Below are 57,671 nucleotides of genomic sequence, written 5' to 3'. Positions count from 1 at the left end.
GCATCTTTGAAAGAAGGTTGAGCATTTTCATCAACTGGTAAATTTAAAATTTTAGTGAAGATTACCGCTGCAGAAGCACGATCGATTGATTCGGTTGGACCATATGTACCGTCTGGCTTACCTACAATTGCACCTTTATCTACTAAGTAGTTAATAGATTCTTCTGCCCAATGTCCAGCTGGAACGTCTGGGAATGATTTACCTGCTGCTGCTACTGGAGATACAACACCTGCTACCATTGCTGCTGTCATTGTACCTGCGATTACTTTTTTGTAAGAGTTAGTCTTTGCCATTTTATAAATTTCCTCCTTCAGGAATATGCTACTAGTTTCACATCATATTAAATTTGAAAACTAGCTAGTTAGAAAAGCCATAAAACAATAAAAACATAAACAAAAACACTATAATGAAAAGTAGTTCACATAAAAAATGATACAAACCGTTAGATGTAAATATAAGGTTTAAATACCATTTTCTGAAACAAGTTCATCATACTATACAAAACCATTCGTTATCAAGAACTTTCTCAAAAGAAGATTCGACACATTCTGATAATTCGGTCTTTTTATCGTACTATTAAGATATCTATAATACTTAAATATAGAAATGAATAAACTGTTTTCCTATAAACCACTCTCAATGCGCTTCGTATATTTTTCATATCGAATACACAATTGGAATTATAGCACATATTTCCACTTCATCACCTAAATATTTTTTACAATAAATACAATTTTCAGACTGCATTCGACTGAAACTATTTCATTTCGACATTTTTTTCTTCTTTTCGAATGTTTTTTTAACAAAAAAAGGTGTTAATTTACAAAAAATTTACATATCAATGAGGTATTCTTCTATTTTTGAAAGCGCTTTTTATTTGTTTCTCAATAAGGCTACTCCTTTCAATCTCAAATGTATATGAAATAAGAGCAAAATAAAAAGCCTATGATACTCATAGACTTTTGTCTATTTTCTCATAGGCTTATATTAATCATTTATTAAATGATTTTAAATTAGTTTTGTGCTGGTTTTGCTTCTTTAATAGAAACTGTAACTTGTACAGCTTTATCGAATTCTACTTTTTGTGTTTTTCCTTCTTTTACAACTGTCAGGTTTTTCACATAGATAGATGTTGTACCTTTTGCACTAACTGTACCATTTTCAGCTACAACATTTGTGTCAGCAGAAACGAATTCTACATTAGAAACTGTTGCTTTTGCTGTCGTTGCAGGTACACCATCAACAGATAAGATATTTAAAAGTTCAGCTTTTAAATCAGCATTTGGAGCTACTTCTTTAAGAGATGTACTTGTAAAGTCTACTGCTAATCCTTTAGCTGCTGGTGCAGTATCAACAACCTTGAATGAGTGAGTTGCGATTAATTTATCACCAGTTGAAATAGATACAGTGTAAGTATCTCCAGCTTTCGCTTCTGCTCCTAAAGTGATTGTGTTTACATTTTTATCATTAGTGCTTACAGAAACACGATTAGCTAAATCTTTAATTTCTTTACCATCTTTATCTGTTGCTTTTAATTCGAAAGTTGCTTTTTCTGCACCTTTTAATACTAAACCATTTGTATCAACTGGAAGAACAGAAACTGTCATTGCATTCTTTTTGTTTTCATCAGTAACATATTTATCTAATTCTTTTTCTAAACCACGAACCTCAAATTTAGAGAATGTACCTGGATCTTTTAATTCTAAAGCTACAGTTGCTTTAGCTTCTTTCTTACCAGATGTTGCAGTTAATTCAACTGTGTATTTACCAGCTGCTTGACCTGCTGCATTTAGAACTAATTCTTTATTTTCATAGTTAGCTACTAATTTTTTATTTTGTACTTCTTTACCATCTTTATCAAGTACTTTCACTGTTACAGGAGCTGCGAACTCTTTACCGTATTGATCTAGTACTGGAGCTTTTACTTTTAAGTCTGTTACATCTTGTGTAGAAAGAGCTACGTTAGTTTTTTCTAACTTAATTTCTTTCATTTCTTTTTTAGCAAATGCTTCAACAGTAACTGTTTTTGTAGCAAGTTCTTTACCAATTACTTCTTTGCCATCTTTAACAGTTACTTCTTTAACAGTTACTTTTACTGGTACTGTTCCACCTGTACCTAATACAGTGATTTTACCAGTAGCTTTATCTACTACTGCTGCTTCTGTATTTAAAGATTCGAATTCAACTTTAACGTTGTTTAATTCAGTTACTGTTTTACCAAATTGGTTTTTTAATTCAACTTTTAAAACAGCGTCATCATTTTCAAATACTTTATTGTTTTGTTTGAAGTCAGTTGCATCAAATTTAGCATCTGTTGCATTAGGAACTACTGTCCAGTTAGAGATTTCAGCTACTGCAGCACCTTCCGCAGAAACTTTTACTGTTTTACTTTCAGCTACTACTTTACCGTCTTTTTTATAAACAGCTTTTACAGTAGTTGAAGTACCTTCAGCTAAAGTAATATTACCTTCAGCATCAATTGTGTTAGCTGGCGTTACAAATTCAATACCTTTTGGTGAAATAACTTCCGTACCATTCTCATCTGTAACTTTGTATTGTAATTTAGTTGCTTTACCAGCTACAACAGTTTGGTCAGCCATTTCAATTGTTTTTGCTTCTAGAGAACCTACAGCTACTTCTGTTTTACCAACTTTGTTTACATCTACAGTGTAAGTTTGTTTAGCTGCTAAGTTACCATATAATTCAACTGTAGCAGATTTTTTATCCTCTGATAAAGTTACTTCTTTAACTAGTGCTTTATCGTTGTTAGCTTTGTTAGTTACTTTGATATCTTCTTTAGTTAATTTTTCAACAGCTTTGTTGAATTTAACTTCTACTTTTTGAGTTGTAACAGCTTTTGCAGATTCAACTTTTGCTGCTTCTGTACCGAACTGCTTGTCAGTTTTAGCAATAAATTGAGCTGCTTCTGCTTTCGTTACAGATTTATTTGGCTCCCATTTGTCGCCAGTACCTACAGAGATTCCTAATTTAACTAGGATGTTAGCTTTATCTTTACCCCAGCTATCTTTTAAATCATCGAATTTAGTTTCTAAAGGACCGTTTACTTTAGTATCTAATTTATAAGCTTCTACAAGAAGAGATGCCATAGAAACGCGGTCGATTTTTCCGTCTGGATCGAATGTGCCGTCGCCTTTACCTTGAACAACGCCAGCTTTTTCAACTGCTGCGATGATTGCAGAAGCCCAGTGGTTTTGAGAATCAGCGTAAGATGGTTTAGCACCTTTTTCGATTGGTAAGTTTAAAATTTTAGCCATCATTGTAGCTGCTTCTGCACGAGTGATTTCACGATCAGGAGCGAATGTACCATCGTCGTTACCTGCGATAGCGCCTTTTTCTACTAGGTAGTAAACTGATTCTTTAGACCAGTGACCATCTACGTCTGGGAATGTTTTACCTGCTGCTGCTACTGGAGATACAACACCTGCTACCATTGCTGCTGTCATTGTACCTGCGATTACTTTTTTGTAAGAGTTAGTCTTTGCCATTTTATATATTTCCTCCTTAGGAATGTAATACTAGTTACATAATGTTTTAAATAGATATTCTATTTATTTTTGAAACTAGTAGATATAAATGTGGTTAGAGTATTACTTGTACAGAATAATAGAATATCCCGTATTAAAGATATCATAAAGAAATCATACACTCTTTTCATCTAATTTAAAACCTTAAATTAGACAAAAAAAGTGAATTTTCACAATTCGAAACGATCGTTTTTTCGACTTTTGTTTTAAAGAATCCAGATTGCGAAATCTGAATATTTTAAATGAATAGAAAAACGCGTCTGAATTACATTTATAACAATCTTCTTATAACCATTTACAACTATAACAGAAAAACGTTTCCAATTTCAATATTTAACTATAAAGATATTACGACATTAATCGACAACTTATTTTTCTATGATTCGACATTTTTATTACCATCAGATCCCCCAAAATTACCATACCTATTTTTTTATCATTTACTAAATAAAACGTTAAATACAAACATTCAATATATATTAATGTTAGGATTTTTAAACATACATCTTATCTCTCAAACTTCTTTCTTTATGAGCATACATTTACAATCACTTGCGTAATTCGACATTTTTCTACAAATTTATTTTTTCTTTCGACATTTTCTTTTTCAAAAAATAAAAAAGAGGATGTCCTCTTAAATTAAGATCCCATTCCTCTTTTTTGAACTCTTTTGAATTCAAGTCACTTATGATGTATCGAGACGCTGTTGAAATTTGCTCTCGTAATTCTTCTACTCTTTGTTCCAATGTTTCTTGTACATATTCTTTTTGTTCTAATTGCTTCGTTGCGACATTATACAAAGTTTCAGACGTCCAATCACCATCTACGTTTCCGATAATCGGCTGATTTACTTGTTGTAAAAATGAATCGATCTTTGGATCATATGAAATACCGACCATAGGAATATTAGCAACCGCAGATAGTATGAGTGCATGCAGTCTCATACCGATTAGAAGCGAACATTCCGACAAAATTGAAATTTTCTCATGAATATCGAGCTTATACGGAAGCATATGAGCTTCTTCTCCCATTAAATTAATAATATCGCGTGATGCATTTTGATCAAATGGTCCATGCATTGGTACGAATAAAATATGGTATCCATCACGCTTAAATTTTTTCAGCGTATCTGCTAGCTTCTTCATATAATCTTCTTTCGCGTCCCAATACCTCACACTAACTGCAATTACTTTCCCTTGAATCGCATGTTTTTGCAACCACTCCGACTTCATTCCTTCTGGTTGACATGCCAATACTGGATCTGGAACTAGTTCGATATCCTTCTTAATACCAATTTCTTTTAAATACAAAAATGAATCTTCATCACGAACTGATATATATTCCGCTTTTGATACTTGCCATTTCACTAATAAACGATTTTGTCTTTTCGTAATTGGACCAATTCCTTGCGCATAAATATAATACGGCTTCTTCAAAAAACGAGCAATTCGCATAATACCCGTATAGTACAAAATACTTTTAATACTCGTTTTATCTTGAAGGAGGCTTCCTCCTCCGCTAATTAAGCCATTACTTCTCTTTATTTCCTTATAAATTGCTCTTATATCCCAGCGATTTACTGCCTCTACACCGTACATTTTTCTTGTATAGTCGGGGTCATTCGAAAGTACAACAAGCTCAAGAGTAGGATCCTCTTCATGTAACGCTTTAATAATTGATTGCAAAATTGCTTCGTCCCCAACATTATAAAAACCATAATATCCTGATAAAACTAACCGCACTCTTAATCTCCTCCAACATTTCGCAATCAACTTTTTGTCATTCAACAAATCGCTATCAACTCTTTAATAAGAAAAGTTGGATAACTTTAAATTGATTTCTTTCCCAAACATATAAATAGCCATACTCATTTATGGATAAATTTACTTACGTAAAAATGGAATTTGCTTTTTGGATATCCAGTTCAACTTTAATGCGCATATGCCATATATAAACAAGGCCATACAAAACGCTACACCGCTATATATTATTGCAATAAGTCTAGAATCTACCACATTTATGAACGTAGATGTGAAATATAATCCTATACCTACTATACTCGATACTCCAATTACAGCAAAAAATCTACCCATTCGAATCGAATAAGCCAATTCTTTTCGAATGTATATATAATTTACGATACAAATCATGATATATATGATAAGTGTACTATAAGCCGCACCAGTTATGCCAAATTGACTTACAAGTACTATATTTAATATGACTTTTACAAAACTCGCTCCAACAACTATCCACGCCGCTTGCTTAGAACGGTTAATTCCTTGCAAAATTCCTATTGATAATACCATAAGTGATGTGAAATACGAACTACCAATTAAAATAGCTAACATTCCGCTCCCTTTCGCATCTGTAAACAATCCAACATTTAACGGGACTGCAAGTGCCATGAGCCAGATTGTTATCGGCGTTGTTAAAACATGGGCAAGCTCATTTGTTCGTTCAATTGTTTGTTTTGCTAACGCTACATCCTTCTTTGTTAATGCAGCCGTTAACAACGGGATTAACGGAAATACCATCGCACTTGCAAACACGACAATTAATTGTGTAAACGCAAATCCACGACTATATATACCAAATTGTTCTTGAATCGTTGTAGTGGATTCATGCAACATATGTGGAATCGTTACAGAATCAACTAAATTTAACACCGGCATCGATAATGCTCCAACTGCAATTGGAATCGAAACCTGAAGTATCTTTTTTGCATTATCTTTAAAATCTTGTAGTGAATATGTATTACTTTTATAACGATATATACTTTTTACATACTTCATTCTCAAATAGATAAGTGACGTAATTACTCCAAGGCAAGAACCAATCATTGCGCCGCCTGTTACAACATCACTCTCTTTATTCCAATATACAAATAAAAATGCAATTGCTAACATAAAGAAAACACGAATGAACTGCTCAATTACTTGTGACACCCCGGTAGGAATCATATCTCCAAAACCTTGGAAATATCCTCGATATACCGCCATATATGGTGCGATTAATAACGCAAACGAAGTTACGATTAATGGAAGTCTTGTATCTTGTCCACCAAGCATATTTGCAAACATACTTGATCCAATCATAATAACTGAAAATCCAAGCACTCCAAATATTACTCCAATAATAGATGCTGAAGTAAATAGTTTGGCAATTCCGTTCTCGTCATTCTTCTCATGAAGTTCAGCGATTAATTTTGATATAGCTAGCGGTACTCCCGCTACTGATAAAGTTAAAGCTATCATATACACAGGAAAAACAAGGCGAAAAATCCCCAGTACTTCATCTCCTGCTATATTTTGTAATGGGATTTGAAAAAAACTTCCCAACACTTTCGATAGAAACGTTGTAATCGTTAAAATCGCAGCGCCTTTCACAAACTTATTATTCATCTTCTAGCTCTTTTCTTTCAATATATAATTTCCATACATATTACAATATAAAACGAGATAGCTATATTCTTCTCTTTTTTGAAAAATTTCACTTTATCTCATTTAGCTATCATACCAAATTTCTTATACATTGAATACTCTCTTTCTTTCTATGTTTTAAATATAGTATGTACACTAACGCCTTATTTATATCCAGTTATTTCTTCAATTTACTACTTCTACTTATTCGGGATAAACATGTGCTATAATGTAGCTATTGTCAGTAAGAGGAGTGTTTACAACATGCTGAATTCGGTAAAAAAGCTGTTAGGAGATTCTCAGAAGAGAAAACTAAAAAAGTATGAACAACTTGTTCAAGAAATTAATAATCTGGAAGAAAAACTATCTGATTTATCTGATGAAGAATTGCGTCATAAAACGATCACATTTAAAAACATGCTTCGTGACGGAAAAACAGTGGATGATATAAAAGTTGAAGCGTTCGCTGTTGTACGTGAAGCAGCAAAACGTGTACTTGGATTACGTCACTACGATGTACAGTTAATTGGTGGCCTTGTACTATTAGAAGGTAATATTGCAGAGATGCCAACTGGTGAAGGAAAAACATTAGTTTCTTCTCTTCCAACATACGTACGTGCTCTTGAAGGAAAAGGCGTTCACGTTATTACTGTAAACGACTATTTAGCAAAACGAGATAAAGAATTAATTGGCCAAGTTCATGAATTTCTAGGTTTAAAGGTTGGATTAAATATTCCTCAAATCGATCCTGCCGAAAAGAAACTTGCTTACGAAGCTGATATTACATACGGTATTGGAACAGAATTTGGCTTTGACTATCTACGTGATAATATGGCTGCTTCAAAAGATGAGCAGGTGCAACGTCCTTATCATTTTGCTATTATCGATGAGATTGATAGCGTTTTAATTGATGAAGCGAAGACGCCTCTTATTATCGCCGGTAAAAAATCAAGCAGCTCTGATTTACACTATTTATGTGCAAAAGTTATTAAATCATTCCAAGATACTCTTCATTACACGTACGATGCAGAAACGAAATCTGCTAGTTTTACAGAAGACGGTATTACAAAAATAGAAGATTTATTTGATATCGATAACCTATATGATTTAGAGCATCAAACTTTATATCATTATATGATTCAAGCATTACGAGCTCATGTCGCTTTCCAATGTGATGTTGACTATATTGTACACGATGAAAAAATCCTACTTGTAGATATTTTCACGGGCCGCGTTATGGATGGTCGCTCTTTAAGTGATGGTTTACACCAAGCTCTTGAAGCAAAAGAAGGCTTAGAAATCACAGAAGAAAATCAAACACAAGCATCCATTACAATTCAAAACTTCTTCCGTATGTATCCAGCACTATCTGGTATGACAGGTACAGCAAAAACGGAAGAAAAAGAATTTAACCGTGTATATAACATGGAAGTTATGCCGATTCCGACAAATCGTCCAATCATTCGTGAAGACAAAAAAGACGTCGTATACGTAACAGCCGATGCAAAATATAAAGCTGTACGTGAAGATGTTCTAAAGCACAATAAACAAGGACGCCCGATTTTAATTGGGACAATGTCTATTTTACAATCAGAAACCGTTGCCCGTTACTTAGATGAAGCAAATATTACATATCAATTATTAAATGCAAAAAGCGCAGAACAAGAAGCTGATTTAATCGCAACTGCTGGACAAAAAGGTCAAATTACAATTGCGACGAATATGGCCGGACGAGGTACTGATATTTTACTAGGTGAGGGTGTTCACGAACTTGGTGGATTACATGTAATCGGGACAGAACGCCATGAATCGCGACGCGTTGACAATCAGCTAAAAGGTCGTGCTGGTCGCCAAGGTGACCCAGGTAGCTCTCAATTCTTCCTTTCTTTAGAAGATGAAATGCTAAAACGTTTCGCACAAGAAGAAGTCGAGAAATTAATGAAATCACTGAAAACAGATGAAACAGGACTTATTCTAACTTCTAAAGTCCATGATTTTGTAAACCGTACACAATTAATTTGTGAAGGTAGCCATTTCTCCATGCGTGAGTACAATTTAAAGTTAGACGATGTAATAAATGACCAACGTAACGTTATTTATAAATTACGTAATAACTTATTACAAGAAGATACAAATATGATTGAAATTATTATTCCAATGATTGATCATGCTGTAGAAGCCATTTCTAAGCAATATCTTGTAGAAGGTATGCTTCCAGAAGAATGGGATTTTGCTAGTTTAACAGCAAGTCTAAACGAAATTTTATCAGTAGAAAATATGCCATCATTATCAGCAAATAATGTACATTCACCGGAAGATTTACAATCCGTTTTGAAAGAAACATTATCTCTTTATAAAGAGCGCGTAAATGAGCTAGATAGCCATACTGATTTACAACAGTCGCTACGATATGTTGCCCTTCATTTCCTAGATCAGAACTGGGTCAATCACTTAGATGCAATGACCCACTTAAAAGAAGGCATCGGACTAAGACAATATCAACAAGAAGACCCTACTCGTCTTTATCAAAAAGAAGCTTTAGATATCTTTTTATACACATATGGTAATTTCGAAAAAGAAATGTGCCGCTATGTTGCAAGACATTTAGGTGTTCCTGAAAACGTACAATAACGAGGTGAAAGATTATGTTATCATTCCTAAAAAAGCTAAGAAAAACGGAAAAGATACGACTGTCTCTAGTAATCAACTATTCGGACAAGAAAGCACACATACTGAAAATAAAACTGTAAAACCAACGCTTTACTTCCACCCTAGCTGGGGTGCAGTAGGACAAGAACAAAAATACATTTATCAATTTTTACATAAAGAACTACCACGTTTAGAAGAATATCAAATTTCTTTATCTGGAATTGAGATTGAAAAGCGTGATAACGGTTATGACGTAGCTGTATTTATTCGCAGCACTGTTCCGAAACCAATTTCTTTCGAAGAAGTTACATTAATTCTTCTAAATAAAGAGAAAAAATTATGCGCACGAAAAACATTCAACCTTTCTGCATTAGGAGATATTCCTGCAAATGTAAATATGCCGTTTATCTTTACATTTGAGCAAGAAACAATTACAGATGCTGAATTATCGCAAACGGATTGGGAATTAGCGTTCGAACTTGAAAGTAAGCATGTATTAGATTTAGATCCATCTTGGGAAGCTCAGTTACCTGAAGCAAGCAAAGAAGCTTTACGTAATTTCGTAGACAATTTAACACCTCCAAATGATGGTGAAATTAACTTCCTAGGTCTGCAAGCTGCACGAAAAGAAAACGGCGATTTACATACAACGCTTCTTATTCGTAACGGTTGTAAAGACAACATTCAACTAGAGCAACTTCCTCTTCATATTGAAGATGCCACAGGTGCAGTTGTTGTTAAAGGCGCTTTCACATTACCGAACCTTGAAATTAAAGCGCACTACAAAACCGTGGTCATTTGTCTTCCCTGCTTCATCTATATTAAAAGAAGATATGGACCTATCTTCTTGGAAGGCACTTGTACCACAGGACTAATCATAGAGAAGCTCGCCTCTCTTACTTTTTTTCATACAAAAAGCCTGCTCAAAAAGATGGTCATCACACCTCTTTGGACAGGCTTTTTCTTTATGTAAAATTTATTTCGTTACGAATAAACGTTCAATATGATATTCAGCTTCTAATTTGCACATTTCATCTGCATGCTTTACTTTATTTCTTTTTAATTGCTCCACTTGTTCTTCGCTCGGTTTTTCATTAATAAGCTCGTTAATTTTTTCATTTACTTTCATTGCTAACGCTTGATGGAAATCTGGATGTCCTTTCAACTCGTCATCTACTTTATTGATCCAAGTTGATTTTGTGTATAAATACTGTTTCCACTGTTCAACAAATTGTTGCATATCAAACTTTTCTTCGTTCCATTCAATTTCTTTCATATACTTCTCAAAAGAAACAACAATTGAGCGTGTAATCCCAATCTTCACTCCGTGTGGTAACTGTTTGTACATCAATTATTCCCTCCAGCTTAAAGCTCTTCCTTCTGACAAAAAAGGAATCTCAAAATTCATATACATTACTATAATATCACATACCTAATCTAGAATGTTACTATACTGCTAAGAGGAATAAATGTCAACAGACACATAACATCTTGATATACAGATGTTACAAACAACAAAAACACCCTTATATAAGGGTGTTTCTTCATATAGTTTCCGTTTTTACAAATAGTAATTTATCTTTCTGCTCATTACTCGCCATCACTACTAACGTCTTTTTAATATGAGCAGGTACTTGCTCTAGCGTTACACTCAATCCTGATTTATCCGACTGCTCAATGAAATTCAATAACGCCATAGCTCCTGATACATCCATATAGCGTGCATCTTTCATACGTAAAACAACCGGAGATTTTACGTCTTGTAAAGCATAAAAAACACGATCCACTGTTAAAAACGAAAGTGGGCCTTTAATTTTATATGTCGCTTCTTTTTCTTTTACAATAGAAGATTTACGTTCTTTACATTTCACCATGTATATAATGAAGGAAAGAAGAATTCCGAAGCCAACAGCGATCATTAAATCAAACTTCACTGTGACAATCATCGTTACGAGCATAACAACGACATCACCCTTTGGCGCTACATGCATTTTCTTCATGCTTTCCCAATCAAACATGCCAATACCAGTTAAAATTAAAATACCTGATAATACAGCAAGCGGAATGTATTGCACGACTGATCCAAGTCCCATAATGAAAATAAATAATATAACACTATGCATACTTGCTGAAAGCGCCGTTTTACCGCCACTTCTTATATTAACGATAGATCGTACAGTCGCACCTGCCCCTGCTAATCCGCCAAACAATCCGCTCATCATATTACCGATACCTTGTCCGACAAGTTCTTTATTACTTTTATGACGTGTCCCCGTCACGTTATCCATTACGACCGATGTTAACAACGAGTCAATCGATCCTAATAAAGCAATACTAAGCGCCGGTAAAACAAGTTCTGCTACGCCTGTTCCACTTAAAGATGGAATATGAAGCGTTGGCATCGCTTCTGGAATCGTCCCAATCTTTTCAATCACCATATTTAATGACAAATTTCCGATAACCGGTAACCTCACTGTAAGCCCTTCTAACGCAGAAGAAAATAAAGGAAGCATAGCTGTCACACCTACTAATGCGACTAAACTAGATGGGATTGCCTTAATCCACTTTCCGGAAACAATCATGACAATAATCGTTAATACGACGAGTAGAAAACTATTTTGCACATGTTTCATTTCACCTAAAATAATAATTAATGCGATACCGTTCATAAATCCTGAAACGACAGGATACGGAATGTAACGAACGTACGAGCCAAGCTTACATACACCGAATAAAATTTGAAATAGTCCCGCCATCATAAATGCTATAAAACTCGCCTCTAATCCGTGCGTCGCAATAACCCCTGTTGCGATAACCGTAATTGGTCCAGTTGGCCCTGTAACCTGCCCAGGTGTACCACCAAATAACGCCGCAAATAAACCTGCAAAAATTGCACCATACAATCCGACTAGTGCTCCCTCAGATGTTCCCGTTGCAGCAATACCAAATGCAATGGCAAGTGGCAACGCAACAATTGCAACAGTAAAACCCGCTAAACATTCCTTTGCTATTTTTTGAAACATATAATAACCACCTTCACATTAAGTCCACGTTCCATTGTACACCTAAAAAGATACATTCGTTAGTCCACTTTTTACAGTATCGTGACGTAAACGCATTCAATTATAAGTACCTATCGCATCTTTGGAAACCATTATAACTATGCTATAATGGATAAATTAAATCTTTTATTATATATTTGGAGGCACTATGCTAACTTTTGAAGAAAAATTATCAATTATTGAATCTTTCCCAGAATTAGAAAGAAAAAACGTATCATTAAAACGCGTGAACTTTCACTTGAAGAAAGTCGTTTAGATAAAAAGAACGTTGTTTACCACTTACATCCAAATGGAAACGGCTTTGTATATGCAAGTGGCATTAAAGGTTACAAAACGGATGATAAAGGTATGGTTAACATCCGCGAATTTTCAGCAGATGAGTTACGTTCAGTAATTGAGCAATCAATTGAATTACTTTCACAAGAAGAAGTAGTAATTCCTGCAGAACCTGCGAAAGAAGAAGAATGGCAGAACGAAGACGGTCATATCCTTACTCTTATCTCAGAGGACGATATGTGGAACGTGTACGCTGGTGTAAATTTAGACGGTACATTTAACTCTTATCCAGAAGCTGCGGAATACCTTGATGAAGAAGGGTTTTCACGTAAATAATATAAAAAGCGGAGACTTATCGTCTCCGCTTTTTTCTATCCATCTGTTTCCGAACTAAAAACATAAGTACCTTATTTATACTCTGACGTTCATTATTTTTTTGAGCGTCTAAACACCCTCGCTCCTAAAATTAATGCGAGCATACCTGCAAGGATAGAAGTAGATTCAGTTGCTGTTCCACCTGTTTGAGGAAGTAATTTTGATTGCTTATCACTTTCTTTACTAGATGGTACTTCTAATTCACCTTGAGCATCAGATTTGTTTGAAACTTCTTGTTGCTCTTTTACTTCTCGTTTTTCTAGTACATTCAGATCTTCTGCCGTTTCTTCTTTATTTTTTCTTCCTCTAGATTCTCCCAAGTTTCCGGTTTTTCTGTTACCTCTGGCTTCTCTAACACATTTGGCTCTTCTGTCACATTTGGTTCTTCCGGTTTTATTAAATCTTCTATTTCTTCTGTTGTTTCTTCTGTTGTTCCTTCTTTATTTTCTTCTTCCTCTAGGTTTACCCAGATTTCCGGCTTTTCTTTTACCTCTGGCTTCTCTAGCACATTCGGCTCTTCTTTCACCTTTGGCTCTTCCGGTTTTAATAAGCCTTCTAGTTCTTCTGTTATTTCTTCCGTTGTTCCTTCTTTATTTTCTACTTCCTCTAGGTTTACCCAGATCTCCGGCTTCTCTTTTACCTCTGGCTTCTCTAGCACATTCGGCTCTTCCGTTACCTTTGGTTCTTCCGGTTTTTCTAAGTCTTCTAGTTCTTCTGTTGTTTCTTCTTTATTTTCTTTCAATCGGTTTTACCCAGATCTCGGCTTTTCTTTTTTGGTTTTTCTAGCACATTCGGCTCTTCCGTTACCTTTGGCTCTTCCGGTTTTTCTAACTCTTCTAGTTCTTCTGTTGTTTCTTCTTTATTTTCTTCTTCTGGTTTTGGTTTTTCTTTTACCTCTGGTTTTTCTAGCACATTCGGCTCTTCCGTTACCTTTGGCTCTTCCGGTTTTTCTAACTCTTCTAGTTCTTCTGTTGTTTCTTCTTTATTTTCTTCTTCAATCGGTTTTACCCAGATCTCCGGCTTCTCTTTTACCTCTGGTTTTTCTAGCACATTCGGCTCTTCCGTTACCTTTGTTGCTCTTCCGGTTTTTCTAACTCTTCTAGTTCTTCTGTTGTTTCTTCTTTATTTTCTTCTTCAATCGGTTTTACCCAGATCTCCGGCTTCTCTTTTACCTCTGGTTTTTCTAGCACATTCGGCTCTTCCGTTACCTTTGGCTCTTCCGGTTTTTCTAACTCTTCTAGTTCTTCTGTTGTTTCTTCTTTTCTTCTTCAATCGGTTTTTCTCCGGCTTTTCTTTTACCTCTGGCTTCTCTAGCACATTTGGCTCTTTACCTTTGGTTCTTCCAGTTTTTCTAAGTCTTCTAGTTGTTTCTTCTTCAACTTCTTCTTCCACTCGGTTTTACCCAGATTTCCGGTTTTACCCAAATTTTCTTTCTGTTACCTCTGGCTTCTCTAGCACATTTGGCTCTTCTGTTCTTCCGGTTTTTCCAACTCTTTCAGATCTTCTGTTGTTTCTTCTTCAACTTCTTCTTTGGTTTTCAAATTTCCGGTTTTTCTGTTTTTCTAGCAATTCGGCTCTTCGTTAGCTCTTCCGGTTTTTCTGTCTTTAGTTTCTGTTGTTTCTTCTTTATTTTCTTCTTCAATCGGTTTCACCCAGATTTCCGGCTTTTCTTTTACCTCTGGTTTTTCTAGCACATTCGGCTCTTCCGTTACCTTTGGTTCTTCCGGTTTTTCTAAGTCTTCTAGTTCTTCTGTTGTTTCTTCTTTATTTTCTTCTTCCTCTGGTTTCACCCAGATCTCCGGCTTTTCTTTTACCTCTGGTTTTTCTAATACATTCGGCTCTTCCGTTACCTTTGGCTCTTCCGGTTTTTCCAACTCTTTCAGATCTTCTGTTGTTTCTTCTTCAACTTCTTCTTCCACTGGTTTTACCCAGATCTCCGGCTTTTCTTTTACCTCTGGCTTCTCTAGCACATTCGGCTCTTCCGTTACCTTTGGCTCTTCCGGTTTTTCTAAGTCTTCTAGTTCCTCTGTTGTTTCTTCTTTATTTTCTTCTTCAATCGGTTTCACCCAGATTTCCGGCTTTTCTTTTACCTCTGGTTTTTCTAGCACATTCGGCTCTTCCGTTACCTTTGGTTCTTCCGGTTTTTCTAAGTCTTCTAGTTCTTCTGTTGTTTCTTCTTCAACTTCTTCTTCCACTGGTTTCACCCAGATTTCCGGTCTTTCTGTTACCTCTGGCTTCTCTAGCACATTTGGCTCTTCCGTTACCTTTGGCTCTTCCGGTTTTTCTAAGTCTTCTAGTTCTTCTGTTGTTTCTTCTTCAACTTCTTCTTCCTCTGGTTTTACCCAGATTTCCGGTCTTTCTGTTACCTCTGGCTTCTCTAGCACATTTGGCTCTTCTGTCACCTTTGGCTCTTCCGGTTTTTCTAACTCTTTCAGATCTTCTGTTGTTTCTTCTTTATTTTGCTCTTCTACTTCTATTGCTTCCTGTATCTTTATATTTGTAATATCATATCCGTTCACTTTCGACTGATATCCTGATACTGGTTGTTCTTTCACTTCATACTTATAAGCTTTTCCCTCATTATCAAATGCTCGTAACTTTCCAAACTCATAGTTCCAGCCATTGGCAGCAGTAACTTCTTTCGTTGCAATAACTTTACCATCTTGCAGTAAGTCCACTTTAATTGTTTCCGGGCGATCATTCACTTTGTCGCCTTCCCACTTTTTCGTTCCTATAACAGATGTAGTTTTTAACTTATTTGGGATCATAAGTTTTATTCCGTTTACATCATCCTTCTTAATTGTGAAAGGAATTTTTGCTTTCGGATCAAACTCTACGTACTTCGGGGCATTAATTTCTTGCACATAGTAATTACCAGGAGTAAGATTTGAGGCTTCCACTATTCCTTCTTTATTTGTTGTATAAGAATCACCAATTTTCTGTCCTGACTCTGTATACAATTCAAAAGAAACACCTGGGATAACTTTCCCTTCGTTTCCTTCAATATGCTTAACAATTTGCAGCGTTCCTTTTGCAGGTAAATCGCCTTCAGCTTCGCCGCCAAATGATATATTTTCAACCTTTGCGCTATTAGATTCAGAAGTAGGCTTTTCATTTAAAATTTGATAATCAAGTTTATAGTCATTTTGTAGAAACTTTAACTTCTTCCCACTTTCAGTTATCGTAGATTTGTAAGCAACGGTAAATGAAGTAGCATTCCCCATATGTTTATAAATGACAACTTCAAACGAGTTATCACCCGTAAAATTTATATATCCATAGCCTCGCTGTTGAAATTGCTCAAGAGACAAATATTCTTTATTATTAATAGTTACAGTAAAACTATCTTTTTTAAGTAATTGCCCCTCTTGTAAAGTATCTTTCAAAACGATGTTGTTGTGTAAATATTGTTTCTTTAAATTAAAATTTAAAAACCAACGTACTTCATCACTGTTGTTTGGTTGAATATCACCAACTTTATAGAAAAAGATTCCCGGTTCGTTACCTTCACTTTTCGGATGAGTAATGCTAACCGATTGTTTTTCTAAATCTGTCCCTAAGTTTGTTTGTATATCTTTCGTTTTTCCTGCCTCTACATTCATAGCTTGGACAGTGAAATTGAAACTCCCGCGAATATTTTCGCGTTCCTCTACCGTCTCATTAAATGTACAAACTACACTATTTGCATTAATCTGGCACGTACCGAAAACACGTCCTGACTCATCCTTTAATGTAATCGTACCACTAAATCCTATTAATTCTGGCGGTAGCGCTAACGTTAATGTATCCCCTGCCTTCATCTCTTTGCCGGGTTTTTCGCTAAAGTTTACATGTATGCTAGTCTTTTCCCCATAAGTTAATTTTGTTTTTTCGATTGTAAAACTATCGACTATTCCCGATGTTCTTAATTCTTGAGCATGTCCTATAATAGGTGTGAAAACCTGTCCTATTATAACGGTGAAAATAAAACAAATTACAGAAATTCTCTTTAAATATGTACTCATAACGCCTCCAATATTAATCATTAAATTTTTAATCGTGAGATCGATTCCACTCAAAATACCCCTTAAAAATAAGGGGGATACGAATTAAAGATTATTTGTAGCATCAAACCATCGTTAGTGATACGACATAAAATAGCAAACAATACAATTCATTAACTATATTATTCATTTCTACTTTTTTTGGGCAGCCAACAATAAATACTATTCCTAATAAAAATACATTACAAGACTGTTTATTTACATATTAATTTGTTATTATATTCATAATACCAAAATATACTTAATGACCATTTCAGTCTTATGGTCATCTGATGATTGGCTATCTTTATCTTTCAGCGATGATTCTTCTCTCATAACTTTATTCTACTCTTACTGAAATTATTATCTCAAAATCTATAAAATCCACATGAATAAATCAAAAAAACCTTATCTAAAGCGACATATATACATTCGTAAGCAAAATAAAACGCTACGAAAAATATTTTTATATAATAATAAGAGAACGTTTAAATAAAAGATACATACTACTTTTTTAATCATTTAAAAAAATAAAGCTATCTTTTCTTATTAAAAAAGATAGCTTTATCTGTATAGACAACCGTTCTACCGCTTACTTTTTCGCGCCTTTCAACGACTCTCTCAGCACAAATTTTTGTAATTTCCCACTTGCATTACGAGGAAGTTCATCCACAAATAAATAATGACGTGGACGTTTATAATCTGCTAATTCATCACTTTCTTTACAATACGTTTCTAAATCAGCCTCTGTAATTGTTTCATCTTTCTTCACAACAACTGCCACAACACGTTCTCCCCATAATTCATCCGGCTCACCAAGCACCGCAACATCTAATATACCAGGATGACTATGGAGAAAATCTTCAATTTCACGTGGATAAATATTAACGCCGCCACTAATCACCATATCATCCACGCGATCTGCGACGAATAAATAGCCGTCTTTATCGAAGTAACCTAAATCACCAGAGTGATACCACCCTTTATACATCGATTTTACATTTGCCTCTTCTCGGTTATGATAACCAGCCATCATAGTTGGACCGCGCAAAATAATCTCTCCTACTTCATAAGGAGGCAATACATCATCTGGTTCTGCCGGTGCATCTTCGTTTGGTTTTACAATTCGAATTTCATGACTAAAGCATGGCGTGCCTGCTGAACCTGCTTTCGTAATTTGATCTTCTTCTACGAGAAACGCAACAACTGGTCCCATTTCTGTCATTCCGTATATTTGAACAAGATCAATATAAAGACGTTCTTTACATTCCTTCACTAATGCTGGCGCCATTGCAGCCCCGCCGTATATACCGATCTTCATTGACGTTAAATCATACTGCGTTAAATCTTTTTGCAACAGCATATTCCACATCGTCGGTGCTGCAAAGAATGTCGTAATCTTCTCTTCTTGAATTGTATGTAATACTGTTTCCGTATCAAAATGATGTAAAATAACATTCTTTCCGCCAACTTGAATACGCGGGATAATTCCAGCATTCAGCTCACCGCAATGATATAAAGGTGCAACGACAAGTCCGACACTATCTCGATTATATTTTAGGAAATACGTACAAATCATACTATGCTCAGCCATTTCACGATGGCGATGTAATACACCTTTCGGATGACCAGTCGTACCGCTCGTATACAGCATCGAACAATAATCCATTTCATTAATTTCGATATCTATTTTCTTAGAAGATGCTGCGTTCACTTTTTCATGGTAAGAACTTGCATAAGAAGGTGTATCGTCTTCTACATACCAAAAAGACGAATTCGGAAAATCTCGTTCAATGATAGCGACAGTTGGCTCAACTGCTTTTTCAAAAACAACGACTTTCGAGGATGCATCCTGAAGAATATAAGATACTTCTTTTGCTTTTAAGCGGAAATTAATTGGGTTAAAGATCGCTCCAATTTTTGCACAGGCTAAGTAAACGTTTACAAATTCACGGCAATTATATAAGTAAACAGATACCGTATCGCCCTTTCTTACCCCTTCTTCTAATAGAGCATGCGCCGTTTTATTTATTTGCTCATTCCACTGTTTATACGTCCAGCGAATATTTTTTTCTGGTTCCACTAACGCCTCTTTATTCGGATACTTACCAACAGATAAATCAAATATTCTCCCTATCGTCATGTACATGCCAACAATTTCCCCCTTTTCTCTTTCATAAATCTATCATTTCGTCCATAAGTAGACATTGTCCTTTAATGATTTGACTAATTTTTCTGATTATTATCGACATAGTTTTACAAACAGTTCCGCTTTTGGGGGTAAGTGAAATTATATCGGCGATTTTCCGGATATATCGGCGCAACTTGAATTATATCGGCGTTTTTCCAGATATATCGACTTACCGACAAAAACTGACAAGATAAAAAAGGAGCTGTCCCGACTCGGAACAGCTCCTTTCTTCTTATGCAAATAGCTCTTCTAAAATTTTCAGTTTATCTTCTGTATATTTTACGAAGCCATCGTTATATGATTTTGGATCTTTCGGATTCGCAAAGTGCGTAATTGCACCTGTCTTCGGGTGAACAAATTTACTTGATGCCCCGCAGCCAAGTCCGATAATTGATTGTACTTCTTCCATAATGACAATGTTGTAAATACTTTCTTGCGTCGGCATTGCATAACCAACGTTCTCTAAGTTACCTAAAATATTCTTTTGACGGTATAGGTAATATGGTACGTAATTATGCTTTTGCGTCCACTCTTCTGCTTCGTGCATCATCGCTGTAATTTCTTCGCGACCTGCTACTTTATATTTACGTTTGTTTTGCGTCATTTCGGAAGCACGTTTAAATGATAACGTATGAACTGTTAATGATTCTGGCATTAACTTTTCTGTTTCATCTAGCGTATGCTTGAAAATATCTAACCCTTCACCAGGAAGACCAATAATTAAATCCATATTAATATTATTCATTCCCATTTCACGAGCTAAATGATACTTCTCAATTGTTTCTTCTACAGTATGATGACGTCCAATTGCTTTTAATGTTTCTTGATGGTATGACTGCGGATTAATACTAATACGGTCAATGTTCCATTTATTTAACACTTCTAGCTTCGCTGGCGTAATTGTATCTGGGCGACCTGCCTCAACTGTTACTTCACGCACATTTTTCACATCTGGGAACGCTTCATACATTTCTTCATACAGCATATCCATCTCTTCTGCTGTAATACTTGTCGGTGTACCGCCGCCGTAATAAATCGTCGTAACTTTTACACCTTTTTCTTTTAAAAACTTACCAATTTCACGAACTTCATAATGTAAACCACCTAAGAATGAATCAACAGAGCCTTGACGTCCGTTAATTGCATACGCCGGGAATGTACAATATGCACATTTTGTTGGGCAGAATGGGATACCGATATAAATACTTACTTCCTCTTTCAAACGATATAAATCCGGAACTACCGCTAATTGGCAATCAACGATACGTTGAAGGAGTTCAATTTTCTCTTCATGAATTAAATAACTTTCACGAAGTTCTTGGTGTGCTTCTTCTTTTGACATACCGTTTTGAAGCATTTTATGAAGAAGTTTCGTTGGACGAACTCCAGTTAAAATACCCCAGCTTTGTTCAATACCAGTTAACTGCTGAAGAACAGAAAGATATACATAAGAAACAACGTGCTTCACTTGCTTCATACGCTCTTTTTCATCTGTAAAAGCAGATAAATCTTTTGCGAATGTTTCTTCATACACATTTCCAGTCGCAACATCTGTTAAACGAGCTGATGCTTTCACATTCTCTTCAATGTGTATATCAACGATAAGATTTGCTTCCTCTTGTTCAAATCCAATCGTACTATCTTCAAAAAATAAGCCGCCAATATTTTGTAGCGGACGTAAAAAACGATCATCTTGTAACGTTTTAATTGAAATTAACAACATTATCACCTTTTCATTTGCAAACTCTCTTTAGTTTACTTGAAGGGCGTTTGCAGGTCAATACAGAAGGTTTTACCTTATTTTCATATCCTATTTAAAACAAACTGAATATTGATTTTTCATGAACTTTCCCTAGTTGTATAGACATTAGAATATACTCTTGTTACAATCTAGAACGTATTAGTACTTGCTACTAATTTAAATACATATAAAGGAGGACTCTTAACACGCACGAAAGACTATCACGTGTTAAAACAACTATGAAAAAAAAGTTTTACAACATTTTAGCATTATCTTTGGCATTACAAACATTTGTAGCGCCTACCCATTCATTCGCAGAAAGTATAGAAAAAACTGCGGAATTGTCTATGGATGAACAAGCTTTAAAAAGCATTGAAGAACATGCAAAACAGCATAGACATGACGAAGAAAACGACCTTGAAATCTCGAGTGAATATCTTCTCCACTTATCAACAAAACTTCCACTATACAATTCAAATGACTTAAAAACGAAAACAAATATTGAAATTGCTGAACCAGTAGTAAAAGCAACGAAGAAAAAAGGGAATGCATATTACATACAAACTACGTTTGGTGCTGGCTGGGTTAATAAGGAAAGTAATAGTTTAGAAGTACAAGAGATTCATAAACTCTCGAATCAAAAACTAATCGTAACAGAAGAAGCATCAGTATATTCCTTCCCTTTCCAATCGTTTAAAGAAGAAACGAAATTACAGCCACAAACAGTAACTCCTACTGAACAAGCTGGGAATTGGTTTAACATTCAAATGAACGGAACTGAGAAATGGATTTATGCTCCTTCAGCTACATTCGACGGTACGAAAGCATCATTATTTGAAAAAACAGGTGCTATCGAAAAGAGAAGCGCAACTTTCTTCAAAACACCATCTAATTTACCTACAAATAACGTTTATGGTGTTACATTTAAAGAAATGATTGTTCCAAAAGGAAATGAAAATATTCGCCCTGGCTACGCAATGGAACCGAAATACATTACAATTCATGAAACTGCTAATACAAGTAAAGGTGCGAACGCTTTAAATCATGCGAAGTACTTAGATAATCAAGCTCGCGGAAATACTGATCGTTCAGCGTCTTGGCATTTTACAGTAGATGACAAAGAAATTTATCAACATCTTCCGCTAAATGAAGTTGGGTGGCATGCTGGAGATAAAACTGGAAACTATGAATCTATCGGAATTGAAATTGCTGTGAATAGTGATGGAAATTATACGAAAGCGGTAGAAAATGCGCGCAAGTTAGCTGCTTTCTTAATGAATGAATTAAACATATCTCTAGATCACGTTCAAAAGCATCAATTTTGGAGCGGAAAAAACTGCCCTGCATTTATGATTCAGCGCGGACAATGGGATGCTTTCTTAAAGGGCACGAACGCTTACTATAACGAACATCGTAAAGATGTTATGCCGCCGCCAGAAGTCCCTCATGAAAAAGACGACATTTCAGGTGGTTGGTATGAGCAAGACATTCGTCAATTAGCTGCTAGAAAAATCATGTTCGGTGACGGCAATGGTTCTTACTGGCCAAACCGCCTCGTGACACGAGCTGAGTTTGCAAATTTAATGTCGAGAGCTTTAAAATTACCTGCTGGAAACGCTAAATTTACAGACTTAAACGAAGCACACCCATCTTTAATAGATGGAATTAACCGCGCCGCTAGCGCAGGGATCATTAATGGTCGTGGGAATAATAAATTTGATCCCAATGCTACAATAACACGTGATGAAGCTGTTATTATGATTGACCGTGCATTAGAATATAACTGGATTTATAGAAAAGAAGTGAAATTACCATTCACTGACCAACACTTAGCATACGATAAAAAAGCATTACAAAATGTTTACGCATACGGAATTGTAAAAGGTAACGAACGAAATGAATTCGTACCAAAAGGCACAGCAACACGCGCTGAAGCAGCCGCATTTTTAAATCGAATGCTTAAAGTTATTGAAGCTTAAACAAAGAAAAACGTAGCCAAAAGCTACGTTTTTCCTTTATCGTTTCGGTGTATTTTTATGATTCTTCAAAAACGGAAGCGGGAATTGCTTGCGGAAATGCTCTTTAATCATATACTCTACGCCGTTCTCACTATTTGAACGTGTAATCCAGTCGGCCGCTTGTTTTACCTCTACAGGCGCGTTCCCCATCGCTACTCCGAGACCCACATTTTCAATAACCTCTAAATCTTCCATGCTATCTCCAATGGCAACCATTTCGTTTAGCGAAATATTTAAATGCTCTCCAAGCAATTGTAATCCACGTAATTTTGATACATTTTGTGGCAAAATTTCTATTCGTTTTGAATCACATTCAATATACTCTATATCTTGAAACGCTTTTCTTAATGTATTCAGTCCTCTTTCTTTTTCACCTTTCGTTTGGAAAAGAACATCAATTTTTGGCGCCGCGACTGGATGATCACGAAGCGCATCACCTAACGAATCTACAAATTGAACTGGATAAAATAACGGATCAGCACTCGATAGCACAGTACGCGCAATTAAGTTTGGTGTATTTCTCTCACGATTTCCGATTGAAAACCGTTCATGAGAAATGCGGACGTTACAGTCAAAATGCTCCAATACTTGCACAATGTTAAATGTCTTCTCTTCCGATAATCTTCTTTGAACGTACGGCTTATCTAAAGTTGCTGAAACGAAAGCACCGCCATGTGTCACTAATATAGAATCTAATTTTAACGCCTTTGCTACTTTATGAGCGGACTGAAAATTCCGGCTCGTAAATAATGTAACGTATACGTCTTTTCTTTTTACAAATTCAATTGTTTCACGTAATCCTTTTGCAATTTTTCCGTTGTTGTATAGTAGTGTCCCATCTATGTTAAGAGCTAGTAAGCGATAAATCATGTCGCACTCCCCCTCTTCGCTGTTGTACTCTATCCATAATTTATGAAATAAATGTAGCAAATAGAACGAGTTAGAATTACTACTGAAAATTTGGTTTACTATATACATATACACTTAGTAAAGGAGATAGTACAATGCAAGCACCACCTTCCTTTTATGAAGGCGATACGTTAGAAGTCGCAAAAAAATTACTCGGACAGAAACTTGTTCATATTGTAGATGGAATAAAGCGAAGTGGAATCATTGTTGAAGTAGAAGCATACAAAGGTCCGGGTGATAAGGCCGCACATAGTTACGGCGGCAGACGGACGGATCGTACGGAAGTCATGTTTGGTGCGCCAGGACATGCTTACGTATATTTAATTTACGGTATGTACCATTGTTTTAACGTCATTACAGCACCAGTAGGCACCCCGCAAGGTGTTCTCATTCGAGCCCTTGAGCCAGTAGATGGAATCGAAGAAATAAAACTAGCACGATACAACAAAACCGAAATTACAAAGGCGCAGTATAAAAATTTAACGAACGGACCTGGCAAACTATGCCGTGCACTCGGAATTACTTTAGAAGAACGAGGCGTATCATTACAAAGTGACACATTGCATATTGAACTCGTCCCAGAAGAAGAACACATATCATCACAATATAAAATAACAGCAGGACCTCGTATTAATATCGACTATGCAGAAGAAGCTGTACATTATCCGTGGCGTTTTTATTATGAGGGGCATCCGTTTGTTTCAAAGAAATAAAGTGAAACTTTAATCAGTGGGGAGTGCCTTCATCCCCCACTGATTATTAGTTGAACCAATCGGACTTTTATGGGCAGTTGATCCCCCGCCTAACTTCTTTGCTTTCGCTGAATTTGGAGGTGGGGATCTTACTGCCCATTAAAGCGGGATAAACGATATCAACGATTCGACAAGGAATAACATTACAAATAAAAGAAGACTGTTCCAAAATGGAACAGTCTCTCCCTTTTTACTCCGCACCTTCCGCAGTCGCAATATTATCCTCTAAGTTTTCTCTAGATAATTCAGCCGCCATAAAATCAGCTGTTTCTGGAAGTGCTAAATGCATATGAGCTTTTTGACAAATTTGGATCGTACAGTTTTCAACCACATAATCGAAAACATGTCCGCCTCCGCTTCTTTCATCATCAATATAATGTAAGTGGAAACCAGCTACACCAATACCTTGCGCATAATCTGGCGTCCAAAATCCAGCAAGCGTACCTTCTGTATTTTCAAATGAGAAGATTGGTTGTGATTTCGTCACTTCAACGAGTGGTGTATACGGTTTTTCTTGTCTTGGAACCGTTCTCGTTCTTACTTCGCGGAACGTACCATCCATTCGAATACCATAAAATAGGTTTTTACTCGGCATTAATTCATGTAATAAAGCTTCCACTTCTTCACGATTCATCGGATGCTCCACTGTATAACTCATTTCTTTCTCAAAAAACGTTACAGTCGCAAACGGTGTTGTTTCTTCTGGCTCTACTTTTTCTGCTGAACCGTCTGAACGTAAATGATAAAATTCGTTATCAAACGCAATCATTTCACCATCTAACTGATCAAATGTGCCGATACCGAAATCACCACGTTTTTTCAAATCTTCAAAGCTAATCACACCATCATATATACCATCTAATAGCGCAAGCATTGTAGATGTTTGATATACTTCATTACTCGTTTTCGTTCTTTTTGCATCAATATCAATTAATTGCGCAACCGTCATCTCAAATCTGCCTCCATTAGTTTAATTGGTTTGGTAATAATTTTTCGCTTAATTTAATGTTGTCACGATAGTCAATTGGAATATCAATAATGACAGGACCATCTGCTGCTAATGCTTCTTTTAATACCCCTTCTAATTCATCAGGCGTGTTAACACGAAGACCTAACGCCCCGAAACTTTCCGCATATTTCACAAGATCAACATCCCCAAACTCTGTAGCTGATGTTCTGCCGTATTTCATCATTTGTTGGAATGCAACCATATCATATGTGCCGTCTCTCCAAACGAGATGGACGATTGGAGAATTTAAGCGTACCGCCGTTTCTAACTCCATCGCTGAGAATAAGAAACCACCGTCACCTGATACGGAAACTACTTTTTTACCTGGTTCTACTAAAGTAGCTGCGATTGCCCAAGGGAGTGCAACACCTAACGTTTGCATACCGTTACTAAATAATAATCTACGTGGTTCATAAGAACGGAAACATCTCGCCATCCAAATAGAATGGGAACCGATGTCACATGTAACAGTTGTATCGTCACTAATTAAAGAACGAAGTGTACGAATCACTTGAAGTGGATGCGTAACACCTTCTGAAGGACGATTTGGAACTTCTGCTTGTTCTGATAATTTCGCACGTAATCGTTCTAATACTGCTTCTGATTTCGTACTTAACACAAGTTTCGGTAATTTTTCTGCGATACTATTTACTGTTAAGGCAATATCACCAATTAATTCACGCTCTGGTTGGTAATCATGATCGATATCTGCTTGATGGTCATCAAGATGAATAATCGTTCTGTCCCCAAGTTTATTCCAGAATTTCGGATCATACTCAATTGGGTCATAACCGATAGAAATAACAAGGTCCGCTTCTTCTAGTAAAATATCACCTGGTTGGTTACGGAATAAGCCAACGCGGCCGAAGAAATGATCTTCTAATTCACGTGAAATCGCACCAGCTGCTTGATATGTTTCAACGACAGGAAGTTCTGTATCCGCAATTAATTCACGAACAGCTTTCGTCACTTCATTTGTGCTTGCTCTCATACCGAGTAAAATAACCGGCAATTTCGCTGCTTTTATTTTTTCTACTACGTATGTAATATCATGTGTGGGAGCGATTCCAAGCTGTGGCTTAGAAAGCGCACCGATAGACTCTACATTCGTTTCCGCAGTCATAACGTCTTGCGGAAGACTTACTAAAGTAGCGCCTGGATTTGTGGAAGTCGCACTTCGGAATGCATTTGATAATGCTTCTGGCACATTATCAGGATGCTCTACTTCTACGCTATATTTTGTGATTGGTTCGAATAGTGCAGCATTATCCATAGATTGGTGCGTACGTTTTAATCGATCTGTACGTGGAACTGCACCAGCTAAAGCAACAACGGGATCACTCTCCGCATTCGCAGTAACAAGACCTGTCGCTAAATTTGATGTCCCTGGTCCTGAAGTTACAAGACATACGCCCGGTTTTCCTGTTAATCTACCAATCGCAGCTGCCATAAATGCTGCATTTTGTTCATGACGACAAACAATTAACTCTGGTCCTCTTTCTTGCAGTACATCAAATACAGAGTCAATCTTCGCTCCTGGAATACCGAAAACATGTGTAACACCTTGTTTAATTAAACAATCAACAACAAGATCTGCTCCTTTTGTTTTTGTCTTCACGTCGTTTGCTTTTACACCTGTACTCAAACTAACCATTCCTTTGTTTCATAATTTGTGTAATAAAGATTTTAAACTTCACCTGGTTAATTAATGTGGTGAAGTATTATTTATCATTATATTACAAATGCATTATTTTTCCAACGATATGAATTTGACAGTTTTATGACACTCACTAAGGAATGCGCTTACAACCCTTTATTTATCTTAAAATAATATTTTTATATTTTCTCGAAAAAATCTAACAAACTTCCATCTCATCACGGTACCAAAATGTTTACAGTACCTTGCAAAGAACACTACTAAATGATATATTTGTAAATATTGGAACACCCATTAATTGGAATAACATTCATAGTTAGTATATCCCCCTCTCAAAAAAGAGCGGATTCTCAGCTATAATTCATTATTTTATAAAGGGAAGTGATTACAATGAACAAAAGTGAATTTTTAAGCCAACTTAGTTCCTCCCTACGGAATATACCTAATTCAGAAAAGGAGGATATCATCTCAGAGTACGAAACTCATTTTATTAGTGGTAAACAGGATGGAATATGCGAAGAAGAAATTTCTAAAAAACTAGGAAACCCTAAAGCTATTGCTAAAGAACTTAATGTTTCCTATGCAATAAGCAATGCTGACAAGAAACGAAGCTTCAAAAATATGATAACTGCACTATTTTCTGTTATGAGCTTAAGTGTTTTAAACTTTGCCTTTATCTTTATCGCCTTTTTCGTACTACTCTTTTTATTACCTTTTCTTCTAGCACTAATCATTGCCACTCCAGTATTAATTATTTCACCTATTTTATTAATAGGATTAGGATTCTTTAAAGGGTTTCATCAAATTAGTTATTCCGATGTTTATAATGTGTTCATCGCTTTTTGCGTCGGTTTACTCATATCCGTCGTATGTTATCAAATGGTCAAACATATATACGCACTTTTAGTAAAGTATTTGAAATGGAATATAGCTATTTTACAAAGACACTAATGAATAAAAAAGGAGATTAAAATGAAGAAATATACTTTATATTCACTCATGCTACTTACAGTTTTATTTCTATCAGCTTGTTCAAACAGTGCACAACCTAAGGAAGAAAACGATGTACAATCTATTAAAGATGTTACGGTTAAAATTCCGGAAACTATATTCACTTCCTCAAAAAAGAATGAAACGATTAACGAAGATGAAATGAAACGAAGTATAAAAACTTATTTAGATTATAGCGGAGAGTTATACGAAAACATCGTTCCACTTTCGTCAGTCATGTCTGACGAGAAGGTTACGGAATCCGACCGAGAGAAATTACAAAAACTAATAGATTTAGCTCAACAAAACGATGCGAATTTCCTTAATTTTATTAATAACAATACGATCCCTCATGATTATAAACAGCCTTCAAAGGAAATTCATGATTACATTTCAGCGTCTACGGCACTTTCAGTAGAATTAGGGCAAGAACTAGACAAACTCGCTGAAGATGGCAACTTGTTCAAAACCGATTTTTCTTTTACAAAGCGCTTTGAGAAAGTGAATGGAAGAGAGCAAAAAGAGATTGAAAAGTTTTTGAGGGAAAAGAACATTGAGACTGAGTATTTCAAAAAATAATTCAAGTTGTATTAAAACATAAAAAAAAGGACCTTCATAAAGAAGGTCCCTCCAGAATTAACAACAAATAACAACGGGCAATAAAAATCTCTATACCGACAACATATAGTATTTTTATAATTGGAGTAACTCACCCAAAAAGTTACCCTTTACTTTATTAACAATAATAAAGTTAACAAACGACAAATTATAATACAGTGAATTCTTTTGCCGTGTCTCAAAATAATCGACTGTATTATAAATTAATTCTATTTTTTATGTATAATCAAATACGACTATCCAACCTAATAAAAGGCAATATATTAAGCTGTCAGTTCTCGCGAGTTTTTTGTTTGCCTTTAATGTAACTATACTATAGTCTATTCTTTATATCACCGAACACTTTTCTCGTACAAGCGCATTTCTCCTTGCGTGACCACCGCAATTTATTGCATCGGACCTACTAACATCTACTTTAATGTCCTTTATATTCTCCGAAAACTTCAATTAATAAACTCTTTTATAACTAATCCCTAAATAATGAAAAGGAGCATCTATTAAAAGATGCTCCTTCTCACTATATATCATTTCACTCATTAGCTGGAACATCACTTAATGACCAAGTAAATGTTGTTTCATATGATGTCGCATACTTCGTTGTCTCACCAGGTATATCCAATTGAATACTTGATTCTTTTGTCTTATCATTTCCAAAACGATACACATATGTTACTTCTTCTTCTCCAGACTTTCCTACAAGAACATTTTGTGCTGCTCCTGACCCATCTGCTGTGACATCGAAAGAATCTCTAATAAGGGATAACCCTGGCATCTGTACACTCGAAATGATTTCTGCATTACGGAATGTAATTTTCGCTCCTGTCAATTCTCGACCTTGCTTATCTTTTAATGGACCATTTTGTCTTACTGATAACGTCCACGATGACATATTGGCACGATTATCCGTTATCTGTACATAATTCATTTTTGTAGAACCATCTTCTAACTTTTGTCCTTTTGCAAAATAACTTTCGTTCTTAGAAGAAATGAAGTGCTCTCCAAAGTTTAAAGAAGATGCAAAGTCTAAACTTAAAGGACCTTTCGTACCACCTACCGGCTTCTTATCTGGCTTTGTTTCATCTATTGGATCAACCGGTTGCTTCGGGTCTTCTGGATCAATTGGTTTTGTTGGTTCATCATATGGCTTAACTACTAAAGCTGCTTTATCTGCAATTGTAATGCTTATCTCATCACCTATTTTGACAGTTCCATCAGCTTCAATAATTGGCTTATTTCCTTTCACAATTGCTTCATTTATAAATGTTTTCCCAGCACCAGAACGTAACACTTCTGTCTCAAATATGAATGCATATTCTTCTACATGCTTCATATCACCAATTTGAGCTAGTAATTTATTTCCTTGCACAAGAACTGGAATGCTTGTCCCTTGCTCTTGTCCATTTATTAGTTTTACTACTTTTCCGCTGCCCTCTTTATACTGTAGATACTCTGGTAACGTATCTTCTATCATAACGTTCTTAAGAGAAGACGCTATTTCTTCTTGTTTCAACCGAACAGTATACTGAATCGTATCTCCAAACTTTACTTCCCCGCCGTTTACATCGATATGAGATTTTTCTCCACTTAACTTCGGTTCTTTCGATTGAATAATTACTGTTGCGGGATTACTCGGATCCGGTTCAAATTCTCCTCCTCCATTAGGAAGATCAACTTTCGCTTTCACCGTATTCACTACTGCTTTTTCTATTGCTTTCTCATTCAAGACAGCCTCAAATGTTATTGTAGCTTTTTGTTCATTCACTAACTGACCTAGTTGAAATATTAGCTGCCCTTCTTTTTCATCTATTGTATATTTCGCTTCTGGCATACTCATTTGAATCGATGCCTTATCTACTGTAATACCCTCTGGCAATTTATCAAATACATTTACATTGACACTATTAGCAATAGAACCTGGAATTGTATTTTCCACAGTTATCGTATATTTAACACGATCACCTATATGGTATGTATCGCCACCATCTACTTTTTCTACTGCCTTGTTTAGTTTAATAAATGGATTCAATGGTAAAACTGAAAAGTCAGCTTTACTCTCTCTCGTTACAACTTTATTATCCGGCTGCTCGTATGTTAACTTTGCTGTATTACTAACTGTTTTTTGCATCGCAGAAGGTAATACTTTTACAGGGATTTCTACGGTTACACTCTCATTTCCTTTAAGAGATGGAATCGTATAAGATAACTGCTTTCCTTCATGCTGAGTTGACATTTCCATATTATCTGGTTGTTTCGTTATCTTTATTTCTCCCGCTGGTTCAATCCCTTCTGGCAGAAGATCTTCAATCCGTACATTTTTTGCCTCTGAATGTATAGCATGATTTTCAACTTTAATGGTATAGTCCATAAAATGCCCTGGGAAAACCTTGTCTGCACCATCACGTGATTTTACTGACTTTTGAATCGACACATCTGCATCGGGATATTGTATTGTGGTCGATGCTATATTTGTCTTCTCCCATTCCGTATAAACATCTTCAGCTGTTTCAAAATACATGATAGATGCTTGATTTTTCACCTCACCAGCTTGCATAGCTTTTACTGGTATAGTAAATTCAATCACATCATCTATATCAAGCTCACCTTCATATTGCATTTGGCTATAATTATTTTGAGATGGAAATTTTAGATTAACGGTACTAGTCTCCTCCGTCTCCGCACTCGTTACTTTCGCAGTTGGTTTTCCGTTCGCGATTACTTCTTCTGGTAATACGTCTTTTAAACTAATTTTTTCTGCCGGGAACCCCCCGACATTTTTAGCTGTAATTGTATAGTTAAACGTATCACCCACTTTTACTTGTTTAGGTGCTTTTTTTTCAAAATCTAAACATGCCTCTGTTCCAAAGTGAACATTATCTATAAAGTTTCCTATACTACTATTCACTCGTGGAGTATAGAAGCCTAAATATATATCTCCACTATCCGGAAGTTCGTCTGCTGGAACTTTTACATTTCTCTCTTCCCACTTCCCAGTCGCTCTATATTCAGGAGATGTATAAATTGCGTTAATTACTTCTCCCTTCATACTAGAACCACTTCCACTCGTCTTAATTTGTGGGGTCCCTGCACCACTTACGATATGCATTGTTTCAGCTGGTGATGTTTGACGTTGTTTATGGTATACACTAATATGTATATCTTTTTTAGGATTTGGCACGGGAATCTTCGTATATAAAACGCCACCTACCGCTGCATTTAATTCAGCATATTGATTCCCCTCTTTTGCACCACTATATCCAAGTGATTTATGCTGAATTTCAATTAGTCTTCCAGATTGTGCGTCTGGATATCTTTTTTTCAAAGCATCCGGTACTTCATTGTTGTACTCAGCTTTCGTTAAGCTTCGAAATGGTATTGTGTCCCACCCAGGCACCTCTTCTGGTATAAAAAACACATCTCCTCTTTTCCACAATGGCTTTTCAAATCCACCATTAACAGTTCTCACAGGATGTCCACACATCTTCCCAGGTAAATCGTCATCCACTTGTTCAATCCTATCCTGTGCCATGGCAGTTGGAATTTGAATATTACTTACTGTAGATAGTAACAGTAACATAACAAAACAAATTTTCATGAGTTTCCTTAGCACATTATTACCTCCTATCTTGCTCTATTTATCTAGCATCCTCTTATTCATTTTTACATATACAATGAAAAATCTGAGCAAAGAACTATTTTCTCCATCCATTGCTCAGATTTTTTACATGTATTACATTTTTACTTTTGTTCTTCTTTTTTTGATTTACGGCTTCCAAGGAAATAGAAGAATATCGCTATTAAAATTAATAATATTCCTCCGAGCACATAGTACCATGTGTAATCCTTTTTAATAGATACATCTGATTTATTATATTTCTTTGCCGTATCGGCTTTAATAACAAAGTCTTTCGTCCAAGTCCATGTTTTCCCTTTTGACTCGGCCGTAATTGTAGCTCTATATTCTCCCGCCTCTAATGGCTGTCCTTCTAACTGAATTGGATAATTAAAATTAGAATTAGGTGCCATCTGCATTCCTTTTTTTTCAGAGTGATACAATACTTCAGATGATCCCTTACGTGAAATTTTTGCGTCTATCGATAGCTGATTCACTAACATTGGCTTTGTATTTTGAATATTAGCGTTAATGACATTTCGAGCATTCATTTGTCCCGGAGCTACATCGTTTAATGTTAAATGAGGTTCTACCTCATTATCATTTTCATTCAACACTAACCCAACAACATAAGAATAACGATTTTCTATGGATACGTTCTTTTTTTGTTGTGGCTTATTATCTTTCTTTTCTTTTTCTTGTAGTGAAATACCACCTAATAAAATACCATCGAATTCTTCCTCTGGCATTTTCACTTCCACTGGCAATTCAATTTGACCTTTTGCAGGTACTGTAATTTCATTAACAGTTTTAACTACATCTGTAATTGGTAGCTTTAATGTTTTATCATGTTCTTTCACTTCCATGCTATAATCCGCAATACCATTTACATTTGTTACTGCTACATTAACTTTCGGTTCGATTGTAACAGCCTGTTTTGTATCGTTCGTCAATACTATCTTCAATGTTTGTTGTTGACCCGGTTTAACTCTTAAGTCAAAATACGTTTTATTTTTATCACGTTGATTTTCTGGAATAATTGGCTTTACTGCAAAATTTAATTCTGCTGCTAAAGTCTTAGATTGATAGGCACTACCTAATCCAACCATAAATACAGTCAATAATAGAATCGATACTATTTTGTTCACATATTTCATTTCATTTAAACACCTTTCCAATTTAGAACGCAGGGCATAGAAGCAGAAACAATATTTTTTTATTTATTCATGTATTTGATAACTCTCACATTAATAGCGTTTATTCAGCAACATATATTTATTCTTGTTCAGATTGACCCACTTCATTTGCTGGTACATCTGATAAAGTCCATGTTAATGTCGTCTTATACTCACCTGCATATTTTGTTGTTGCACCAGGCACTTCTAATTTGATACTTTTAGCTTTCGTTGCATCATCACCAAATTTATATACGTACGTTCCAGCACCCTCGCCAGCTTTTGCCTCTACTACATTTTGTACAGCACCTGTTCCATCTGCTGTTAAATCAAATGAAGGCATTACTCCTGATGGAATAGCTGATTTTGAGACTGTATTTACAACACCGTTAGTAAACGTAATTTTCGCACCTGTCAGCTCATTACCTTTTGAATCTACAAATTGACCATTTTGTTTTACAGATAATTTCCAACCCGCTTCTGTTCCGCGGTTATCTGTTACTTGAACATAGTTAGGTTTCTCTTGTCCATCTTTAAATTTTTGCGCTGCCGCAAAATATGTTTCATCTTTCGTTGAGATTACGTTTTCCCCAAAATCAAGAGAAGATGCAAAATCAATACTCAATGGACCATTTGTCCCTGGTTCTGGTTTACCATCTGGATTGGTTGGATCAACTGGTTCAACTGTTGTATTCGGATCTGGATTTTCTGGATCAACTGGCCCTGTAATACTTTCATTCGCTTTAAATTTTACAATCGCATTTGAATCTAATGTTTTCGTTTCTTCCGCAAATACAGCTGCTCCTCCAAATGATAATGCTGATACTAATAATGCGGATGTCGCTGTTACTTTCATAAATTTCATGTTTATTCCTCCGTTATATACTATATTTATTAGTTATTTGCTGGCGTATCTGATAAAGTCCACGTTAATTTTGTAGTGTACGCAACTGCATCCTTCGCTGTCTTACCAGGAATCGTTAAAGTTACTGCTGTATTTTTCTTTACCGCTTGACCGTCAATCGTAACATCTTCAAGAGAGCCGAAGCGTCCTACCCAAGTCCCCGCTCCTGAACCGTTTTTTGCCTCCATTACTAAAGACTCATCTCCATTTGGGTTCAGTTCAACAGGCTGTGTAATTGGTTTCGTAATACCTTCTGCATTACTTTCTGCTTCAATAGTACTGATTTTAATTTGAGCACCTGTTAACTCTTTATTTTGTGTTGCTTCATTTTTCAATTGACCTTCTTGCTTTACTTTCAAAGTCCAGCCTGCGTTTGTACCTCGTTTATCAGAAACTTGTACATAGTTTGCAGTTGCTTTTGTACCGTTACTGTAAGTTTGTGGTTCTGCATAATACACTGCATCCGCACCAGTAATTTTATTTTTGCCAAAATCTAAAGATGATGCATAATCAATACTTAGCGGTCCTGCTGTTCCAACATTCGGCTTGCCCTCTGGGTTTGTTGGATCAATTGGCTCAACCGGATTATTTGGATCTGGATTTTCTGGATCGACAGGATTTGTTACATCCATATTAGGCGTAAATTCCACTACACCATTCGTTTTATATTCGGCTGCTGATACAGGCATCCCTAACTCCGTAACTCCTAGTACTGCAACACTAGCAAATGCTGCAATTCCTAATTTCATCTTGTTCATAATCTCTCTCCTTAAATCTTTATATTTTTATTAACCATGCTAAAGTAGCCATTCCATCTCTTTCGAGAATTACCTTTAACAAGTGAATAAACGATTGGATAAAAATACCTTCCTCATAAAGTAGAACTATAATTAGTGGGGGTTTACGGGCAGTTAATCTCCGAACTCACTTCTTTGCTCCAGCTCAATTATGAGGCGGACTTTTTACTGCCCATAAATAGCAGGATAAAATTTTCCATTTTGGAGACCAATCCCTATTGTAGCTATCCTTCTTGAACACCAAAACGAAAAAGAAGAGCGTCATCACGCAAAAAAACTTCGCGATGACGCAAAAATATAAAAAACGAGAGAGAGAAAAACAATGAAATCGTTTTTCTCTCTCTCGTTTTTACAACTAACTTCTTCTACCCTTGTAAATTCCTACCTTTGTAACTAACATTACTAATGCAATAGAAAGAATAAAAAAACCTATACTTTGGAATAAATTAGAGGTTTCCCCACCTGTTTTAGGTAGTATACCACTTTTAATATTCTTATTCGCATCTATGTTAGCATCATCCGGTTTATTTGGATTTGTAGTCGGAGAAACATCGCTATTAAAAAACGTAATTCCAGCTTCCGAACTTATACTTTCTGCTAAAATTTGTTCCGGAGAACTACATGCGATTAAAAGCGAAAGAATCGCTATTAAAGTGTAACTATATTTTTTAAACATTTTATCTCCTTCCTTTATATTCTAATATCAGAAATTACATGCTAACATCCTAATTTACTACTTATATCATATAATCCCATTTCTAGATTAACTATGAATTACTAATATCGAAACGAAAAGAACACGCATCACCACGCAATTCTATTTCGGTGTAATATTCAAGAAAAACGGTATCTTACAAAAAGCCCTTTCTATAAAAGTTAGAAAGGGCTTTTTACTTATCTATTTAAAATTTTAAATTTACAGATGGGATAAACCATAGTTCTTTCGCCTTTTGTACGGCTTCCATTCTTGATGAAACTTGTAACTTATGAAATATATCGGTCAATTTATATTCTACCGATCTTTGACTCAAGTTTAATATTTCTGCAAGCTCTCTATTTGTTTTTCCTTTACCAACTTCAACTAGAATCTTCTTCTCTTCATCATTTAAAGAAACTATATTTTTCATTTCGCCTTCTATATTTATATTAGATGCATGTTCTACTATCCTTAACTGCCTTACAAGTTGATAAGGGAGAACCACTTCTTTTTTCACAGCATGGCGGATTGCATTTATCACTTCTTTCTCGGAAGAAGTTTTACTTAATACACCAAGTACTCCGTTATCCATTAATAAATTATAATGTGCAAACACATCAAAACCTGTAAAAATAAGAATAGCTGCCTCTGGTTGCACACTAAGTATATATTTAGAAAGCTCTAAACCATTTATTTTCGGCATTTGTAAATCTATTAAATATACATCATACTGCTTATTTTGTATGACTTCTCTTATTTCCTCACTACCATGTAAAACATCAGCTTGTATATCATCATATCTTTCAATTAATGCTTTCGTTCCTAAGCCAACTGCAACATGATCATCTACAACAAGAACAGAAATCATTTTCTCATCCCTTCCACATTTAAAGATTGCATTACTTAATGCTTTTTCATACTGATTTTAATCTTCAATCCATTATTCGCCTTTGAATCTATTGAAATCTCTCCATCTAAACTATGAATTCTAGTTACAATTCCAGATAAACCTAAACTACTATAAGAATGATTTAATTCACCTACATCTAGTCCTATTCCTATCCCATCATCATCATAAGTTAATTTCAAATATCCATCTTGCTCATACAATCGAATTGTAACTTTAGACGCTTTCGAATGTTTTAATGCATTATTCAATAACTCCTGAATAATTCTATAAATTGCTTGTTCATATTCTACATTAGGTAAGATAATATTATCTTGAATTTCATAATAGAAGAAAAAAGTAGCTTTAAGATTTACTTGCTTAAATAAATCTAATAATGCTTTTTTCAAACCTAATTCATATAAAAATGGAGGACGTAAATTATTACATGTTTCACGAATAACATAAATATGATCTAAAACATCTTCATATACTTCGTTAATTATGATTTTCATATTAGCATCTGGAATATCTTTATGATATGCCTCTAATTTCCTAGATAAGCGTATTTGGTCTTGTAATACACCATCATGAATATCACTCGCCAAATTCGCTCGCTCTTTTTCAGATAAATTAAATAGTAACTTTGAAAGCCACATTGGAGGCTGTTTCGGTTCATTAATCGTTTGCAGTTGATTCACTAAATCTTCCACTTGATGTGAGCATTCTAATAATAAATCAGCATAACTACATAGTGTCTCTAACCAGCCAATTTCGTGAACATTCAAACCTCTCCTATTATTAGATTTACATAGCAATACAATCATTGTTTTTGCTGAAATGGACAAAACAAACAGAAAGTGATCTTCTAATTTTATAATTGAACCAACACTATATGTCTCTAACTGATATCCATTCAATTGCTTTAGCACATCTTCAGAAACAACTTCATCACCAATAATTCGGAAAGAACTATCCCCTTTACTCACTTCGATGCAGCATATTTCATCTATTCTTAATACATCAGTAATCTCTCTCTTTATGCTAACAATTAAGTTTGAAAACTTATATTCATTTTTTGCCTGATGTAAAAATCGATGCAAACTAAACTGATAGTTTTTCTGAGAATGATATAATTTTTTCCTTAATTTAAAATCCAAATAATCCTTTATAAAGAAAATAAGCATTAACGATATAAATACGATACAAGCAAATCGAATGACATCTAATATGTTATCACTCGTATTGTGAAAAATTATAATTCCTAATATAACGAGGAAACCAGTTAAACATATAGAGAGCAAAGCATAATACTGAACTCTACGAATGATAAAGTTAAAATCAAATATTTTCCCCTCAATAATCATATAGAAAATACAAATTGGGACCAATAAAAAAATATCGCTATCATCTCAACGCTTATTATTTCTTTTTCATCTATCAAATTAGGAATTAAAAATAAGAATATAAACGGCATCGCTGATATGATTGCACTCATAATAATAATCCTTATAAACTTAAAGTAATAACTTTTTTTACTTTTAAAATAAAATCTAAACATTACATATACTGTTAATAAAAATAAAAAAGAACTTAATACTATAATGTACTTTGTCGATAAATCATTATATTTTAAATAGATAAAAATAGTTAAACAAACTAAAATGAACGCTATCATATTTATATAGATTAATTTTGTTTTTGTTATAAACCTTACCTTTAATTTCCCCATAAATATATCCATAAATTTCATAAAAAAGACAACTGAGTATATTAAAGAAATGGCAACTACAATATATGCTATTAAATCTTTTCTTAGCCCCGCCATAATACTAATGTAACTGATCCCTAAACAATGAAGAAAATAGATTAAATCTTTCGTTCCTGCATTCAAATGCGGAGCACGTATTAAAATATATGTTGCTATAAAAAAGCAAGTTAGAAAAAACACAGTTGGTAAAAGAAGATGGTAAACCAATTGGTGATCATACGGAGTATAATCTACTTTATACTCCTCTATTGTTCCATTTTTCTTTACCGTAATATTATTTGTCCTCTCAGTAGCACAATATAATGCAATATTAGAGTCATCATTAGGTGGAATTCCATCTATTTTTTCAATAATATCCCCCACTTCTAGATTTTGTTCTGCTGCCCAGCTATTCTTTGCAACATTATTAATCACAAAATGATTTCCTTGTTCCTCTATCCCAATCCCTACTCTAGGATATAACATGATTTCGACTGCAAAATAACTAAATAAACTAAGCGATAGTAATGTCACAATCAATTGATATTTATACTTAAATACTCGAACCACTTTCGTACAAAACTCCTTTTTAGCTAAAGTACTAACTCAATTTTTATATCTTCTCATCATAAATTAATGAAAGTAAAATATGCGATTTAATAGTTAAAAGCGCAAAAAATATAGTTATTCTCTAATACAGAATAACTTTTACATTATCATCCACATTTGTTAGGTGGAATTCATCATTTATTTTATAAATTTCTACTTTATTAGTTGCAATGCTAATATTATTTATCCTAATTTTCAACTCATTTATAAGTAAAATTCCTACTACCTCAGAATTTTGATAAAAAAAATCACTTTCTATCATCACATGTACCGATTTTCTCAATGCTATTTCAGATTTAAAGTGATATAAATCGATAAAATGCCTCACAGTTCACCTTCCTCCTCTTTTTCTAATATGTAATTTTACAGAAAAACCTTAGTTAATACTAATGAAAGTTTATTCATATTTCACCGAAAATTAATTGCGCTTTACCGAAATAATTATTTTAAATACAGTTTCCCTTGTTCAAAGTGAAAAATTTAAATGTAAGCTCTTTTTTCTAAAACAAAAAAAGACACCCCTATACTAGGAGCGTCTTCTCTCATTACGCTTGTTGTTGCGCGCTATATAATTCTTCAAGTGGCTTCATGATAATTTTGTTAACGTCGCCGATTACAACATTTAAGCGTTGCTCAGTTTTCATTAACTTTGTAATTTTAGCATCTTGTTGAATGCGAACTACAACTTCTTGTGCTTGTTGGTTGTCTTCTTCAGTGATTTCTTGGCCTTGCATCATTTTTTGTTGTAGGCTAAGTTGCATTGTGCGGAACTCATCGAATAAGTTCTTTGAAGCTGCATCAGCTTGAACTGCTGCGTAGCTCTCTTTTAACGTTTTGAAGTCATCGTTTTCAGCGATTGCTTTTTGTAATTCATATGCTACATCATGAATGTTTTTTGTCATTTTATTTTTCCTCCTTTAGAAGGCTAGCGCTTATCATACGCACTGCCTTTTACGTGCATTTACATACGCACCTCTTCTTACCATATCAAACTATGCAAGAGATGTGAAGAAATTTCACTTTTATTTGTATGTACATATCTTATTATTTCAGAAACAACAGTAATAACCCTTGCACAATTCCAATCATACCGCCTAATAAGGCACCTAAATACGTAATCATTTTCAGTTCATTTTTTGTAATGGACAGCACTAAATCTTCTAGTCTCTCCGTGGAAAATGTGGACACTTCTTGCTGCACAATTTCAGCCAAGTGGAGATTATTTAGTATACTCGCTACGTTTTCTGCTCCCCACTTCAAGCCTTTCGTTACTGCACTTGGGACTACCTTTTCCATAATTGTTTCTCGAACTGGCTCACATACTTGCTGCACAGATTGATTTAAAAACTTGCTCACTGTTTCCTCCACTTTAACTGCAGACAATATGGAGCTTACAATCATTTCTTTTTCTACAAACGTTTCTAATTCTTTTACATCTCTTCCTTTTAACTTCTCCCACTCTTTTTGCAGTACTTCAGTTAAAAGCTGCTTTGTGCCATCTTGCCCTAAAAACTTAATAACCTCAGGCTGCACACGATCCACTACACTTACATTCCCTAAAAACATTCCGACTAAGTTAAGCAATGTCCCCCTAGAAGCAAAGAAATCATCAATCATTTTTGAAAGACGAGATTTCCCTTCTTCACTTTCAAAAAAATGAATTGCTCGCTTTAAAATAAACGCCGAGACATTTGGAATTGCATTCTCTATTTTTTCATGAACAGAATGAGGTAAAGCTTGTTCCCATGTATATGTATAGTACTCTTCTAAAAATGCCTGAATCTTTTCTGTAATCACCTGTTCGATTTTCTCAGTTGCTTCTTTTTCTACATGCGCTACGTCCCATTTTTCTAACATGTGTCGCAGTGACTGTTCATTCGTAATTACTTTATCCACTTCTACTTGTGCCCAGTGGATTAAACCTTTTTGAAACTCTTCATTTGTTAACTTCTTGCCGATTCCTTCTGGCGTTAACAAATGTTCTACAACCATTTTCCCTAATTGAACAGCAAGCTCATCGCGGCGCTTCGGAATTAATCCTGGTGTAAATGGCACTTGAAACTTCCCAATATACATAGGGCGATGAGGACGAAATAACATTTTTATCGCTAAATGATTTGTAAATCCTCCAATAATCGCTCCGAGCCCTGTCGTCGTTAACATACTTAACCATATATTCATTACAATCAACCTTTCGCTTCTCCAAAACTATAGCATATCATCATACGGACAAAAGTATAATGGTATAAAAACGTATTTGCAATATATAGCTTCGCCTATTATGCCAACATTTTGTTAGTAAAGGAGTGATTTCGTTGGTTCTCGGTATTTTAACTTCTCACCCTCATTATGAGCAAACGTATTACACCGAAATCGCTAAACGCGCTCGGCTTTATCATAATGTCGTTGCCCAGTTTACGCCGTTTGGTATTGACCCTAAAACAGATCTTATTTCTGGTCTGATTTATGATACAGATACAGGAAAATGGAAAGAGCAAATATTCCCTATTCCTTCTTATATATACGATCGTTCTTCTTTTAACGAGGAAACAAACGTCGAAAAAGCAAAGTCAATTATTCGCTCATTACACAACCGTGCTTCCACTACCTTTTTAAATAACACACTCATTGACTTAAGCGAACTACATGATGTATTTCTCACGAATAAAAAATTATCTCCTTATATACCAAAATTTGAAATAGCAACGATACACAACATTTTCAAACTGTTATTAAAAACAAAAGATATTATTATACGTCCTACTAACGCACATTCCAATGAAAGTTTGTACCGGGTCGTTTATAAAAATAAAACGTTTCATGTTGATACGATAAATGATGCTTACCATACTTCTACTCCAATTAAACGAACTGATGAATTTATATCTTGGTACAAATCTCATATACGATCAGCACGTTACATCACGCATACAATGCTGCAACCTCCAAATCAATTAACATACCCACTCCATATTCGAACCATTTTACAAAAAAATAAAGAACAGAAGTGGAACGTTATCGGTCAGTTTATACAAAAAAGTTCATTTCCGAATCAACTTTTACTATCGGCAACCGATGATTCCTCGCTGCATGCATTTTCAAAAATTAAATACGTACTATCTAGTACCGGTGTACAATTGTTACAAGACGCTTTACAAGACATTATAAATGAAGTGTTTCAAACGCTAGATGCATCTTATTCTTCATTATTCGAGCTAGAGCTTTCCACTATTATGGATCAAAAAGGGGCAATTTGGCTTATGTATGTCAACACGATTCCCCCGTACGAACATTACATTCGTCATAGTGATTCATTAGCCGAAAAAATATATCACGGACCATTAAAATTCAGTCGCTTTACACCATAATGAAAGGAGGTAAACCCATTTTGAAAGAGCACATATATACATTCAACATTTCAGACGAGAATCCAAATAGTATTACTTTACCTTATATTTTTTCCATTACACCACCAATTACATCCCTTTCCTTCGGCCTACGCCATGTTGCAAGTGAAGATGTAAAAATTCATTATTCCTTTACTCGCGAAATCATAATTGGAAAACAAATTGCTGAAAAACTTTTACTGCCTCATTCCACTACTATCCATGCATTCACACAAAATGAAACGATTATTTTCGGACCATTAATCGGGATTTTCACAACTGGTTTTAACGATGACGCTTCTAATCCTTTAGGGAACCGTTCCACATCTCTTGGCGAGTTACTAACTCCACCATTCACCTTACGACCATTTGTATTCGTTTTTGGTGTGCAACATATAGACTGGGAAGACGAAACAATTGAAGGGTATTTCTTTCAAGAGGAAAAGTGGATAAAGAAAAAAGTCCCTTTACCGAATGTCATTTACGATCGATTACCAAATCGGAAAGCCGAAAATTATAAACCGATCGTAAGAGCAAAAAGAAAGCTAGAGCATGACTATGCTATTCCTTGGTTTAACCCAGGGTTTTTTAATAAATGGGAAGTACATCAACTTCTTATGAAAGATGAATCCATCATGCCGTTATTACCAAACACAGAAACATTTCAGCACTTCGAACAAGTGGAACGATTTCTCGGAACGTATAAATCCATTTATATGAAACCGATTCATGGTAGCTTCGGTAGAAATATTCATCAACTATTTTATTCTCAAGCAGAGAATTGCTACTACTGTCGTTATCGCGAAAATGAAGAAAATAAACTAAGAAAGTACCAATCATTAGAAACGCTTCTGAACCATGTGTTAAAAGGACATGATTTAAAAAAATTTATCGTCCAACAAGGTATTTCCTTACTTCGCTTCGATGGGCAACCTGTTGATTTTCGCATTCATACAAATAAAAATCATTTCGGCCAATGGATGGTCAGTGCAATCGTGGCAAAAATTGCTGGCAAAGGTAGCTTAACAACGCATGTAAATAGCGGTGGCGATACGAAATTGCTGCAAGAACTTTTTCCTGATTCAACGAAACAAATTCAGATTGAAAATAAATTAAAACATACAGCCTTACAAATTAGTTACGCACTCGATGAACAAGTAACCGGAAATATTGGAGAAATCGGTTTTGATATTGGTTTAGACACGCAGGAAAACCCGTGGCTCTTTGAAGCAAACTCTAAACCAGGGCGAACTGTATTCCAAGATGCCAAGTTAAAAGAACAGAGTGAACTAACGCGCCAATTATTTTACGAATATGCCATCTACTTAACTGAACACTCTTTGCGCGATCCAAAAGAAAAAATGTCTCAAATAAAATCAGAGACTTCCTCAAACAACGAGCATATTCCGTCTCCTATGATTCACTCACAAATACAAAAACAAAAACTTCCACCTCATTCATAAGGTGGAAGTTTTCTATTTACACAAGTTTTACTACAAACTCTGTTTCCACGTTACATACTCCGCAATAAAAAATATGATTGCAATATTCATTTGAATTATTATGTGTCAATCCATCTACTGCACTTAATAATTCTTGGTCCATATACGCACTATAATCGTCTATGTAATCTACAGCCTTCCCATAATCTTGGAGTATACTTTGGCAATTTTGACAAGAATATGTTTGTGATTCTAATGCGTTGCAAAGCGGGCAAATTCCCATCACGATTCCTCCATACTTTATCTGATTGAAGAGAGCATCTAGCTATGCATAGGAGCAGTCACTCAAAATAGAACTATAAGTGTAATAAGTCATACATAAGAAGTTAATGATTTGCCCCAAAATATCGGGATACAAAAAGAAAAACATATTTCATATCGCTCTTAGTTTTACCTTCTTTCTAAAAAATAAAACGATTACTCTTATTTCATAATTTACGAAATCTCTAAGATTTTTTTACAAAATTTACAAATTATTATTTCGTATATCTTTCTAGGTAACATCCATACTATGAGTACAAACTTAATTACCGATGGATTAGCGCCAAACGGGGCGATAATCTGGTTCAACTCCAGCTAGTCCAACCAAAAAAATTTTTATAACTCTAAGGAGGATATATTCCTATGGCAAACCAAAATTCTTCAAATCAATTAGTAGTACCAGGAGCAACAGCTGCAATCGACCAAATGAAGTACGAAATCGCTCAAGAATTTGGTGTACAATTAGGAGCAGATTCTACAGCTCGTGCTAACGGTTCTGTTGGTGGCGAAATCACAAAACGTCTAGTTGCAATGGCTGAGCAAAGCCTTGGCGGATTCCACAAATAAATATATATGGCAAAAAGGTCTCAAGGCATATGCCTTGAGACCTTTCTTCATTTATTGCAACATTTGTAAAAACTTCTTCGTACGTTCTTCTTTTGGATTTGTAAATACATCTTCTGGTGTACCTTGTTCGACAACGACACCGCCGTCCATGAAAATAACACGGTTCGCAATTTGATGTGCAAAACGCATTTCGTGCGTTACAATGACCATTGTCATGCCTTCTTTAGCAAGCTCTTTCATGACCTTCAGAACTTCTTGAACGAGTTCAGGATCAAGCGCTGACGTCGGCTCATCAAATAGTAACACTTCCGGTTCCATTGCAAGCGCGCGAGCAATTCCAACGCGCTGTTGTTGTCCGCCTGATAATTGGAACGGATATAAATCCACTTTATCTGCTAGACCCACTTTTTCAAGGAAATAGTTTGCTTTTTTCTTCGCTTCTTCTTTCCCCATCTTTTTCACTGTAACGAGCCCTTCCATTACATTTTGAAGTGCTGTTAAATGCGGGAATAGATTATGGTGCTGGAATACCATACCTGTTTGCGTACGAAGGTTGACAATATCTTTCTTCGTTACTTTTTGAGAGAAGTTAAGCTCTTTATTACCGATACGAATATGACCAGCGTTTGGCGTTTCTAATACGTTAAGGCAACGCAGGAATGTCGTTTTACCAGATCCAGACGGCCCGATAATAACAACAACCTCGCCCTTCTCAACTGTTAAATCTATATGCTTTAGTACGGTATTATCTCCGAAACTTTTTTGTAAGTGCTGAATTGAAATCATAAAAACAAAAACTCCTTTTGTAAAAGGATTATTTTAATGTATAGCGTTCTGAACGCTTTTCTAACATCTGTTGTACGATTGATAATAAGAAACAAATAACCCAATAAATAAGACCTGCTTCAAAATAAACAATTAAAAACTCATAGTTCATTGCCGCAATTTCCTGCGCTTTTCGGAACATTTCTGTTACTAAAATTAACGATGCTAATGAAGTATCTTTCACTAAGCTAATAAATGTATTCGAAAGCGGCGGAATTGATACGCGCGTTGCTTGCGGTAAAATAACACGTTTTAACGCTTGCGGATATGTCATCCCAATTGTGTAAGCTGCTTCCCACTGCCCTTTCGGAATGGAAAGGATGGAAGCACGAATAATTTCAGATGCATACGCACCGACATTTAATGAAAATCCAACAACTGCTGCTGTATATGGCTCAACTTCAATATTAAGAGTTGGCAGACCATAGAAAATAATAAATAACTGTACAAGAAGTGGCGTTCCGCGAATGATAGATACATAGATACGAGCAATCCATTGTAAAATACGACTACCTGAAATACGTGCAAGCGCCGTTAACGTCGCAAGTATAAGACCGATAATAAATGTAATAAGCGTTAATGGAATTGTCGTAAAAACAGCTTCCTTCAGCATAGGCATGAAGGAAGTCTGCATAATATCCATCCAAGTAGACAATCGATCTGAAATCAATGCACTACTTAGATACATTTTCACCAAACCATTTTTTCGTTATTTTGTCATACGTACCGTCTTTTTTCATATCTTCTAACGCTTTATCTACTTCTTGTACAAGCTTAGTGCTACCTTTACGGAATAAGAATCCACTTTCTGAAGCTTCTTTTTCTGTATCTACAATTTTAATTTTCGCATCTTTTTTCGTTTCTAAATAATTTAACACTGATAATTTATCATTGATTGTGAAATCAACGCGCCCTGAAGCTAATAGTTCTGCTGCTTGGCTAAATCCTTCTACACCAACGATTTCCGCACCATTTTTCTTAGCGATATCTGCATAGTTACTTGTTAAAGATTGTGCTCCTTTTAATCCTTTTACATCAGCAAATGTAGCAGGTTTATCTTTATCTTTTGCGATAACTAATGCCGCTGAAGATGAAATGTATGGTTTAGAGAAGTCGTATTTCTTTTGACGATCTTCACGAATACCAACTTCGTTTGCAACCATATCGAAACGTTTTGCATCTAAACCAGCAAGTAAGCTATCCCATTGCGTTTCTTTAAATACAGGTTTTACACCTAAACGTTTTGCAACTTCTTCTGATAGTTCAACGTCAAATCCAGTTAATTTATTGCTTGAATCGTGGAACGTAAATGGTGGGTATGTACCTTCTGTACCAATTACAAGTTCACCGCTTTGTTTAATCTTTTGTAACGCGTCTTGACTAGCTGTATCTTTTTTCTCTTCTTTACCGCAGCCGGCTACAATCCCGATCGCTAATGTAGTTACTGCAAGTACTGAAAATAATTTCTTCATGATGGTAATCCTCCAAGTATTCTGATAGGAATTTAAAAACTATATTGATTGTATGCAATCTTGAACAATTTTTCAATGAAAATGTTCTTATTTAGTTTATCCTTTTTCTTCATAATCAAACAAAAAGGAAAAATAATGCTACATACAAAAAATAAGTAACATTTTTTAATATAGCATTTATTGTACGAAAGGTAAAATAATACTTCTTATTTAATTGCCGTGATTCACTAAAAAAGAACTTGTGAAAATCACAAGTTCCTCCCCATACCTATTAAGCGCTCTGATTCCCTTCCATTTGCGTTTTGTACATATCGTAATAACGCCCGCGCTTTTTCATTAATTCATCATGAGATCCTTTTTCTAAAATCGTCCCTCTATCAAGTACGATAATTTGATCTGCACTTTTAATTGTTGAAAGACGGTGGGCAATAATAAATGTCGTTCTTCCTTTTTTCACAACTTCTAGCGCTTGTTGAATCATCGCCTCTGTTTCTGTATCAATACTCGACGTAGCTTCATCTAATATTAAAATAGCTGGGTCAAAAGCGAGCGCCCTAGCAAACGATATAAGCTGACGTTCTCCGGTTGAAAGTGTACTTCCTTTCTCCGTAATTTCTTCATTTATATTGTTCGCAAATCTTTCAGCACCTACATCACGCAATGCTTTTACGATGCGCTCTTTTGAAATATTTTCATTTTCTAAACTAACATTAGATGCTACTGTTCCGCTAAATAAAAATGGATCTTGCAGTACAATTCCCATATGTTCACGAGTTGCTTGTTTCGGCATCTCTTTTACGTCATGACCGTCAATTGTAAGCTTTCCTTTTTCAAACTCGTAAAACTGAAAGAGTACATTCATAATGGAACTTTTTCCTGAGCCAGTATGACCGACAAGTGCGACTGTCTCGCCTTGTTTCGCTTCAAATGAAATATTTTTTAACACTTCATCTTTTCCATTATAAGAAAACGACACATTATCAAACTTCACATTTCCTTGTAAGCGAGGTATACGTTCTTCTTCTACTGCTTCCCCTTTTTCCTCTAACAATTCAAAAACACGTTCTGATGCAACGCGCGATTGTTCTAAGTTAGCAAGCTGATTCACCATATTTGTAATCGGTGAGAATAATCGTGTTAAATAATCAACGAACGCATATAGTATCCCTAGAGAAATGACGCCTGTAGCACTTAATGAAGCACCGCCGAAATACCAAATTACTCCTGTGAAAGCGATATTTCTTAATACACCTACTAAGTTATGAGAAGTTGCTGCATTTAAATTCAAAATTTTATTTTGGTACTTAAAATAATCGCCATTTAATTCTTCAAACTCTTTTTTCGTTTCACGCTCTTGACGGAACGCTTGAATAATTGGCATCCCTTGAATGGATTCATTCACTGTTCCGTTAATATCAGATAAACGCGAACGCATTTTATGATTGTATACAGACGCGTACTTTCTATATAAAATAGCCCAAACAATTAAAATTGGGATGATGAGTAAACATAACGTCGCCAATTTTACATCAAGTAAAAATAGCGCAGCGAATATCCCAATAATATAGATGATACTTGAAACGAATGTTGCAAGCACCGTTACATATAAATCACGAATAGCCTCTGTATCATTCGTTACACGCGACACAATTTTCCCTGCTGGTAAATGATCAAAATAACGAATCGGCAACGTTTGAATATGAGAAAAGACATCTTCCCTCATAATTTGAATAATTTTGTTCGCTGCCTTCTGTAAGAAAAACTGCTTTCCGTATGCAAACAATGATACGACTACTAATAAAGCGAAGTATCCACCACCAAGTAATAATAGACGGTTTATTTCTGGTTTATAAAACGCAAACACTTCTTCTTTCGTCAATGCTTTCGCTTTATACACTTGCACCGCCTTACCATTTTGAACGGTAATCATATCACCTTTTACAGTCCGTGACCCTTCTAGATTTACTTTATTCGGTACAAAGTAATATTGAAAACCGACTTGCATCACGCGTACTTCTTTTCCTTTTTTCTCACCTTCCTGGAAGCGATCGCTTCGCTTATAAAAGGCGCCATTATACGAAACAGCCTCTTCACTCTTTTCTGTTTCATACCAAGGCTTCTCTATTCCAACGATATGATCGTCAATCATCGTTTTCGCGACGAAAGGACCAGCAAGCTCTGCGATGACGAAAATAAATAACATTAGCATCGCTGCAAAAATCGTCCCTTTTACTTTCATTGCGTATTGAAACAATCGTTTTGAAACGCTCATATTTTCACCCCACTATCCGCACTTTCACTTTCACCCTGTTGTCTTTCAAACTGTTCCGCATACCAGCCTCCCTTTTGAATAAGCTGATCATGCGTACCTTCTTCTATTACTTCCCCTTCATCCATCACGAGAATCCAATCCGCATGTTGTACGGCAGATAAACGGTGCGTCGTAATAATCGTCGTCTTTCCGCTTCTCTCTGTTCTTATATTTTCAATGATCGCTGCTTCCGTACGAGCATCAACAGCTGATAAAGAATCATCTAAAATTAATATTTCCGGATTTTGAATAACAGCTCGTGCAATCGAAATCCTTTGTTTTTGCCCTCCTGATAAAGAAACACCTTTCTCTCCGACGAGCGTTTCTAACCCTTCTGGTAAAAACTCTAAATCCTTTTTAAACGCCGCAATTTCAATCGCTTTCTCGAGTTCCTCTTCAGTCGCTTCCCTATTTCCGAATAAAATATTTTCCCTCGCTGTTTTTGAGAATAAAATATGTTCCTGCGGTACATAACCAATCCACCCAAGCACATTTTCATTCGTCATTTGATCTAATGTCACATCAGAGACTGCAATATCTCCATCTCCAAGCGGATATTGGCGAAGAAGCTGACGTACGAGCGTCGTTTTTCCGCTTCCTGTTTTTCCAACAACACCAAGCGTTTCCCCTTGTTTTAATGTAAACGAAACCTTTTTTAAATTTGTTTCAGTTGATGAAGGATATGAAAAGGTAACATCATCAAACTGAATATAATCCGGCTCTTGTACAAGCTTTGGATGTTTCGGATCCTTTACATCTGGTTCATACGCTAACGTTTCATTTACACGGTCGAGTGACGCATTGCCTCTTTGCATAACATTGATTAATTCACCAATTGCAAACATCGGCCAAATCATCATCCCTAAATACACGTTAAAGGAAACAAGTTCACCAAGTGTCACCTTTGATTGAAATACAAGATATGCGCCATACACTAAACCAATTAAATAACTAAGACCGACAAGCATTTTCACAGTTGGCTGGAATAGTGCATCAATTCTAGCTACTTTCATATTCTTTTCGTAGACGTCATCTCCTAATTGATGAAATCTTTCCTGATCTGCATTCTCTTGTACATACGCACGAATAACACGCACGCCAGCAATCGATTCTAATACTTTATCGTTCATATCACCGAACGCATCTTGCGCAACTGTAAATCTTTCATGCAATTTCTTTCCATATATATTCATCGCATACGCCATAATCGGAAGCGGTATAAGTGCCGCAAATGTAAGCTCCCAACTAATTGTAAATCCCATCATAAAGACAATCGTAAGCATATATAAACTCGAATCAACGAGCGTTAATATACCGAAACCAGCTGTCATAGCGATTGCTTTTAAATCATTTGTCGCTCTCGCCATTAAATCACCAGTACGATTTTTTTGATAAAAAGTCGGCGTCATCTTAAGTAAATGCCCCATAAATTTAGAGCGCATCGTTTTCTCAAGCACGAATGCACCGCCAAACAATTGATGTTGCCATACGAAAGTGAGGCCATATCCAACTATCGTAACCCCAATTAAAATAAGAATAGACTGTATAATAGCTTCGTTCGATAACGTTCCTGTTTTTATATTATCTATCGTAACCCCTAACACTTTCGGGGGAATAACTTCAACTATATTCACAATTAAAAGAGCTCCAATGGCGATACTATATCTCTTCCAGTGCTCCTTAAAAAACCACTTTAACTTTAGTAATACTGAAAACAATGTAATCTCTCCCTTCTCGTTCTCGTTTATCTCTCATTTCTTTATCCGCTATCCAGACCCATTACATTTACATTTCGTAACCCATACAATCTCATCACATTTTTCCACCTTCCAAAGTTTTATTTAGTAACATGGAAAATAAACAAAAAAAAGCATACCGCCGCTTGACGATATGCACAAAAATGCATAAAAGCGTACGTTACGATATACGCAACGTATGCTTTTTATAAGACAAAAATGCCCTATATATCCGCACGGGTTGCGTAATGATATAAATGTTTTCTGCCATTTAACAGAGCTAAGCCCATTACATTTACGATTACAATCATTACGCACACCCCCTTCATTTATTTTCCATTTATAATCTTATAACTTTATTGAGTATTCTGTCAATTATTTTTTTACAAATTGAATAAAAATATACAATCCATCATTTCAAAATAAGGGAATGTTCTGTAAGAAAGGGCATACAAAATAAAAACTTCATAAGAAATCGTTTTCACAAATATTTCATTTGAAAAATGTTATCAAACCCCATACAATCACCTTATACTCACTCTTACAAGTTGCTATTTTAGGAGGACTAATCATGACAACTAGCAATACGTACAAATTTTATTTAAATGGAGAATGGAGAGAAAGCTCTTCAGGAGAAACAATCGAAATTCCATCTCCATACTTACACGAAGTAATTGGACAAGTACAAGCAATTACTCGCGGAGAAGTAGATGAAGCAATTGCATCTGCAAAGGAAGCTCAAAAATCATGGGCGGAAGCTTCTCTACAAGATCGCGCAAAGTATTTATATAAATGGGCTGATGAGCTCGTAAATATGCAGGATGAAATTGCCGATATCATTATGAAAGAAGTCGGTAAAGGATATAAAGATGCGAAGAAAGAAGTTGTTCGTACAGCTGATTTCATTCGTTATACGATTGAAGAAGCTTTACATATGCACGGGGAAAGCATGATGGGCGATAGCTTCCCGGGCGGTACAAAATCAAAACTTGCGATTATCCAACGCGCACCACTTGGTGTTGTATTAGCAATCGCACCATTTAACTACCCAGTAAACTTATCTGCTGCAAAACTTGCACCAGCATTAATTATGGGTAACGCTGTTATTTTCAAACCAGCAACTCAAGGTGCAATTAGCGGTATTAAAATGGTGGAAGCACTTCATAAAGCTGGCCTTCCAAAAGGTCTTGTAAACGTAGCGACAGGACGTGGTTCTGTAATTGGTGACTACTTAGTAGAACACGAAGGCATCAATATGGTATCGTTCACAGGTGGTACAAACACAGGTAAACATTTAGCGAAAAAAGCTTCAATGATTCCACTTGTATTAGAACTTGGTGGTAAAGACCCTGGTATCGTTCGTGAAGATGCTGACTTACAAGATGCTGCAAACCATATCGTAAGCGGTGCATTCTCTTACTCTGGTCAACGTTGTACAGCTATTAAACGTGTACTTGTACACGAAAACGTAGCAGACGAGCTTGTTGGCTTATTAAAAGAGCAAGTAGCTAACCTATCAGTTGGATCTCCAGAACAAGACAGCACAATCGTTCCATTAATCGACGATAAATCTGCTGACTTCGTTCAAGGCTTAGTTGACGACGCTGTGGAAAAAGGTGCAACAATCGTTATCGGTAATAAACGTGAGCGTAACTTAATTTATCCAACATTAATCGACCACGTAACAGAAGAAATGAAAGTTGCTTGGGAAGAGCCATTTGGCCCAATCCTTCCAATCATTCGTGTTTCTTCAGATGAGCAAGCAATTGAAATTGCTAACAAATCAGAGTTCGGTCTGCAAGCAAGTGTCTTCACTAAAGACATTAACAAAGCATTTGCAATTGCTAACAAAATCGAAACTGGTTCTGTTCAAATTAACGGACGCACAGAGCGCGGTCCTGACCACTTCCCATTCATCGGTGTAAAAGGTTCAGGTATGGGCGCACAAGGTATTCGTAAGAGCCTTGAGTCTATGACACGTGAAAAAGTAACTGTATTAAACTTAGTTTAATCTTATACAAAGAAGCTGATCTAGTTTTAGATCAGCTTCTTTTCTATATATACTTCCAAAAAACAGAGTATTTCGTTCTACTTCCGATTTGGTTTTCCAAATCGAACTAAAACATGCCATAATAATTTTAATTCTTGAAGCACTTCCTCATAAGTTCCACGATCACTCCAAGATAATGGATTGTGTTTCAAATCCGCTACAGCAGAACCGATTATATTTGCATCGATACAATTATGTCGTGCAATACGTCTTGCCAAAGATGGCATTTTGGAACCTCTAAAATCCATTGGAACTTCGTCTACCGGCAGTACAAAACCCATGTGCCAATACAAATCAATAGCATACTTCAGGCAAATTTCTTCTAAAGTTCTTCCTACATCCGTACCCTTAAATGAAGGATCTACAACAAGAGCTTCCACGTCTTTTTTAAGAGAAATCTCTCCATGAACTTGCGCTTCAATATAATGATTAAGATTACGGGCTGGCTCTTTGCTTACTAAATCTATAAACGGCCTTTCCATGTTAGCCAGTAAATGATTAACTAATCTTGTTGGAGTCAAATTCCCTTCACCAATTGTACACTCTCTTACGAATGTCTCTTCCAAAAGAGCAGCTAAAATCATATCAAACTCCTCATAAGTCCCCTTTTCTTTTGGATCTTGATGCGAATCTAAATACGTATATGTAGAGCGAGAAGAAACTTTTGGAGATAAGAGAAAATAACATGATCCAAAACGCGGAGCCGGCCCATCTGGATGTAACATCAAATTTAGCGCCCCATACTTTGGCCGTTGATCATTCGTTACACCTTCCAATTGATATGCTCCTCCAAATATTCTCTGTTCCCAAAGGTCACGTTCACCGCCAGGATAAGCAGATACGCTTCCGTTAGATAGCAATGTTTCAAACTGACTTTTATATATTCCTTGCTCAAACAATGCTTCAGCAACACTTTTCATACTCGAATCGAGTCTGTCTGGATGAAAGTGTAAAGCGATCCTTGCATGAGATTTTAAGTTAGCCACAGCTTCTTCAAATATTTCATCTGTAATATTACACATGTTAAGTATATGATTAATTGTTGCTTTCGCCTCACGTTTTTCGTTCTCTGCATATTTTGAAATATACTCTAAAGCAAATAATTGAGACCTTGATAATTCCATAATCCAATCTCCCCTTTAATTGAAATGACCTTAATCCTTTCAATTAAAAGTGCATTTTTTCCTTCTTATGCAACTAACCTAGTGTATTGAACAAAAAGTACTTTCATACAGTCTAATTACAGATGCGAGCATTCTTTACGGGTAAATCCACACATTCTACAGAAATGTGATATCCTAGCCAACGCTCAGCAATATGTTCAAATGATAAGGCAGAGCCTGTTGTAAAAAATCGATGCTTCGGATTCAGATTGTCAGCCAGAATTCCTTTGTGCTGTAAAATTGTGCTTAACTCTATCGCTGTTTCTTCTGCAGAACTAATAATCGTTACATCCTCTCCTAGTTCCTTTTTAATATAAGACTCTAAAAGTGGATAATGCGTACACCCCAGAATTAACGTATCTATATCTTCTTCCGTTAATGGCAGTAAAGCTTGTTTCACTTGCTCGGTTACATATGCTGTATCTTCTAATTGATTTTCTACAACTGTAGCTAAGGTCGGGCACGCATGACTATGCACTTCCAAATATGTATCAAGCTCATGCAATGCTTTTTCGTACATATTAGATTTTATCGTACCTACAGTTCCAATTACTCCGATTTTCCCTTTCTTCGTCACTTTAATAGCCGCTCTTGCTCCCGGATGTATAACGCCAATAACTGGAATGGACAGTGCTTCTTGCAACGCAGCCAATGCAGCAGCTGCAGCAGTATTACATGCTACAACTAGAGCTTTTAACGGAAACTGTTTGAGGAACTCAACCATTTCAAATACGAAAGATTGTACCTCTTCTACACTTCTTGGCCCATACGGACAACGCTCATTATCACCAATATAATAAATGCTCTCTTTAGGCAATTGTCTTATAATTTCGCTCGCAACTGTTAATCCCCCAACTCCCGAATCTAACACACCTATTACTGAATGTTTATGACATACAGACATATACTTCATCCCCTTTTCAATCATCTAGCGCCAACAACATTTATTATATTATGAAAATTCAATATTACATAATAATCCCTCTTACTTTTAATCACAAACTCTTCTCTATAATCTGATTATTATTATATCCATTGACGTATAAAAATTCATTTGTTACTCTTAAATACGTTAATTTAATATTTAAATCCTCATTCGTATCTCGGTGAGGTAGAGGTTGCAATCATTAAGAGTATCATTTCCGGAGATGTAGTGGCATTGATGAAGGAATGAGAAAGGAATGGTTGCCGAAGTAAGCCCGTGTCCACCATGCACGCTTGCTGGGTCTGCTACTTAATAAGTGCAGAACTGTCACAAACGTTTCGTTTGTGGAGAGCTATCGAGAGGTATGTCGTGGGTTTCTTATAAGATAGAAAGCATGTAGCGGCAAATTACGTGCTTTTTTTGTTTTGTTTGGGACTTCTCTTCCTGACTCAGGAAGACATACATATCTCCTCGCTTGACTTGGTTATACTAACTTTGGAGGTATTTTCTATGCAACAAAAAAAATGGGGCTTTTGGGTACTCACAGCTTTCGTTGTCGGTAACATGGTTGGCGCTGGTATTTTCATGGTGCCAAGTACGTTGGCACAAACAGCAAGCCCTCTCGGTGTCACTTTAGCTTGGTTAACAACAGGATTTGGTGTTTTAATGCTAGCTCTTGTTTTCGGTAATTTAGCAATTCGTCGTCCTGATTTAACGACAGGGCCACAAAGTCATGCATATGCTTTATTCTCATCACCAAAAAAGAAAAAAATGGCTGGTTTCAGTATGGTATGGGGATATTGGGTTGCAAACTGGGCAAGTAACGTTGCCATCATTACATCATTTGCGGGATATTTATCACTCTTCTTCCCAATTATGAAAGATACACGACTACTATTTTCAATCGGTTCTTTTAATGTAGAAGTCGGAAAACTAATTACATTTACGATTTGTTCCATCTTACTTTGGGGAACTCATATTATATTAACAAACGGTGTAAGCGGAGCTGGAAAGCTAAACTTCTTAGCAACAACAACGAAAGTAACTGGATTCCTATTATTCATCGTCGTTACATTATTTGCATTCGAAGCTTCTAAGTTTGGACAATGGTACACACCGATGATCGATAAATCAGGTGTATCACACGGCCTTCTTTCACAAGTAAACTTAGCTGCTCTTACGACGCTTTGGGCATTTATCGGAATTGAATCAGCGGTTCTTTTATCAAACCGTGCTGTTTCTCCAAAAACGGTAAAACGCGCAACAGTTGCGGGATTACTTATTACAGTTGCGATTTACTTAGGAATTACAATTTTAACAATGGGTGTACTTCACATTGATAAATTACAAGCTTCTGAACGTCCATTAGCAGATGCACTAAACGCTGCAATGGGTCATGGCGGCGGGAAACTGATGGCATTACTTGCTCTTACTTCCCTATTCGGTTCCATCTTAGGCTGGATTTTATTAAGCTCAGAAGTACCATATCAAGCAGCAAAAGAAGGTTTCTTCCCTTCCTTCTTCACAAAAACAAACAAAAAAGGAAGTCCAATTTATTCATTACGATTAACAAACATTATGTCGCAAGTGTTCTTATTCTCAACATTATCAGGAACAATTGCGGAAGCTTATACATTCGTTATTACTGTATCGACACTGGCCTACCTCATTCCATATCTCGTTTCACCAATCTTCCAGTTAAAACTAGTCGCAACTGGTGAAACGTATAAAAATGAAATGCGGGCAAGAATTACAGATGGCATAGTCGCAGTGATTGCACTTTGCTACGCACTATGGGTTATTAAAACA

Annotated in this window: 44 protein-coding genes, 3 pseudogenes and 1 riboswitch (2 of these 48 running past the window's edge); of the genes and pseudogenes, 12 read left to right on the top strand and 35 right to left on the bottom strand. The window is 35.7% G+C overall.

Features of this window, described 5'->3' with window-relative positions; genetic code table 11:
* The 4 genes and pseudogenes from NST14_RS05025 to NST14_RS05010 form a co-directional block, all read right to left on the bottom strand.
* Positions 1-293: the 5' portion of an S-layer homology domain-containing protein gene (locus tag NST14_RS05025; RefSeq protein WP_001140724.1), read on the bottom strand. The gene continues 2,287 nt to the left of window position 1, outside the view; 293 of the gene's 2,580 nt are visible here — the first part of the coding sequence; its start codon is at positions 291-293; its stop codon lies off the left edge, out of view.
* Positions 294-1,013: 720 nt separating this feature from the next.
* Positions 1,014-3,506 (bottom strand): S-layer homology domain-containing protein, encoded by a 2,493-nt coding sequence (locus NST14_RS05020; RefSeq protein WP_069297197.1) that lies wholly within the window; start codon positions 3,504-3,506, stop codon positions 1,014-1,016.
* Between the two features lie 704 nt (positions 3,507-4,210).
* Positions 4,211-5,287 (bottom strand): annotated as a pseudogene (gene csaB / locus NST14_RS05015) (polysaccharide pyruvyl transferase CsaB); the annotation flags it as partial.
* A gap of 141 nt (positions 5,288-5,428) precedes the next feature.
* Positions 5,429-6,949 carry a putative polysaccharide biosynthesis protein gene (locus NST14_RS05010; RefSeq protein WP_076855676.1) on the bottom strand — a complete coding sequence of 507 codons (1,521 nt, stop codon included), beginning with the start codon at positions 6,947-6,949 and terminating at the stop codon, positions 5,429-5,431.
* A 282-nt stretch (positions 6,950-7,231) separates the two neighbouring features.
* Here NST14_RS05010 and secA2 point away from each other — a divergent pair, with 282 nt between their 5' ends.
* Positions 7,232-9,598: an accessory Sec system translocase SecA2 gene (secA2, locus tag NST14_RS05005; protein ID WP_000935184.1), complete on the top strand. Its 2,367-nt coding sequence runs from the start codon at positions 7,232-7,234 to the stop codon at positions 9,596-9,598.
* 14 nt (positions 9,599-9,612) lie between these two features.
* Positions 9,613-10,491 (top strand): annotated as a pseudogene (locus tag NST14_RS05000) (accessory Sec system S-layer assembly protein).
* A 101-nt stretch (positions 10,492-10,592) separates the two neighbouring features.
* Here NST14_RS05000 and NST14_RS04990 read toward each other — a convergent pair.
* Together NST14_RS04990 and NST14_RS04985 are read right to left on the bottom strand one after the other, a co-directional pair.
* Complete coding sequence (locus tag NST14_RS04990) at positions 10,593-10,964, bottom strand: hypothetical protein (protein ID WP_000278023.1); 372 nt, start codon at positions 10,962-10,964, stop codon at positions 10,593-10,595.
* A 196-nt stretch (positions 10,965-11,160) separates the two neighbouring features.
* The gene (locus NST14_RS04985; protein WP_074532363.1) at positions 11,161-12,639 is read right to left on the bottom strand and encodes a SulP family inorganic anion transporter; all 1,479 of its coding nucleotides are present in this window, start codon (positions 12,637-12,639) and stop codon (positions 11,161-11,163) included.
* Between the two features lie 187 nt (positions 12,640-12,826).
* On the opposite strand from NST14_RS04985, the pseudogene NST14_RS04980 reads away from it, so the two are divergent.
* Positions 12,827-13,290: pseudogene (locus tag NST14_RS04980) on the top strand (hypothetical protein).
* Positions 13,291-13,382: 92 nt separating this feature from the next.
* Here NST14_RS04980 and NST14_RS04975 read toward each other — a convergent pair.
* The 7 genes from NST14_RS04975 to NST14_RS04945 all read right to left on the bottom strand — a co-directional run bounded on the left by NST14_RS04975 (position 13,383) and on the right by NST14_RS04945 (position 21,265).
* Positions 13,383-13,649: an LPXTG cell wall anchor domain-containing protein gene (locus NST14_RS04975; protein WP_341118349.1), complete on the bottom strand. Its 267-nt coding sequence runs from the start codon at positions 13,647-13,649 to the stop codon at positions 13,383-13,385.
* Complete coding sequence (locus NST14_RS04970) at positions 13,598-14,071, bottom strand: hypothetical protein (RefSeq protein ID WP_341118347.1); 474 nt, start codon at positions 14,069-14,071, stop codon at positions 13,598-13,600. Before NST14_RS04970 ends, NST14_RS04975 begins: the two co-directional genes overlap by 52 nt.
* Complete coding sequence (locus NST14_RS04965; protein WP_341118346.1) at positions 14,068-14,379, bottom strand: LPXTG cell wall anchor domain-containing protein; 312 nt, start codon at positions 14,377-14,379, stop codon at positions 14,068-14,070. The genes NST14_RS04970 and NST14_RS04965 overlap by 4 nt, the downstream gene beginning before the upstream one ends.
* 84 nt (positions 14,380-14,463) lie before the next feature.
* Entirely contained in the window at positions 14,464-14,721 is a 258-nt protein-coding gene (locus NST14_RS04960) for a hypothetical protein (RefSeq protein WP_341118345.1), read from the bottom strand.
* Positions 14,722-14,891: 170 nt separating this feature from the next.
* Positions 14,892-17,333 carry a Cna B-type domain-containing protein gene (locus NST14_RS04955; protein ID WP_341118344.1) on the bottom strand — a complete coding sequence of 814 codons (2,442 nt, stop codon included), beginning with the start codon at positions 17,331-17,333 and terminating at the stop codon, positions 14,892-14,894.
* A 610-nt stretch (positions 17,334-17,943) separates the two neighbouring features.
* Positions 17,944-19,500 carry a fatty acid--CoA ligase gene (locus NST14_RS04950; RefSeq protein WP_000282004.1) on the bottom strand — a complete coding sequence of 519 codons (1,557 nt, stop codon included), beginning with the start codon at positions 19,498-19,500 and terminating at the stop codon, positions 17,944-17,946.
* A 274-nt stretch (positions 19,501-19,774) separates the two neighbouring features.
* On the bottom strand, positions 19,775-21,265 hold the full coding sequence (locus NST14_RS04945; RefSeq protein ID WP_001998823.1) for a coproporphyrinogen III oxidase: 1,491 nt from the start codon (positions 21,263-21,265) through the stop codon (positions 19,775-19,777).
* Between the two features lie 257 nt (positions 21,266-21,522).
* Between NST14_RS04945 and NST14_RS04940 the strand changes: the two genes are divergently transcribed.
* Complete coding sequence (locus tag NST14_RS04940; protein WP_229143244.1) at positions 21,523-23,262, top strand: S-layer homology domain-containing protein; 1,740 nt, start codon at positions 21,523-21,525, stop codon at positions 23,260-23,262.
* A gap of 36 nt (positions 23,263-23,298) precedes the next feature.
* Here NST14_RS04940 and NST14_RS04935 read toward each other — a convergent pair whose 3' ends face one another.
* Entirely contained in the window at positions 23,299-24,171 is an 873-nt protein-coding gene (locus NST14_RS04935) for a Cof-type HAD-IIB family hydrolase (protein ID WP_000640425.1), read from the bottom strand.
* A gap of 134 nt (positions 24,172-24,305) precedes the next feature.
* Here NST14_RS04935 and NST14_RS04930 point away from each other — a divergent pair, with 134 nt between their 5' ends.
* A complete protein-coding gene (locus tag NST14_RS04930) occupies positions 24,306-24,923 on the top strand; it encodes a DNA-3-methyladenine glycosylase (RefSeq protein WP_098947203.1) in 618 nt (205 codons plus the stop codon).
* Positions 24,924-25,152: 229 nt separating this feature from the next.
* On the opposite strand, the gene alsD is transcribed toward NST14_RS04930, so the two are convergent.
* Positions 25,153-25,911 carry an alpha-acetolactate decarboxylase gene (gene alsD, locus NST14_RS04925; protein WP_101218471.1) on the bottom strand — a complete coding sequence of 253 codons (759 nt, stop codon included), beginning with the start codon at positions 25,909-25,911 and terminating at the stop codon, positions 25,153-25,155.
* 16 nt (positions 25,912-25,927) lie between these two features.
* A complete protein-coding gene (gene alsS / locus NST14_RS04920) occupies positions 25,928-27,616 on the bottom strand; it encodes an acetolactate synthase AlsS (protein ID WP_000103506.1) in 1,689 nt (562 codons plus the stop codon).
* 402 nt (positions 27,617-28,018) lie between these two features.
* Here alsS and NST14_RS04915 point away from each other — a divergent pair, with 402 nt between their 5' ends.
* The gene (locus tag NST14_RS04915; RefSeq protein WP_001042981.1) at positions 28,019-28,579 is read left to right on the top strand and encodes a DUF1700 domain-containing protein; all 561 of its coding nucleotides are present in this window, start codon (positions 28,019-28,021) and stop codon (positions 28,577-28,579) included.
* Between the two features lie 21 nt (positions 28,580-28,600).
* Positions 28,601-29,197, top strand: coding sequence for an NDxxF motif lipoprotein (locus NST14_RS04910; RefSeq protein WP_229143241.1), 597 nt, complete (start codon positions 28,601-28,603; stop codon positions 29,195-29,197).
* Between the two features lie 568 nt (positions 29,198-29,765).
* On the opposite strand, the gene NST14_RS04905 is transcribed toward NST14_RS04910, so the two are convergent.
* The 11 genes from NST14_RS04905 to NST14_RS04855 form a co-directional block, all read right to left on the bottom strand.
* Entirely contained in the window at positions 29,766-32,843 is a 3,078-nt protein-coding gene (locus NST14_RS04905; protein ID WP_229143239.1) for a WxL domain-containing protein, read from the bottom strand.
* A 128-nt stretch (positions 32,844-32,971) separates the two neighbouring features.
* Entirely contained in the window at positions 32,972-34,003 is a 1,032-nt protein-coding gene (locus tag NST14_RS04900) for a DUF916 and DUF3324 domain-containing protein (protein WP_229143237.1), read from the bottom strand.
* Between the two features lie 118 nt (positions 34,004-34,121).
* Complete coding sequence (locus tag NST14_RS04895; protein ID WP_061185602.1) at positions 34,122-34,886, bottom strand: WxL domain-containing protein; 765 nt, start codon at positions 34,884-34,886, stop codon at positions 34,122-34,124.
* Positions 34,887-34,915: 29 nt separating this feature from the next.
* Positions 34,916-35,683, bottom strand: a complete 768-nt coding sequence (locus NST14_RS04890) for a WxL domain-containing protein (RefSeq protein WP_153015598.1) — start codon at positions 35,681-35,683, stop codon at positions 34,916-34,918.
* A gap of 394 nt (positions 35,684-36,077) precedes the next feature.
* Positions 36,078-36,398, bottom strand: a complete 321-nt coding sequence (locus tag NST14_RS04885) for an LPXTG cell wall anchor domain-containing protein (RefSeq protein ID WP_229143235.1) — start codon at positions 36,396-36,398, stop codon at positions 36,078-36,080.
* Positions 36,399-36,624: 226 nt separating this feature from the next.
* Positions 36,625-37,287: a response regulator transcription factor gene (locus tag NST14_RS04880; protein WP_048558035.1), complete on the bottom strand. Its 663-nt coding sequence runs from the start codon at positions 37,285-37,287 to the stop codon at positions 36,625-36,627.
* A gap of 35 nt (positions 37,288-37,322) precedes the next feature.
* Entirely contained in the window at positions 37,323-38,465 is a 1,143-nt protein-coding gene (locus NST14_RS04875; protein WP_229143234.1) for a sensor histidine kinase, read from the bottom strand.
* Positions 38,466-38,668: 203 nt separating this feature from the next.
* Complete coding sequence (locus NST14_RS04870; protein ID WP_229143233.1) at positions 38,669-39,625, bottom strand: PDZ domain-containing protein; 957 nt, start codon at positions 39,623-39,625, stop codon at positions 38,669-38,671.
* A 121-nt stretch (positions 39,626-39,746) separates the two neighbouring features.
* Positions 39,747-39,992 (bottom strand): hypothetical protein, encoded by a 246-nt coding sequence (locus tag NST14_RS04865; protein ID WP_048558033.1) that lies wholly within the window; start codon positions 39,990-39,992, stop codon positions 39,747-39,749.
* A gap of 217 nt (positions 39,993-40,209) precedes the next feature.
* The gene (locus NST14_RS04860) at positions 40,210-40,566 is read right to left on the bottom strand and encodes a YlbF/YmcA family competence regulator (RefSeq protein WP_229143232.1); all 357 of its coding nucleotides are present in this window, start codon (positions 40,564-40,566) and stop codon (positions 40,210-40,212) included.
* A gap of 142 nt (positions 40,567-40,708) precedes the next feature.
* Positions 40,709-41,845, bottom strand: coding sequence for a DUF445 domain-containing protein (locus tag NST14_RS04855; RefSeq protein ID WP_117611430.1), 1,137 nt, complete (start codon positions 41,843-41,845; stop codon positions 40,709-40,711).
* 134 nt (positions 41,846-41,979) lie between these two features.
* Here NST14_RS04855 and NST14_RS04850 point away from each other — a divergent pair, with 134 nt between their 5' ends.
* Both NST14_RS04850 and NST14_RS04845 read left to right on the top strand, forming a co-directional pair.
* Complete coding sequence (locus NST14_RS04850) at positions 41,980-43,032, top strand: YheC/YheD family protein (protein ID WP_000242706.1); 1,053 nt, start codon at positions 41,980-41,982, stop codon at positions 43,030-43,032.
* A gap of 20 nt (positions 43,033-43,052) precedes the next feature.
* Entirely contained in the window at positions 43,053-44,513 is a 1,461-nt protein-coding gene (locus tag NST14_RS04845; protein ID WP_061536317.1) for a YheC/YheD family endospore coat-associated protein, read from the top strand.
* A gap of 16 nt (positions 44,514-44,529) precedes the next feature.
* On the opposite strand, the gene NST14_RS04840 is transcribed toward NST14_RS04845, so the two are convergent.
* Complete coding sequence (locus NST14_RS04840) at positions 44,530-44,775, bottom strand: hypothetical protein (RefSeq protein WP_000510467.1); 246 nt, start codon at positions 44,773-44,775, stop codon at positions 44,530-44,532.
* A 401-nt stretch (positions 44,776-45,176) separates the two neighbouring features.
* Here NST14_RS04840 and sasP point away from each other — a divergent pair, with 401 nt between their 5' ends.
* Positions 45,177-45,380 carry a small acid-soluble spore protein, SasP family gene (gene sasP, locus NST14_RS04835; RefSeq protein ID WP_000013338.1) on the top strand — a complete coding sequence of 68 codons (204 nt, stop codon included), beginning with the start codon at positions 45,177-45,179 and terminating at the stop codon, positions 45,378-45,380.
* A gap of 51 nt (positions 45,381-45,431) precedes the next feature.
* On the opposite strand, the gene NST14_RS04830 is transcribed toward sasP, so the two are convergent.
* From NST14_RS04830 to NST14_RS04810, 5 genes are all read right to left on the bottom strand, one after another.
* Positions 45,432-46,166 (bottom strand): amino acid ABC transporter ATP-binding protein, encoded by a 735-nt coding sequence (locus tag NST14_RS04830; protein ID WP_000623601.1) that lies wholly within the window; start codon positions 46,164-46,166, stop codon positions 45,432-45,434.
* Positions 46,167-46,194: 28 nt separating this feature from the next.
* Positions 46,195-46,893, bottom strand: a complete 699-nt coding sequence (locus NST14_RS04825; protein WP_002170323.1) for an amino acid ABC transporter permease — start codon at positions 46,891-46,893, stop codon at positions 46,195-46,197.
* Positions 46,880-47,677, bottom strand: a complete 798-nt coding sequence (locus tag NST14_RS04820; RefSeq protein WP_000732854.1) for an amino acid ABC transporter substrate-binding protein — start codon at positions 47,675-47,677, stop codon at positions 46,880-46,882. The genes NST14_RS04825 and NST14_RS04820 overlap by 14 nt, the downstream gene beginning before the upstream one ends.
* Before the next feature lie 271 nt (positions 47,678-47,948).
* Positions 47,949-49,949, bottom strand: a complete 2,001-nt coding sequence (locus NST14_RS04815) for an ABC transporter ATP-binding protein (protein ID WP_074540875.1) — start codon at positions 49,947-49,949, stop codon at positions 47,949-47,951.
* Positions 49,946-51,706 carry an ABC transporter ATP-binding protein gene (locus NST14_RS04810; protein ID WP_000493198.1) on the bottom strand — a complete coding sequence of 587 codons (1,761 nt, stop codon included), beginning with the start codon at positions 51,704-51,706 and terminating at the stop codon, positions 49,946-49,948. Before NST14_RS04810 ends, NST14_RS04815 begins: the two co-directional genes overlap by 4 nt.
* A gap of 589 nt (positions 51,707-52,295) precedes the next feature.
* Here NST14_RS04810 and gapN point away from each other — a divergent pair.
* Positions 52,296-53,735, top strand: a complete 1,440-nt coding sequence (gene gapN / locus NST14_RS04805; RefSeq protein ID WP_000213632.1) for an NADP-dependent glyceraldehyde-3-phosphate dehydrogenase — start codon at positions 52,296-52,298, stop codon at positions 53,733-53,735.
* Positions 53,736-53,812: 77 nt separating this feature from the next.
* Here gapN and NST14_RS04800 read toward each other — a convergent pair whose 3' ends face one another.
* Both NST14_RS04800 and racE read right to left on the bottom strand, forming a co-directional pair.
* Positions 53,813-54,898 (bottom strand): DUF3626 domain-containing protein, encoded by a 1,086-nt coding sequence (locus NST14_RS04800; protein WP_229143230.1) that lies wholly within the window; start codon positions 54,896-54,898, stop codon positions 53,813-53,815.
* 112 nt (positions 54,899-55,010) lie between these two features.
* Entirely contained in the window at positions 55,011-55,841 is an 831-nt protein-coding gene (gene racE / locus NST14_RS04795) for a glutamate racemase (protein ID WP_000109646.1), read from the bottom strand.
* 200 nt (positions 55,842-56,041) lie between these two features.
* Positions 56,042-56,225, top strand: a riboswitch (Lysine riboswitch).
* 147 nt (positions 56,226-56,372) lie between these two features.
* On the opposite strand from racE, the gene NST14_RS04790 reads away from it, so the two are divergent.
* Positions 56,373-57,671 carry the 5' portion of an amino acid permease gene (locus tag NST14_RS04790; RefSeq protein WP_229143228.1) on the top strand. The gene runs 126 nt beyond the window's last position, so the window shows 1,299 of its 1,425 coding nt (coding positions 1-1,299); its start codon is at positions 56,373-56,375; its stop codon lies off the right edge, out of view.

Source organism: Bacillus sp. FSL W8-0519 (assembly GCF_038005585.1).
Lineage (GTDB): Bacteria > Bacillota > Bacilli > Bacillales > Bacillaceae_G > Bacillus_A > Bacillus_A paranthracis.
This window is presented reverse-complemented; position numbering and strand designations above follow the sequence as displayed.

What these genes read in the sequence shown, in the direction of transcription:
- NST14_RS04895 (WP_061185602.1), bottom strand. Translation starts at nt 34,886, where the DNA reads ATGAAATTTATGAAAGTAACAGCGACATCCGCATTATTAGTATCAGCA.
- NST14_RS04820 (WP_000732854.1), bottom strand. Translation starts at nt 47,677, where the DNA reads ATGAAGAAATTATTTTCAGTACTTGCAGTAACTACATTAGCGATCGGG.
- NST14_RS04855 (WP_117611430.1), bottom strand. Translation starts at nt 41,845, where the DNA reads ATGAATATATGGTTAAGTATGTTAACGACGACAGGGCTCGGAGCGATT.
- NST14_RS04915 (WP_001042981.1), top strand. Translation starts at nt 28,019, where the DNA reads ATGAACAAAAGTGAATTTTTAAGCCAACTTAGTTCCTCCCTACGGAAT.
- NST14_RS04800 (WP_229143230.1), bottom strand. Translation starts at nt 54,898, where the DNA reads ATGGAATTATCAAGGTCTCAATTATTTGCTTTAGAGTATATTTCAAAA.
- NST14_RS04955 (WP_341118344.1), bottom strand. Translation starts at nt 17,333, where the DNA reads ATGAGTACATATTTAAAGAGAATTTCTGTAATTTGTTTTATTTTCACC.
- NST14_RS04900 (WP_229143237.1), bottom strand. Translation starts at nt 34,003, where the DNA reads ATGAAATATGTGAACAAAATAGTATCGATTCTATTATTGACTGTATTT.
- NST14_RS05010 (WP_076855676.1), bottom strand. Translation starts at nt 6,949, where the DNA reads ATGAATAATAAGTTTGTGAAAGGCGCTGCGATTTTAACGATTACAACG.
- NST14_RS04890 (WP_153015598.1), bottom strand. Translation starts at nt 35,683, where the DNA reads ATGAACAAGATGAAATTAGGAATTGCAGCATTTGCTAGTGTTGCAGTA.
- NST14_RS04830 (WP_000623601.1), bottom strand. Translation starts at nt 46,166, where the DNA reads ATGATTTCAATTCAGCACTTACAAAAAAGTTTCGGAGATAATACCGTA.
- NST14_RS04860 (WP_229143232.1), bottom strand. Translation starts at nt 40,566, where the DNA reads ATGACAAAAAACATTCATGATGTAGCATATGAATTACAAAAAGCAATC.
- NST14_RS04945 (WP_001998823.1), bottom strand. Translation starts at nt 21,265, where the DNA reads ATGTTGTTAATTTCAATTAAAACGTTACAAGATGATCGTTTTTTACGT.
- NST14_RS04950 (WP_000282004.1), bottom strand. Translation starts at nt 19,500, where the DNA reads ATGTACATGACGATAGGGAGAATATTTGATTTATCTGTTGGTAAGTAT.
- NST14_RS04880 (WP_048558035.1), bottom strand. Translation starts at nt 37,287, where the DNA reads ATGATTTCTGTTCTTGTTGTAGATGATCATGTTGCAGTTGGCTTAGGA.
- NST14_RS04815 (WP_074540875.1), bottom strand. Translation starts at nt 49,949, where the DNA reads ATGAGCGTTTCAAAACGATTGTTTCAATACGCAATGAAAGTAAAAGGG.
- sasP (WP_000013338.1), top strand. Translation starts at nt 45,177, where the DNA reads ATGGCAAACCAAAATTCTTCAAATCAATTAGTAGTACCAGGAGCAACA.
- NST14_RS04930 (WP_098947203.1), top strand. Translation starts at nt 24,306, where the DNA reads ATGCAAGCACCACCTTCCTTTTATGAAGGCGATACGTTAGAAGTCGCA.
- NST14_RS05020 (WP_069297197.1), bottom strand. Translation starts at nt 3,506, where the DNA reads ATGGCAAAGACTAACTCTTACAAAAAAGTAATCGCAGGTACAATGACA.
- NST14_RS04840 (WP_000510467.1), bottom strand. Translation starts at nt 44,775, where the DNA reads ATGGGAATTTGCCCGCTTTGCAACGCATTAGAATCACAAACATATTCT.
- gapN (WP_000213632.1), top strand. Translation starts at nt 52,296, where the DNA reads ATGACAACTAGCAATACGTACAAATTTTATTTAAATGGAGAATGGAGA.
- NST14_RS04885 (WP_229143235.1), bottom strand. Translation starts at nt 36,398, where the DNA reads ATGTTTAAAAAATATAGTTACACTTTAATAGCGATTCTTTCGCTTTTA.
- NST14_RS04910 (WP_229143241.1), top strand. Translation starts at nt 28,601, where the DNA reads ATGAAGAAATATACTTTATATTCACTCATGCTACTTACAGTTTTATTT.
- NST14_RS04825 (WP_002170323.1), bottom strand. Translation starts at nt 46,893, where the DNA reads ATGTATCTAAGTAGTGCATTGATTTCAGATCGATTGTCTACTTGGATG.
- NST14_RS04990 (WP_000278023.1), bottom strand. Translation starts at nt 10,964, where the DNA reads ATGTACAAACAGTTACCACACGGAGTGAAGATTGGGATTACACGCTCA.
- NST14_RS04985 (WP_074532363.1), bottom strand. Translation starts at nt 12,639, where the DNA reads ATGTTTCAAAAAATAGCAAAGGAATGTTTAGCGGGTTTTACTGTTGCA.
- secA2 (WP_000935184.1), top strand. Translation starts at nt 7,232, where the DNA reads ATGCTGAATTCGGTAAAAAAGCTGTTAGGAGATTCTCAGAAGAGAAAA.
- racE (WP_000109646.1), bottom strand. Translation starts at nt 55,841, where the DNA reads ATGTCTGTATGTCATAAACATTCAGTAATAGGTGTGTTAGATTCGGGA.
- NST14_RS04940 (WP_229143244.1), top strand. Translation starts at nt 21,523, where the DNA reads ATGAAAAAAAAGTTTTACAACATTTTAGCATTATCTTTGGCATTACAA.
- NST14_RS04935 (WP_000640425.1), bottom strand. Translation starts at nt 24,171, where the DNA reads ATGATTTATCGCTTACTAGCTCTTAACATAGATGGGACACTACTATAC.
- alsD (WP_101218471.1), bottom strand. Translation starts at nt 25,911, where the DNA reads ATGACGGTTGCGCAATTAATTGATATTGATGCAAAAAGAACGAAAACG.